We start from the raw sequence: 56,490 nt of genomic DNA, 5'->3' as shown, positions 1-56,490 counted from the left end.
TCATCCCCGCCTGGCAGGCCGGACACCCAATAGCGTGGTTCGCCGGGCGGCTTGTCCCACGGCGTCCACCATTCCCGTCCGCGCCTGCCCGTGTACCGACCCGATGCGAGAATCTCGTCGATGATGCTCATGCCGCGTTCCTCCTGCGTGCGTCGGCCTCTCGGGTTCGTCTGGCGTTCTCCTTGAGGATGTCTTCGTTCGTGGGGTCGATGCCCTGGGCGCGCAGGTCGTGGGCGATCTTCTCGAACGCTTTGACCATCTGGTCGTAGTTCGTGGGCTTCGGAACCTTGTCGTGCCAGTTCATGAGTGCACTCTGCTCGCGTCACAGTACACAGTTCGAACAAAAAAATACGGTCGGCTGGTACCTTGAGAGCTTTTGCGATCTTCCGCGCCGTCTTCGATGAGCACGTGGTGCGCTTCGTAGCCGGGTTGTCGGTCAGGGCACACGAACTGTGACGACCCAAAAGAAGAGGCCGCGGCACGCCGACTGACCGCCAGGAAACTCATCGACTGGGATGCTCTCGTCGACGTCTTCCGGTGGGCACACACAGCCCATGAAACTGCCGACGAGCTCAATGTCATACCCGAGGTGCTCGAAGACCGGCTGCGGTTCTTGCATCCTCACGAGAAGGTGCTGCTCCGACTGATCGGACAAGCGCGGAACGGATAGACCATGGCCAGTATTGAACACTACGAGACCAAAAAAGGTCGCAGGTACCGGGTCAGGTACGTCAAGCCAGACCGGAAGCACACGGACCGACGTGGATTCAAGACAAAGCGGGAGGCTCAGATCTTTCTCAACACGGTCGAGGTCTCCAAACTCGAAGGCACCTACATTGACCCGACCCAGGGGAAGGTAACAGTCGGCGAGCTTGCAGAACCATGGCGGGCACGACAGTCCCACCTCAAGATCACCACAAGCACCGGACTCGAGCAGGCGCTGCGGATTCACGTGCTTCCCGTGTGGCAGAACGTGCGAGTTGCAGATGTGAAACGCACCGCCGTCGCTGACTGGGTGGCAGCCATGTCGAAGACCCGCTCCCCGACAGTCGTGCTTCGTGCCCATGGTGCCCTGCTCGGGATCCTGGGTGACGCAATGCGCGACCGCCTCATACCTGTCAATCCTGCCGCTGACCTCGACAACCTCCCGAAGCGCCGGAGGACCGAGCATATCTATATGACGCATGAGCAGGTGGCGAAGTTCGCCGAGGGGTCGAACGGGCGCGACTGCCTGGTCTACACGGCCTGCTACACGGGCCTGCGCTGGGGCGAGATGGCCGGATCAACGATCGCCCGAACCGACACTGGACGCCGGCGCCTACGCATCGTCGAGAACGCCGTATACGTGAAGGGAAAGCACCACGTGCAAACCCCGAAGACGCACGAGTTGCGAGAGGTCGAATACCCGGCCTTCCTCGATGATCTCATGGCTGATCAGGTCGAGGGCAAGGGGCCGGATGACCTTCTGTTCCCGGCGCCACGGGGAGGGTTCCTGCGACACGCCCGATCGCGCGAACGGTGGTTCAAGCGAGGGAAAGAATCGGCCGGCGTGCCCGCCTCGATCACGCCTCACGACTTCCGGCACACGGCGGCATCCTTAGCCGTGCAGTCCGGGGCGAACGTGAAGGCGATCCAACGGATGCTGGGCCACGCCTCAGCCGCGATGACCTTGGACACGTATGCAGATTTGTGGGACGAGGATCTGACCGTCGTTGCCGAGGCGCTGAACCGTGCCCGCGAAATGAAACTTGGGCAGAAGCAATGTCGGGGAATAAGAAAAGCCCCGCGATCCGCTATTTCTAGAGGATCGCGGGGCAATTTCATCGGGGTGAGTAACGGGACTTGAACCCGCGACATCCGCGACCACAACGCGGCGCTCTACCAGCTGAGCTATACCCACCACACGCGCTGCACCGAGGCGCAGACAGCAAGATACATCCTAACCTCACTGAGGCACCCGGGCAAACTCACAGCGCATATGGTGCACAATGAGACACAGATCTCCTGACGTGCAACGATTCAGTAGCGATGTATAACGGTTTCGGAAAAACGGTAGGAGCACCCGTTCGGATTCATTAGTATTGTCACGGTCCCACCCTCAATATCGTTCAAGGAACCCTGTACATGGCTCGTGCGCTGATCTCCGTCTCTCAAGACGGGTTCACCTATCTCACCCTCAACGGGGCGACGAGTCGCTACTCTGACACAGGACAGGCCATGACCTACCTTGGCGACTACGCCAGGGAAACTGCGACCCAAGTGCCTGTGACCATCGACGATGGCAAGCAGGAAGTCGACGTCCTCTTAGACGAGACCGGCAAGATCACCCCCGCTGCGTCCGCATCACCGACCTCGCCTCCCGAGTCCCCTCCGGAATCTTCTGCCTCCGCGGCACCTGCCGCGATGAACGGGGACACATCAGCAGATGAGGCCACGACCACCTCGGCGATGGACACCACCTCTGCCGACTCGCAGACGTCACTTCAGAACCAGCCCGATGCCGAGGCAGACGACGGGGACGACTATCCCCTGGGCACCCCCTTCTCCGGGCCGGCCGCTCCCAACGCTCCGAGAGTCAAGCGCACACGGGTGCGTAAGCATGCCCCGCACCACAAGCGCTCTCAGCACAGTCGACCGCAGCGGCTGAAGAAGATCACCGTGCCCGGCCTCGTGCTCATCGGCATCGTGATCCTGATGATCGGGGCGTTCGTGATCCCGAACATCGTCCCCGCCGGCTCCCAGGATTCACCGCAGACGATCGAATCGGAAGAGCAGATCAACCCGGCCTCCGAACTCTCGGTCGACAAAACCGAAGACGTCGTCCCCGGCTTCGACAACTCCCCGAAGTGGGAAACGAAGATCCCCAAGGACGCCTCGGTGACCGCCTCCGATCGTGGTGTGCTCGTCGTCGACGGCGGCAAGCTCGAAGTACTCGACTCCGCGACGGGCAAGACCCGCTACTCGGGAAAGACCAGCCAAGCCCCGACCTTCGCCGTCGACACGACCATCGACGGCAAACCCGCACTGCTGTGGCAAGCCGGCAACACGGCTGAGGCACTCATCGACGGCGAGAAGAAGACCAAGACCTACCAGCTGCCGGAGAAAGCTCGAATCACATCGGCGGGCAAGAGTGTCCTCATCAAGTCGGGCAATCGCCTGTCCACGTTCGGCGTCGATGGACTCGTGAATGTTCCGACTCCCGAATCAGGATCAACGCCGATGGCGATCGAGAACGACGAGCTCATCAGTTCCGACTGGAACGGGCCGGTGAAGGCGAAGAACATCAAGTCCGGTGACGAACGGTCCGTCAAGCTCGAAACACCCTCTGATGAACTCCAAATCATCAAATGGGTCTCCGCCGGCCACGGCAAAGCGGTCACACTGTGGGGCGAGCAGGGAGCATCGACAAACTCCGGTCACCGCATTCAGCTCGTCGTCCATTCCCTGGAAGACGGTTCGATCCTGTCGACCGTGACCACGACGACCGACATCGTCGGCGAGATGTCATGGGTGCGCGGCCAGGGCGGGAAACGTGCCTACATCGGCCCGTACCTCTTCGACCTGGAAAGCGGACTGCTGCTCATGGACACCTCCAGCAAAGACATCCACCTGTCGGAACCGCGCGGCACAATCGTCCCCTGCACCGTCGACAACGACGACTCCTGCCTGCTGGCAGGCAAGCACGCCTATCGCACAGATACGAACCTGTTGGCGCTGACCGACAACGGCGGCACGGCCATCGTCGACGGGAAAGATTCGACGATTCGCGCTTATGAGAAGACGTCCGACACGAGCGAAAAATAGGCTATGACTTTCTCACCCTTGGCGTAGCCATTAGGATGGACAGCGACGTGCCTGTCTGCCATGTCCCCTTGTACGTTTGATGCCGGAGTCCCCACCGCGAAGGAACACAGTGCCAGCTACACACGAGTTCAGCCGCACAGCGGCCGCCCTCGGCACTGCGCTTGCCCTGATATTCCTCCCCTTCGCCGGCACAATTGCTCCTGCGCACGCGAGCCTCACGAATTCTGCCGAGGCGGAAACAAGTACTTCCACGCCTGGGAACGACGGCACGGAGGCTGGAGACTCAACCGGCGGTAAGAATGCTGAACCTGCAGCGGATGATGGCAACGTCAACGGCCCCAAGGAGTCCGACGAGCCCGACGACAACGACGACGAGGCCAAAGATGAGGCCTGCGACCCCCCAAAAGAATTCACCGACGGTGACCCTCCATGTAAGACTGCTGAGTCGTTGGTAGCGACCTGGGGTGACGGCAAGCAGGACCCCAAACAAGAAAAGAAGACTCTTAAGCTAAAGACGCCGGATAATAATTCCGGAAGCATGCCGAAGAGCTGGGTGGGCGCGGAATTCGATGGTCCTCCCAAGGATGAAAGCGCCATACGCTGGCCTACCCAAAACGGTAGTGGCTCGAACGGTTCTTCCGATTCGACGGCTACTGGCGCCGAGTCAAACGCCGGTACGGACGACAGCGGAAATCCTCTTCCGGATGCTACTGCCGCTGCCGCACCCGATAAGTACTCGTTTAACGATGAGGGATATGTAATAGACGCCGAGGATCCGAGCAAAGCGCCGATGAAGTTCGAGGAATTCGAAGACGCTCCCGAACCGGCGTGGACCTTCACTTCAGATGGAGAGGACATCACCGTAGAAGACGGCGAGACGTATCCTCCAGATCCCGATGATGATGCTGGAAGCAACGGAACCGATGACAACACTGGCGGCATGGCTAGTGACAATGCCGGGGCCTCTGAAGACACAGACAACACGGCCAGCTCCGATACCGGCGCTGACGGCGCGAACTCCGACGCAGACTCGAAGGACGCCACAGCCTCGAAGAATGGCAATAAGGCGAATTCGTCCAGCTCCGCAGACGGCAACACCCCATCTGACTCGGACAGCAATTCCTCGTCGAAGGCCTCCTCTGACTCCAAATCCTCGGACTCCGCGAAAGCTGATTCGAAAGACGCCGACGCTTCGTCATCGTCAGACGCTGACTCTTCCAAGAAGAACTCTGATTCGAACTCCTCGTCATCCTCGGACGGATCCGACTCCGACTCTGATTCCGGCAAGTCCGACAGCGTAGGAGATGCCGATAACGACGGCAGCTCGAACAAAGACGGCGGCAAGGACGACAAAGACTCAGCCGACAAGAACGGCTCCGGAACAACCTCGGGCGGCAGAGGACCAGACGGTAAGGACACCACCCCTGATCCTGAGACCGGCAACGGTTCCTCCGATACACGCGATGAGATCCCTGGAGACGTCGGCGACGATTGGATGCCAGGGAACGGCGAGTCCCCTCCTCCTGACTATTCGGATCCCGTCCCACAGAACCCCGATACACCGGCGCCCGATGATGACACTGACCTCATCACCGGAGGCGACACACCGGAGCCGCGCAGCGACAAACCGCCATCTACCTCCTTCGGTGAGTCGATTGTGTCAACGATCGCGAGCTCGTGGCCGGTCTTCATCCTGGCAGCCTCCGGCATGGCCGCAGTCGGCTTCATCATCTGGCTCGTCGGACGCCGCAACAAGCAGAACTGAGCCGTCTCAGACCCGAACCGTCTTCACCGAAGACCGGTTCTCAGGCCTGTTGCTGCCCTAAGATCGCAGCATGGACCTCTACGATTCTGAATTCCAGGTCGTCGCCGTCGCCGAATCTCTGGCAGCCAGGCTGGGCACCAATGAGAACCACACGGTGGCCGCGGCCGTCATGGACACCCACGGTCGCATCCATACCGGCGTCAACGTCCACCACTTCACCGGTGGTCCCTGCGCCGAGCTCGTCGCCATCGGCACTGCGGCAGCGGCCGAAGCAGGACCCCTCGTCACAATCGCGGCGGCCGGCGATGGCGGTCGGGGACTCCTGTCACCCTGTGGCCGGTGCCGTCAGGTCATTCTCGACCTGCACCCCGACGCCCTCGTCGCCATCCCCGGATCGGGCTCTACGGCGTCTGCCGATATCGCTCCGATCTCCGCGCTCCTCCCCCATTACTACCGTCAACCGGATTCGGCGCCCCAGCGCCTCCTGAGGTTTCATCCTCGGTATTACGAAGCGACCACCTCGGCGAAGAAGACCCTGACTGTGCGCTGGGGCGAATCCCACACAACAGGTCCCGCCCTGGCCTACTTCGAGCACACCGACCACGGCCCACTGCCCATCGACATCACCGCGGTGCACACTCATCGATTGAGCGAGCTGACACCACAGATCCTCCAGCTGAAGACCGGGTCGAGCGTCGCCGGCTATATCGCCAATCTGCGCGATCACTATCCGACCATGCCCGAGGACGCGAAGGTTGAAGTGGTGACTTTCAGGCTCTCCGCGGTCAATATCTGACACTGGGAGAATCAAGCGGTTAAGCTTGACACGAGGCACGCTGGCACCCCGTCACGTGCATGAATGTATTCTCGACCCGGAGGACCTGCCCCGATGACTGACAATGTCTACACCTCAGATGTGACCGTCGACTCAGCGTCACCCAGCCAGCTGGCGGAATCGATTCGCCTGCGCGAAGAGCGCATCGCGGACAACATCGATGAACTTGTGGGCCGTGTCCACCCGAAGGTGCTGGCCACTCGCGCCACGAACAAGGCAAAGTACACCGTCGTCGACGAGGACTCAGGCTCGGTCAAGCCCGAAGCAGTTGCACTCGGCGTCGGCGTCGTCCTCGGCGTGGCCGCACTGATCGTGGGCGTCTCCGGCCGCAGCAAGCGTGGCTGAAGCCAGCCTGCCCATCCGCATGCTGCACGACCGGCTCCTTCTGGATCCGGGCGAAGAGGCCGGGGAGCGCAAATCCTCGGCCGGGATCGTCATCCCAGCAACCGCCAGCATGGGGAAGCGTCTCGTGTGGGGCAAGGTCGTCGCGGCCGGCCCACACGTTCGGCAGGCCAACCTCGGCGATACCGTCCTCTACGATCCTGAGGAGCTCGCCGAGGTGGAGCTCGAGGGGAACGCGTACGTGCTCCTGCGTGAGCGCGACATTCACGCGATCTCGGAGCCACCGGAACAATCGAGATCCGGGATGTACCTCTGACCTGCAGGTATGCGAGCTACCTCACAAAACCTCAAATGAGTGGTTCTCAGTTTGCAAGAACCCTGGCAACCTGAGTAATATTAATTCTCGTTGCGCGACAAGCGCAGCTCGCACCTCTAGCTCAATTGGTAGAGCAACTGACTCTTAATCAGTGGGTTCCGGGTTCAAGTCCCGGGGGGTGCACCACAGCCAAGAAGCCGCCGTTCGGAACATCCGAACGGCGGTTTCTTGTTTGTCTCCTGTGGCACGCAGCCGCTCGAGTGTAGCCGCTAGCGCTGGCGCCGAGCCGGTATCTTAGCTGCAGGTCGGACCGGTGCCCTGCCTGCTGCTCGGGCCCTGCCATTCATTCGGGTTCTATACGGCTTCAGAGCATTCTCCGAAACGCCGCAGCCGTCTGCGCACTCAAGCATGGGGTTCAAGTTGGCTCCGTCACCGGGTTCCGCAGCAGCGGCTGTGTCGATGAGACGGCCGTAGCAGTCGGGACAGAGATATGGTGCATACTTCATTGCGCACTCCTTGCAGATCGACCACTGTCTGATCTGCCGTTAGACATGCAGGCTCTGGGCCGACATGGGCGTATGCAATTTGCACAAACACGTCGCTCTCAGTCTAGCAGTCGGGCCTCAACGGCCCCTGTGCCGAGATCCGCGCGCTCAGGCCTGGCCTGCGCGCGCATATGCGCCGAGGACCTGACGTTCGGAGTCACCGAGGTAGGCACCGAGCTTCGCCGCCGCCGCCCTCGGGCTCTCATTGAGGTAGGCGTCGAGGACCTCTTGATTGCGTTCGACGAACGGCGCATGAAGAAAGTCGAGGACCTCGACTTTGAGGAAGGCCAGGCGCAGCTCGGCCAGCACATTCCCGAATGAGCGCATCAGGCGCGAGCTGTCCGACAATGAGACCACGGCATTGTGGAAGGACATATTCAGTGTCCCCACCTGCAACCAATCATCGGCGGCCGCAGCCGTGTGCGCAGCCTCGACGGCCCGGCGCATCTCCTCGGCGCCCGGGTGGTTCTTCGGAGCGTTCTCGAGCACAGAGCATTCGATGTGTCGCCGCACCCGGTAGATATCGATGACGTCCGAAGTGTTCGGCGAGGCCACCGAGACTCCGCGATGCGGAATGTGATTGACCAGCCCCTGCTCCCCCAACACACGGAAGGCCTCACGCAATGTGTTCCGGGAGACGTCGAATTCCTTCGCCAAGGCGGCTTCGGACAGGCGGGCGCCGGGACGCAGCTCGCCGGCAATGAGACGGTCGGTGAGCCGATTGACCAGGGACGATTCGTGATTCACAGTTCCATCCTAGTGATCGCGGCAACAAATAGCCCAGATTTGCGAGAACAGCTTCAGTCCTGAAATGTGACCTAGCTCTATTCTTGTTGAACAATCCATGCTAGATTGTCTAACGCTTCTTCGATAGTGATGCGGACCACCACCGTGGCTGGCCCCTATCGCATCGGCAGGCGGACCACATTCCAGGCAACTTGGAGACCCCATGTCACAGCCACAAGAACAGACGCCGCACAACCAGGCGCCCGATGACCAGGCGGCGAAGTCCTCGGTCAAGGTCAGCCGCAGTGCGATCCTGGGCGCGATCTTCCTCATGGCCACTTCGGCCATCGGCCCCGGGTTCATCACCCAGACGGCAACGTTCACCGCCCAGATGGGCGCGGCCTTCGCCTTCGCCATCTTCATCTCGATCCTCATCGACATCGCTATTCAGCTCAACGTCTGGCGCATGATCACCTCCTCGGGCAAGCGTGCGGCTCAACTCGCTTCGAGCGCCATCCCGGGCACGGGCATCCTCCTGTCGATCCTCATCGTCATCGGCGGTCTGGCCTTCAACATCGGCAACATCGCCGGCGGAGGTCTGGGACTCAATGCCCTCCTCGGCATCGACCCGAAGCTCGGCGGTCTGCTCACCGGTGTGCTGGCCATCGGAATCTTCCTGTTCAAACGCGCGGGCAAGGTCGTCGACACCGTCGTTATGATCCTCGGCGTCGGAATGATCATCCTCACCGTCATCGTCGCGATCGCCTCCGACCCGCCGGTCGGCGAGGCGATCAAGCAAAGCTTCCTGCCCGACACCATCAACTTCGCCACCATCACGACCATCGTCGGAGGCAGCGTCGGCGGCTACATCACCTACTCGGGAGCCCACCGTTACCTCGACTCGGGCAAGACCGGACCGGAGCATGCTCCCTCCGTGATGCGCTCGGCGCTCACAGGCATCCTCGTCACCGGCGTCATGCGCTATATCCTGTTTCTGGCCATCCTCGGCGTCGTGGCCTCGGGAGTCGCCCTCGACCTCAGCGGTCAGGCCGCCAACCCTGCAGGTCAGGCGTTCTCCGCCGTCCTCGGCGATGCCGGAATGCGCATCTTTGGTGCCATCTTCTGGGCCGCGGCACTGAGCTCGGTGATCGGGGCCGCCTACACCTCGGCGACATTCCTGTCCGCGTTCTCCACACGCCTCGGGAAGGGATGGCCGCTGCAGCTGGCCACGGTCGCCTTCATCACCGTCTCCCTCATCATCTACCTCATCGTCGGAACAGCACCGGCGACCCTGCTCGTCTTCGTCGGCGGATTCAACGGACTCATCCTGCCGATCGGCCTGACGATCTTCATGTACATCGGCTGGTTCAGGCCACGCCTGCTGCGAGTCGACAAATATCCCACGTGGTTGCTGATCATCGGCACCGCGGCAACACTGGTGATGTGGTACACGGCCGTCGGATCGGTCGGCCCCATCTTCGCAATGATCGGAATCGGAGGGTGACAATGACCGCCACAGATACGAACGCCACCAGCTCGGTGAGCATCGACCTCAACTCGGACCTGGGTGAGAACGTCCCCGACCGCATCGTCAGCGACGACGCGGCGATGCTGGACCTGGTCTCCAGCGCCAACGTCTCATGCGGTTTCCACGCCGGCAGCCCCCAAGGAATCCGAGAGACCCTTGCCGCAGCCACGAAGGGCGACGTCGTCATCGGCGCCCACCCCGGCTACGACGACTACGAAGGATTCGGCCGCCGGCCCCTCGACGTTCCCGCCGCGACCCTGCAGGCGCAGGTCGAATACCAGATCGGTGCCCTGTTGGGCCTGACCAGCGCAGTCGGCGGCTCGGTCTCCTACGTCAAACCTCACGGCGGTCTCTACAACGCCATCGTCCGCGACGAGGCGCAGGCCAAGGTCGTCGTCGATGCGGTCAAGGCCGTCGATGACTCCCTGGTCTTCCTCGGCCTGGCCGGGAGCGTGGCCAACCGGGTCGCTGCCGAGGCGGGACTGAGTGTCGCGGCCGAGGCCTTCGCCGATCGCTCCTACAACCCCGATGGCTCTCTGGTCGCCCGTACCGAACCCAATGCAGTGCTGCACGACCCGCAAGCCGTGGCCGCACGCGTGCTCAGGCTCGTCCAAACCGGACAGGTCGAAGCCATCGACGGCAGCCTCGTCGACGTCGACGCCCAGTCCATCTGCTTCCACGGAGACTCTCAGGGCTCGATCGACATGGCTCGGGCCGCACGAGAGCTCCTCGAATCCTCGGGTGTGACGATCGCTGCGTTCGCCGGAATGAAATGATGAGCACGCAACCTACCGCAGCAACCACTGCACTGGAGACGATGCGCGCGGCTGGTACCAAATCTCGCACCCGCATCCGAGACGGATTCTCCGGCCCTACCTCGGGGATGGCGCCGGGTCTCGTGCAGGCGAATCTCATCTCCGTGCCCGCCGAGTGGGCCTTCGACGTCCTGCTGTTCACCCAACGCAACTCGAAGCCGTGCCCGGTCATCGACGTCCTCGAACCCGGTCAGGTCGAATCCGTGCTGGCCCCGGGCAGCGACATCCGAAGCGACATCCCCGGGTACCGGATCTGGGAGGACGGTCAGCTCACTGGTGAAGTCGCCGACGCCACACAGGCATGGGCGGACCACCCGGATCTCGTGTCCTTCCTCATCGGCTGCTCGTTCACCTTCGAAAACGGGCTCACCGAGGCGGGAATCCCGATCCGCCACCAGGATGCCGACCGCAATGTGCCGATGTATCGCACCTCCACCGCATGCGCCCCGGCCGGTCGCGTCAAGGGGAACCTGGTCGTGTCCATGCGTCCGATCCCGGCCAGCCAGGTCGCCGAGGCGGTGCGCATCACCGACCGCTTCCCCGCCGTCCACGGTGCCCCCGTCCACATCGGCGAACCCGCACAGCTGGGCATCACCGACTTGAGCGCCCCCGATTTCGGTGACGCCCCGGTCATCGAAGACGGTGACATTCCCGTGTTCTGGGCGTGCGGAGTCACCCCGCAGGCGGCCATCCAGGCCTCGGGCGTGCCGTTCGCGATCACGCACTCACCAGGGAAGATGTTCATCACCGACGAACCGGAAGACACCTTTCGCCAATGACCACCGAGCTGACCTTCCACACCGCCTCCCGACGCCACCTCCTCGTCGAATGCGCGGACCTGGCCGCGACGATGGCCGTGCACCACAGCCTGGAAGCTGCCGATCTTCCCGGAGTCGTCGAGCTCATCCCGGCCGCCCGGACCGTGCTCATCGGCTTCGATCCGCGCCGAACCGGGGCAGGTGCCCTTGAGCAGGCGATCCGCGGTCTCGATCACGCCGAGTCCGCGACTGCCGCGGCGCGGGAGGTCAGCATTCCCGTGACCTACGACGGGGAAGACCTCACCGAGGTGGCCGACCTCCTCTCCGTCTCCCCCGCCGAGGTGATCGCCCGCCACCAGGCCGCGACTTGGGAGGTCGCATTCGCCGGGTTCGCCCCAGGCTTCGGCTACCTCGCCGGTGATGACGAACTCTTCAACGTTCCTCGTCGATCCTCACCGCGCACCCGTGTGCCCGTGGGCGCGGTGGCCCTGGCCGGCGAATTCACCGGCGTCTACCCGCGCGCCTCCCCCGGTGGGTGGCAGCTCATCGGACGCACTGAGGCGACTCTGTGGGATCTCGACCGGCAACCCCCTGCTCTGTTCGTGCCCGGCACGATCGTGAAGTTCACCGACGCCGAGCGGGAGACCGTGAGCGCAGAAGAGGCGACTGTGAGTGCGGACTCTGCTGCGTCCGTCCCGGAGGTGAGTGCCGAATCGGCACGTACCCTCGAGGTGCTCCAGCCCGGCCTGCAGCTGCTTATCCAGGACCTCGGGCGTCCCGGCTTCGCGTCGATGGGCGTCTCCGGTGCCGGTGCCGCAGACCGCACAGCTCTGCGGACCGCCAACCGGCTCGTCGGCAATACCGAGACCGCGGCCGGGCTTGAGAGCTTCGGCGGCGGGGCCCGACTGCGGTTCACCGGCGACGGGGTCGCCACGGTCACTGGAGCCGATGGGACGATCACCGTCACCGCCGGCGATGGGACGGTTCTTAAGCCCCAACTCGGCGAGGCCTTCGCTGTGGCTGACGGGGACGAACTCGAGATCGGCACAGCCACCCGCGGCATCCGGCGCTATCTCGCCATCCGCGGCGGTTTTGATGTCGCAACGGCGCTCGACAGTGCCTCGGCGGACACGCTTGCGGGACTCGGCCCGGCCGTCTTGGAGGCGGGCACCACACTCACTCTGCACCCGCAGCTGGCCGCGCCCCACCTCGTCGAGGTGAACCCAGCACCTGCCCGGGATCTGCCGCAGCCTGGGGAGACGCTCACGCTGAGCGTGACCTTGGGCCCACGCGATGACTGGTTCACCTCAAGCGGCGTCGAGACTCTGCTGTCCCAGGAGTGGACGGTCACCCACGAGTCCGACCGAGTCGGTCTGAGATTGAGCGGCGAGGTCCCACTCGAACGCGCCCGCACCGGGGAACTGCCCAGTGAGGGCGCAGTGACCGGGGCACTCCAGGTCCCACCGAACGGGCAGCCTGTGCTCTTCGGGCCCGACCATCCGCTCACCGGCGGCTACCCGATCATCGCCAGCATCGATGACACCGACCTCGCCGCGCAGCTGGCACCGGGTGTGAAGCTGCGGTTCGTGACCGGTGATGACACCGGTGAGAACAGCACTGACCGCGGCGATACGAACACCGGCCGCGACGTCACCAGCACCGCCCCCTCACCCCATTCCTCTGAGAACGGACACTGAATCATGTCGACCATCCTCATCGCCAACCGCGGCGAGATCGCTGTCCGCGTCATCCGTGCCTGCGCCGAGCACCGGCACACCTCGGTGGCCGTCTACGCCGACCAAGATGCCGATGCTCTGCACACTCAGCTGGCGGATGAAGCCTACGGGCTGCCGGGAACCACAGCGGGCGAAACCTACCTCAACATCGACGCGATCATCGCCGCAGCCAAGGCATCCGGGGCCGAAGCCGTCCACCCCGGCTACGGATTCCTGTCCGAAAACGCGGACTTCGCCGCCGCCGTCGAGGCCGCCGGCCTGATCTGGATCGGGCCCACTGCGGAGACGATCACGGCGCTGGGTGACAAGGTCACCGCACGACAACTGGCACAGAAAGTCGGCGCTCCCCTGGCCCCGGGCATCGACCGTCCCCTCGAGGACGCGAGCGAGGTCGAGGACTTCGCCGCCGAACATGGTCTGCCGATCATCATCAAGGCCGCGCATGGCGGCGGCGGTCGTGGAATGAAGATCGTCCATGACCTGACCGAAGTAGCCGATGCCTTCGAATCGGCCACCCGCGAGGCCGTGGAGGCTTTCGGTCGGCCCGAGTGCTTCGTCGAGAAGTACCTCGAACGTCCCCGCCACCTCGAAGTTCAGATCGTCGGCGACGGAGTAGGCCACGTGGTGGCCGTGGGTGATCGTGACTGCTCGGCCCAGCGCCGCAACCAGAAGCTCATCGAGGAGGCACCCGCCCCGGGGCTGACCGCTGACCAGCGTGAACGTCTGCACCGTTCGGCCGAGGCGATCTGCGCCGAGGTGAGCTACCGCAGTGCCGGCACCGTCGAGTTCCTGCTCGCCGCCGATGGCACGATGACATTCCTCGAGGTCAACACCCGACTGCAGGTCGAACACCCTGTCACCGAGGCGGTGTCCGGGGTCGATCTCGTCGCCGAACAGTTTGGCATCGCCTTCGGCCAGGGACTCTCGCTGGACGTGACCCCGCAGCCGCGCGGGCATGCGATCGAGCTGCGCATCAACGCCGAGGACCCGGGACGTGGATTCCTGCCCACACCGGGACGCATCGATGTCCTCACCGTGCCCGGCGGTCCCGGTGTGCGCTGGGATTCCGGAGTCCGCGCCGGTGACACCGTGCAGCCGGCGTTTGACTCCCTCTTCGCCAAGCTCATCGTCCATGGCCCCGATCGGGCCGGCGCCATCGCCCGCACCATGGTCGCGGCGAAGGAACTCACGGTCCAGGGACCGGCGACGGTTCTGCCGTGTTCGCTGGCGATCCTGACCGATGAGGCGTTCACCGGTCTCGGCGACGACGGTGTGGCCGGCATTCACACACAATGGATCGAATCCGAGCTGCTGCCGCGCTTCGAGACCCAGGATCGTCCCGCACCCGTGGCCGGCGCTGATTTGCAGCGCATGGATATCGAAATCGACGGGAAGCTCACCACCATCGGTCTGCCTGCCGGACTGCTGGTCGCCCTCGGTTCGGCCGGTGGGACCGGTCAGGGCACATCCGCGGCCAACGGTACAGCCACCTCGGCGACGGGAGACGAAGGAAGCGCGGGCGCTGTAACCGCGCCGGTGCCCGGCAGCCTCGTGGACTATCTGGTCGACGACGGCGCCGAGGTGGCCGAGGGTGACGATGTCGCAGTGCTATCGGCGATGAAGATGGAGACCCGAGTCCAGGCTCCCGTGGCAGGATCACTCAAGCAGGTCGCGAAGGTCAGCGACGTGGTTGCTGTCGGCGAGGTCATCGCGCGCATCGAGTGAGCATGATCTGTGTCGGGGTCTCGGACTAGAGTAGTCACTGAACTGAGAACCTCGGAGATGTTCCGAACGAGAAGAGGAGACCCTATGCCACGTCTGTCAGTCGGCGACACCGCCCCGGATTTCACCCTGAGCAACCAGGACGGCAAGTCCGTGTCCTTGAGCAAATTCAAGGGACAGCGAGTTGTCGTCTACTTCTACCCCGCCGCCATGACCCCCGGCTGCACCACCGAGGCCTGCGACTTCCGTGATTCGCTCTCGGCACTATCGGCCGCTGGCCTCGTCGTCCTGGGCATTTCCCCGGACAAGCCGGAGAAGCTGAAGAAGTTCGCTGAGAAGGAAGGTCTGAACTTCGATCTCCTCTCCGATCCCGACAAGACCATGATGGAAGAGTGGGGTGCCTTCGGCGAGAAGAAGAACTACGGCAAGGTCGTCCAGGGCGTCATCCGCTCGACGCTCGTCATCGACGCCGAAGGCAATGTGGAACTGGCCCAGTACAACGTCAAGGCCACCGGTCACGTTGCCCGAGTGCGCAAAGCACTGGGAATCGACGCTGCCTGATCTCCAGCGCCGCGTGATCGTTTTCAGCAACTCACCCTCGCCCTGCTAATCTTGGGAACGACGCGCGCGAGTGGCGGAATTGGTAGACGCGCTGGATTTAGGTTCCAGTGTCTGCGGACGTGGGGGTTCAAGTCCCCCCTCGCGTACACAGCGGAAAACGGCCTCTGGTTCGGGAGACATCCTCCCGGCCAGGGGCTTTTTCACATACTCTTGCAGTACATGTCGCCTTTCAGCGCTCACATGTCACCCCGCAGAACTATGAGGAAAGGTACGGACAGTCATGGCAGATTCGTCGACCACTTCCGTTCGCCCTGTTGAACCGACAGACGAGGCTCACTGGCGTGAGCTCTTCCGCGGCTACCGCGAGTTCTATCACCTGCCGGAATCCGAGGAAATCGTCTCCCGGGTGTGGGGCTGGCTCATGGACACAGCACACGAGTGCCAAGGCCTGGTCGCCGAGGCGGATGGCCGTATCGTCGCAATCGCGGACTTCCGGAGATTCTCGCGTCCGTCGACCGGCACGGTCGGTCTCTGGCTCGATGACCTCTTCACCGATCCCGAGGCCCGCGGAACAGGATCCGGACGTGCACTCATCGCCCGTCTCCAGGAGATCGCCGCGGACGAGGGTCGTTCGGTCGTCCGCTGGATCACTGCCGACGACAATGCTCAAGCTCAGGTCCTCTATGACAAGGTAGCGACGAAGACCAACTGGCTCACCTACGACGCGAAGCCGAAGGGTCTGTGACGTCCTGGGCGAAGTGCTCTTGAGCGAAATGCTGCTGAGCCAGGAGAACCAGCGCCTCGAGAAGTGGACGTCGCAGGACGCTGCCCAGCACCACGCTGCGCACCTTCTCCTCCAGCCCTTCCACCTCATCGATCGTCTCGAGGTCGATTCGCCCCACATGTTCCGCTGACTCTGCGTAGTCACCGAGGCGATCGAGGATGTCAGTGAGCCCTTCTTGGTCAAGCTCATCGACGGCATTCACCGCCGCACGATAGGCCGGCGAGGTCCGTTCGCAACGCCATCCCCGTTCGGCGATCACGCGATCGAGCACTTCTGAGGTCTTGACATCTGCCCGTGCGGCTTCCCCTTGCGCACCATCGCCGAGGAGAACGTCCTGAGCCACGGCCATGGCGTCGATGACCGTCGGCTCTCCGCTCACTGCTGCCACCACCTCACCAACCTTTGACAGCGGCAATCCGGCCACCGCGGTCAGGGCACGGACCAAGCGAAGTCTTTCCAGATGAGCATCGCTGTAGACCGCCTGATTCACACTGGTACGTCTGCCCTGCTGCAACAGCCCCTCCCTCAGGTAGTACTTGATCGTGGGCACACTCAGCTCCGAACGTCGCGCCAGCTCGGCCATGCGCATCTCGTTCGCTTCCGCCATACGAATCTCCTTCGGGGTATTGCACTTCCAGTACAGATACTACTACTATCCATTATAGATAGTTCCACTACCCATTAGGAGATATCGTGGACATCATCGAAATCGCGGCCATCCTGGTCATCGGATTCGTCGGTTCGGCAGAATTCGGCTCAGCAACCCTCGTCCACCCGGTCATTCGCAGACTGGAAACCGACGACCAACTGACGTTCGAAAAGGGGCTGCTCAAGACCTTCGGACGCGTCATGCCCATCGGGATGACCATTGCAACCGCCCTCGGCATCATCGTCGCGACCAACGACCCTTCGGCATGGCTCGTCTTCGCGGCCATAAGCCTCAGCATCGCGCTCATCGTCACGATCATCGGCAATGTTCCGATCAACCTGCGCACCGGTCGCATCACCGAGAAGACGGCACCGAAGGGGTTCATCGCCATGCGCCGTCGCTGGGACGCCTTCCAGATCGCGCGAGCATCACTGCAGCTTATCGGATTCATTCTCGCCGCGATCGGCATCGTCGGTGGCGCGTGACTGGAAAGCGGCCGAATGCTCAGCTCATGGGATGACGCAGCTCCTCGGCGTCCTCGGCCTCGAGCAACAGACCATTGACAAGTGTTCTGCTGTTGACCGCGAAATCTTTTTGCGCGAAGTAGCGAGCGACCTCCAGAAGCGCCGCCCGCTCAGGGACGAGAGCCAACCCTCGCGGCTCAGCGATGTCCTGGCCGTGGACTATCACCTCGCCGAGGCATGCCGGATAGTCCTTTGTCGGAGCAATCGTGATAGTGGTCGAGTCGCGGAAGTTCGCGAGAGTCTCTTCAGGGGTGCGCCCCTGGTATCGCGACAGCAGGCGAGCATTGTGCTCAGCTGGGTTGAATCCGGCGGCGACGATGCTGCGAATCCATGCCCACCTGCCGGTATTCGCAGCGGCACTGAGATGAGCAACCACCTGCTCGACACTCCAATCAGATCACAGCGACTGCGCCTGCAACTGGTCTGCGGCGAGGCCGCCAAGGAGACTCACGAGGCGAGCGCGTTCGGCATGGATGAGCGTCAAATATTCTGATTTCCTCACAGCGTGTGCCTCAGTGTCATGATCAGTGGCCGAGGCCGACGAACATCTCTCGACGCAGAGCATCCACGTGAATGCGTGCGATATCGACGGCCGCCATCGGATCGTGGTCGCGAAAGGAGGCAACGAGACGGGCATGATGGTCGCGGCCCGCATCGAGCTGTTCCTGCGGATAAGGAACGAAGTACTTGGTCAGTGCCTCATAGCAGGCGAGATAAGTGGGCACTTCCGGAAGGTCGCTGATCTCGGCGCACAGGCGGTGGAAGCGAGTGTCGGGGATGTGGTGCTCGTGCCAATCGGCGGCGTTCTTCGACTGCAGAATGAGGTCGTCGAGTTCATCGCACTGCGCCGCTGTCGCTCGCTGTGCGGCTGCAACGACGATCGCACTCTCCATCAGGCTGCGCTGATCGATGAGCCGGAGAATCGATTGCTCGTCGGCCCGATAGGCCGTGACTGAGGAGTCATTGAGCGCCGGCGGATCGTCGGCGACGAAGGTTCCTCCCCCGCGCCCTCGACGGCGGACCAGGACTCCATCGTCGACCAGGCTCTCCAAGGCACGGCGTGCGGTGATGTGGCTGACTTCGAGGCCCCCTGCGATGAGCTCTGTGCGGGGAAGCTTGCTTCCCGGCGTCAGCAGCGCATGTTCGATCGAAAGGAGAACTCGAGCTCGGACGGTGTCAACGGCTGAGAGCCGTGTGACCGCCGCAGATCCCGGAGCCGTGAACAGAGCCCGGTCGACCTCATGGGTCTCCCGGTTCGAGGCACGCGAATTTTTTCCCGCCATGTGTTGAGTCTATCGGCTCACAAGTTTAGAGTGTTCAAAATGAACACTTATATTGAGCGAAGGAGCTGCCAGTGCCACAGAGAGAACTGAGTGTCGGACTTGCTCAGCGCACTCCGCTCCACGGCCTGAATGTGCTGGCCGATCTGCGCAAGGACGTCGAGCGCACGCTCGCACTCCATCCTGAACTCGATATGCTCGTCTATCCGGAACTCCACCTGCAGGGCGTCGACCATTTGCCACACGATGAGCAGCCGGCCGCCCTCGCACAGATGGCGCTGCCCCCTCGACGCCCACTTCGTGAGGCAGATCGGTGAAATCGCCGCAGAATCCGGCATCTGGCTGTGCCCGGGAAGCATCGGCGAGACGACCAGCACTCACGCGCAGTACAACACTCAGCTCCTCTTCTCCCCCGACGGGACGCTGGCCGCCAGCTATCGCAAGATGTTCCCGTGGCGGCCATTTGAGCCCCACCTCCCCGGAACGGAATTCGTCGTCGCCCCGATCGACGGACACGGCGTCCTCGGTCTGTCGAACTGCTATGACGCATGGTTCCCCGAACACTCCCGGCACCTCGCGTGGATGGGCGCCGATGCGATCATCAACATCGTCAAGACGACCAGCCAGGACCGTGATCAGGAGCTCATCCTCGCCCGAGCCAATGCGATCGTCAATCAGGTTTACATGCTCAGCGTCAACTGTGCCGAACCTGTTGGTCGTGGCCACAGCATCGCCGTCGACCCCGAAGGGCATGTCCTCGCCGAGGCTGGACCGGGTGAAGACACCCTCGTCGTTGACATGGATCCAGGCCACATCCAACGGGTACGAGCTCGGGGAACGGCCGGCACCAACCGGATCTGGTCGCAGTTCGCCCCGGATGACGAGCCGATCTCATTGCCGCTCTATGCCGGTCACATCGAACCCAAGCGGTGGTCGCCCCACTATCGCGGGCACGACTGAGCCAAAGTTCAGCCTCAGCGCAGAATCCCGATCAACCGGCGGACCGCCTCGGCGGCTCTATGTCATCACTGAGAACAATGGAGTAATCATGTCAGACACGCTCACGCTCAAACGGACCCTCAAGCTGCCCTCGCTCGTCATCTTCGGCCTCGCGTATCTCACGCCGCTGATCGTGCTGGGGATCTTCGGCGTCATCGCCTCCGAGACCGGCGGCGCAAGTGCCAGCGCCTACCTGCTCGCCCTTGTCGCCATGCTCTTCACCGCCAACAGCTATGGGCGCATGGCCGCGGCCTTTCCTGTCGCCGGGTCCGCGTACACCTATGTTCGCAAGACCATCGATGGAAGGGTCGGATTCCTCGTCGGGTGGGCCACCATGCTCGACTACCTGTTCCTGCCGATGGTCATCTGGCTCATCGGAGGTTCGTACCTGCAGGCGCAGTTCCCCGGGGTGCCGATGGCCGTGTGGATCATTGGGTTCATCATCCTCACCACTGTGCTGAATATCGTGGGGATCAAGGTCGCCGACCGTGTCAATCTCATCCTCATGTCATTCCAGATCCTCATCATCGCATTCTTCGTGGTTCTGTCGCTGGCCGACGTCTTCGGCACGCACGGTGCGACCGGGCTCTTCAGCGCCACACCATTCACCGGCGTCAATTCGAGCCTCGTTGCGATCGGCGGCGGTGCTGCGATCGCCGCGTATTCATTCCTCGGCTTCGACGCGGTGACCACGTTCACCGAGGAGACAATCGACCCCCGGCGCACCGTTCCCAAGGCGATCATGCTCATCGCGGTCATCGGCGGCGGCATCTTCGTCGTCGTCGCCTACGCTGTGCAGCTGGTCCATCCCGGTGGAGTCTTCGAGAACTCCGACGCCGCGGCATTCGAGATCGCGCGCAGGATCGGCGGTCACCTCTTCGGTGCCATCTTCCTTGCCGCCCTCGTCATCGCTCAGTTCACCTCGGGAATCGCGGCTCAGGCGGCTGGCAGCCGTCTCCTCTATGCGATGGGGCGTGACGGTGTGCTGCCGCGACGCTTCTTCGGCAAGCTCAGCCCGCGCTTCCACACCCCGGTGCTCTCCCTGCTGGCGATTGCCGTCATCGGCCTCATCGCCATCTTCATGAACGTCGCCACCTCGACGTCGTTCATCAACTTCGGCGCATTCCTCGCCTTCATCATGGTCAACGTCTCTGTCATCGTCCACTGGGCCAAAGAGCGTCAGGCTGGTCGCCGCCACGGAATCCTGCTCAATCTGATCTGCCCTATCATCGGCGTCATCGTCATCGCCTTCCTGCTCACCCAGCTCGATGTCCACGCGGTCACCTTGGGTGGCAGCTGGCTTGTCATCGGAGCCGTGATTCTCGCCTTCACCACGAAGGGATTCCGAACTCAGCCCTCCGAGCTCGCCCTCGATGAGGTGGAGTTGGCCGAATCTGAGCAGTGATGCCTTCGCCCCGCCGAGGTCACCTGGACCGGCGCCGAGTCAGCAGCGCACCTGCACCGCAGGCAACGGCAATACCGAAAAACACCCAGCTGGACCAGATATGCCTGGGAGAGGCCATGTCGAACAGGCCAGGTATCAAGAGGATGAAAATCCCGGCGGAGACCGCAAGACCGATGATGAATCCAACCACTGCATACTGCTTAGACATATTGCCCTCTTCTCGAGTTGAAGCAACGGCTGACGATCATTTTACTCACGAACACCCAAAGAGTTCTTTACCCTTCGTGATCGCCGACGCGTTGTCTATGGGCAGAACTCCACGGAATACGACTGCGGATGCGAAGGGGCGCCGAACCGAGCTCTCGGAGCCAGCCATCGACGAGGTGGCGGCAGTCGAATCCTTTCAGTGATCTCTGCGCCTATGTGTGTGGCCACTGTGCGTACATCAGCCGAAACCGTTCGCACACAACGAGCATGTCCTCGCTGAACCCATCGGCACCCCGACCGTGCTCGCGCCAGAATTCCTCGTGGATCTCGTGCCAGGCTGCGAGAGTTCGATCTCCTTCACCTTCGGAGCGCGCATGCTCGGCGCTGACCTCGGTGAACGGCACGATTTCAACCGCCGTGGTGACGATGACGGCTCGTGGCTGATCTCTGCCATCGAGAATCACGCTGGCCTGACCGACCTTCGGAACCGCCTCACCATCAGCCAGCAAATCCTGCATTGCGGCTGCGGTTCCCGTCTTCACCCCTTCTAGGACAAGCGCCAACAGTTCGTCGGCCTGTGATTCAGTCGCACCGAATGCCCACGCTTCCGGTACAGCTTCGGGAAGGGTCGGCACCGCACGTCGCGCATTCGTCCAGAATCGTTCGAGAATTGCGTCAGTCATGGTCGCCCTAGGAAGTCTTCGATCTTCTCGATCGTCGCGGCATTGCCCACATGAAGAGTTCCGCGAATTCCGACGGCGGCCGCACCCGCTACCGCCTCGGAATGGTCATCAATGAAGAACACCTGATCAGGCTCCGCGTCCATCGCCTGCAGCGCAGACCGATATGCCGCAGCTTCTGGTTTCGCCACTCCGATTTCGTGGCTGTAGATGATCGGAGCGAATACGCGAGAGAAGGCGTAGCGTCGTTCTTCTTCCTCACGCGCCCCGTCAACCGAGTTCGAAAGGATCGCGACTCCCGCATTCGGGTGCAAACCACGCGCAAAATCCATGAGTTCGACGTTGAGAATGCCACAGTACTGATCCCACATCTCAGCTCGCATCTCTGCAACTGTCGCCTGATCCATGTCGAGAGCCCGGCCGACTCCTTCCCAATACGCGGATTCTGTTTGAGGCGAGAGATCGATGAAAGGGAGCGCAGCTCGATCGATGCGCTCCTTGTACTCCTCGGGATCGAAGCCCAATCGTGCCTGCCACCTACGTTGAAACTTCTGCGGCCAGGCGTCATCGTCGACGACCTCAAGCACCCCACCGATGTCGAATAGGATCCACTTTTTGCACTCCATAACGGGCAGTCTAGTGAAGCACTGCGGCCATCCGCTCAGTTCCACCCCCAGGGCCTGCGCGTCCGAAAACCCCATACCCTGCCTATTGCAATAGTGTGTGACACACACTATTGTGTGAAGCATGAACGAGGATGAAGAACAGGCACTGGCGACCCACGAACAAGAGCTGAGACGAGGCACCGTCGTCTTCGCCAGCCTCGTCGCCTGTCGTCAGCCGCAGTACGGGTACTCGCTGTTGACCACACTCACCGAGGCCGGCATCGCGACAGAGGCGAACACTCTCTACCCACTGTTGCGAAGACTTGAGAAGCAGGGGCTGCTCAGCGCCGAGTGGAACACCGAGCAGGCTCGTCCGCGCAAGTACTACAACGTCACCACCAGCGGCGCCGATGTCGCCGCAGCACTCCACTCCCAATGGCTGGAACTCAACACCAGCATCACGAAACTCTGGAAGGAAGGCACACCATGAGTGCGCTCACTGACATCTATGTCGACACAGTGATCGGCCATCTGCCCGAGAAGTCGCGCGACGACATCGCCGCAGAGATCAAGGCGACGATCAATGACATGGTTGAGGACCGACTGGGTGACGGCAGCCCGTCGACCGATTCGCAGACCGCTGCTGCCGAACGCGAGGTACTCGAAGAGCTCGGCGATCCGGTTCTGCTCTCGCGGGAGTACACGAACTCACCACAGCATCTCATCGGACCGAATTCGTATCCGCTCTTCATCTGGTCGCTACGGTGGGTGCTGCCGGCCGTAGCTGCGCTGTCTGTGCTCACCAATGTCATCGTGCATATCGGCTCGACGCCGCAGGTCCAACTCGGTGCGCTGCTGGGTCAGACGATCGGCAGCACCGTCACGGCCCTGCTGACCGCCTTCGCCGTCATCACCATCCTCATCGGGCTCGGTGATCGCAACAAAGACGGAGGAGCCGCAGAGAAGCTGCCCGGGTCCAAGTCAGAGCCGTGGAGCGTCGATGATCTGCACCGAAAGGACGCCAGAGGTTCGCAGATCCGCGCCGAGGTGGTCCTGAACCTGATCTTCCTCGTCCTTCTGGCGCTGATCCCGCTCATCCCGACGTCGCTGGTATACGTCGGGCATCTCAACAACGGCGAGACATTCATCAATCCCGACCTGGGGTCAGGATGGCTGCTCGGCTATTGGGGCTTCCTGGCCCTCATGGCCGTCATCGAAGTCATCAAGCTGGTCCGCTCTTCGACCAGTGCCGTGCTGATCATCACCGGCGTGGTCCTCGACGTGGCGATGGCCGTCTTCCTCACCATCGCTCTGCTGACGCAGCAGGTGCTGCACCCGGACCTCACATCCGCTTCGAGCGCCGAGGTGCAGCAGATCATCACTGTCATCGCAATCTGGGCGATCGTCATCTGGGATCAGATCAGCACGTGGCGCGCCCACCGAGCGAACCGCTGACCGCGTAGCCTGGTCCGGGTGCAGCTTCATCGTTGCACCCGGACGAGAGGAAGTGGCCATTTCATGACCGAAGAGATCGGCGTCGTCGGCGCTCGCGAGCACAACCTGTCCGGTTTCTCGGTCTCTCTGCCGCACAGGCAGCTCATCGGCATCTGTGGTGTGTCGGGCTCGGGCAAGTCGTCGTTGGCCTTCGACACCATCTACGCCGAAGCCCAGCGCCGCTACCTCGAATCGGTCTCCCCGTTCACCCGTCACCTCCTCGGCGCGGTCTCTGCGCCCCAGGTCGACCGAATTACGGGCCTCCCTGCCGCAATCGCGGTAAAGCAGCTCGTGTCGACGCCCCCGGAGAATTCGAGCGTGGGCACCCTGTCGCAGGTATCTGATCTGCTGCGGGTGCTCTTCTCCCGCTTCGGTGACTACCCTGCGAACCAGGGGCGTCTCCTCGCTTCGGCCTTCTCCCCCAACACCGTCGAGGGTGCCTGCCCGACGTGTGCGGCGAAGGGAAGCATCCATGATCTCGACCTCAGCACGGCCGTACCCGACGAGTCACTGACAATTCGCGAGGGCGCCATCGCCGCGTGGCCGGGAGGCTGGCTGGGTCGGAACTTCAAGCACCTTGTCGAGGCACTGGGAATCGACGTCGACATACCCTGGAAGCGCCTGCCCGCTGACACCCGCACCTGGCTGCTGACCACGGAGGACACACCATCGGTGACCGTCGAACCGGAGAAGATGCTCGACCACGTGGCCCGCGAATACACAGGAAAGTTCCGCAGCGCCCGCAGGTACCTGCTCGACACCATGGTCACGACCGGCAGCGAGACGGTGAGGGCACGCACGGAAGAGTACCTCAGCCACGAACTCTGCCCCGACTGCCACGGCAGCCGCATCAACCCGGCAGCCCTGTCGGTGACGATCGATGGTGCGAACATCGCCGAGGTGGCCACCCGCAGTCTCACGGAGCTGGCAGTCTCAATCCACGCGGCCATCACGACCGACCTCGACCGGGGCCACACTCAGGCGAAGCGATTCGCCAACGCCACCGATGACGCCGCCCAGGTCCTCCTCGACGAACTCGACAAACGAACGGCAGTGATCGAGCGCCTCGGCGTCGGCTATCTTCCACCTCACCGCTCGGCTGCTACCCTCTCCCCCGGCGAGCTGCAGCGACTGCGCTTGGCAGCCCATCTGCACAGCGGCCTGCACGGCATGGTCTACGTCTTTGACGAACTCTCCACCGGACTGCACCCCAAGGACACCGACCACCTCTTCACCCATATTGAGGCTCTGCGCGATGCCGGCAATACGGTCATCCTCGTCGAACACGATATGGAGCTGGTGCGCCGCTGCAATTGGGTCGTCGAGCTCGGTCCCGGCGGCGGCGACCGGGGAGGTCAGCTGATGTTCTCTGGCCCCGTCACCGAGGCGCTCGATGGGGAGAGCTCAACCGCTGTCCGCCTTCGCAATGAAGCACCCGGCGAACCCTGGCGCGCACCCCAGGAGTTCGGGGACTGGGCCCAGTGCACAGGACTGTCGACGAACAATCTTCGCGGTCTGGCACTGTCCTTTCCCATCGGTGGTCTCACGACTCTGACAGGAGTCTCCGGGGCGGGTAAGAGCTCGGCGCTGCGATCGGTCGCAACACTGGCCAGGAGCGCTGGAGCTTCCCTGTTCGACGGTGACGAGGAGCCGCCGACGATGCCCCGCAGTGGTGGTGGTCATGGTGAGCGAGGAGATATTACCGGGGCAGACGCCTCCGGGCTCGAAGTCTTCGACCGGGTGGTCAGCTTCGATCAGTCCACCATCGGCCGGTCCCCGCGATCGGTCATCGGCACCTACCTGGGCATCTTCGATAAGATCCGCAGCCTGTTCGCGAAGACCACTTTGGCGCGCAGCCGAGGTTTCACCGCCTCACAGTTCTCCTTCAACACGGCCCGCGGACGATGCCCCCGCTGCGAAGGGCTGGGCATCATCACCATCGATCTCGTCCACCTGCCGGCCTCCAGCGGCACCTGCCCCGAATGCGAGGGCCGCCGATTCATTGAGGAGACACTCGAGGTCACGGTCGAGGAGCTGACCATCGCGGATGTCCTCGATCTGTCGATCGATGCGGCGGCGACGGTGTTCGCCGAACGCCTCGGTCTCGTCGCCCATTTCGAGGTTCTGCAGAGGGTTGGTCTGGGCGGCCTGCTGCTCGGCCAGTCCTCGGCGACACTCTCCGGTGGTGAGGCGCAGCGTCTGCGCCTGGCCGCGGTGATGCGGGCCAGGAAACGACGTGAGCGCACACTGTTCATCCTCGACGAACCCGCCAACGGCCTCCACCCCAGTGATGCACGGACCCTCGGTCAGCTCTTCCGCCAGATCGTCGACCAGGGAGATACGATCCTCATCGCCGATCACAACATGGAACTCGCCGCCGGTTCCGACTGGCTCATCGATATGGGCCCAGGCCCTGGCCCCGACGGTGGTCAGATCGTCGCCGAGGGGCCTCCCCGTCAGGTGGCTGCGGCCCGCGTCGGGGCCACGGCCGAAGTGCTGTCGGCGCGGTTCGGTGCTGTCGGCGGCTAGCACCGGCTACGATCAGAGCGCGTTCCCAGACCTGTGCAGACAATCGCCGCAAAGGAAGAGGCAGCAATAGATGTCACCGTTTTCAAAGGCCGCCAAAGTTACCTTCTTCATTGTTCTCACGCTCACGGGGATTTTCGTGATCCTGAGCGTCGGAGTATCGGTCTGGTCGCAGATCGGGGAAGAAGGCTGGGTGGCCAAGGCGGCGCTGGCCGTCATGTGTTGGATAGTGACCTTGCCGTTCATCCTCACGACGGTAATTTGGGAAGCGATTCTGCTCCTGACCAGAAATAGCCGAGCCCGCAGCCAGCATCATTCGTCGGCGCAGGTGCAAGCGCAAGCCTCACAGCAGAATCAGGGACAGACGCAGGCCTCACCCCAGGAAACGTCCGTCAACGAGAGTGGCAGCGGATGACCGTGAACTTGCTGGTGCGCGCAACCTGCTCGCTGGGTCCGATGACACGTTCTAAGGTGTCGCGATAGTCCAGGTGCGAGTTGTAGACGGTGAAGACCTGACCACCCGGAGCCAATAATTCTCCCGCTGCGCGCATGAGCCCAGCAGCGGTGTCGGTTTCTATGGTCGTGCCCTGGTGGAAGGGCGGATTGAGCAGAATCAGATCGTGCCCGCCGGCTAGAGCCTGCGCATCTGTGGCATCGGCGAGGATAGTCTCCACCTCAAGTCCGTTCGCCTCCGCCGTCTCCCTCGCCGAGGCGACCGCCGCCTTCGACACGTCCACGCCGACGCCTGTCGCCGCCGGCATCAGCTTCAAGGCAGCCGAGAGCAGCCATCCGTTGCCGCACCCCAGATCAAGGACGGATTTCGAGGGACCGGCGATCGCCTCGACGGCCTGAGGTTCACCAGAGTTAGTCTCGGCGGCCAGCGCTGTGAGCAAGGCGGTCGAGCCTTCATCACTCTTGATCCCGGAGAAGCAGGCCCCGTGCGCTCTGACTTGGAGCACACCTGTGGCCGGATGGTCGATGGTGCTGCGCCTGGGGTAGGTCGGCAGGCTGGGCGAGGACAACGGTCGGCTGCCGATGATCATTCGATGTTTGCCCACACCCGGTGAAACATCGACGCGAGCATAGCCGCGGGCAAGTTCTTTGTTCACGGCTCGGCTCATCGAGTCACTGCGACCGATGACGATGATCGTGGACACGTGCGCCTGGATGGCCGCGATGGTTTCGGCCAAGGCGTGGGTGGCCTTGGGTGCGTTGACGACCGCCCAGACTTCATCCCGTTCGGGGGTGAAGGCAGCAAGATCGTCGATGGGGCTGGTCCGATCTGCCACCTCGGCGACGGTGTGCGCCTCATCGATCCGGTCGTTGTACGTGCGCACGGGTGCGATCTGACTCAGCAGACGCGACTGCAGCCCCTGGGCGTCATCGACGACGAGCATCTCGTGCGGAAGTCCGGCGACCACCTCGGCGGCTACGAACGTTCCGTCCGTGGCTCGCCCCGAGGCATCGAGCTCACCGCTGCGTCGACCCAGCACATACTCGGTGAGGATCCTGGCCTGAGGGAATCCCGGAACTTCAGCGAGTTCGGGAAACTGTTCCAGCAGATCCTGACTGCGTTGGCGGGCAGAAGAATCCGGAGACAGCAGGGATGAAGGCATTCGAACAGTCTAGTCGGACTCGACCCCGGCCTCAGTTACCGATGCGCTGGTAGGCCGAGGATCCGGCGTTGTCGATCGTCGAGTGTTTGCGGTTGTCGTGCATGTACAGGACCGCGACGAGCCCGACGATGGCAATGACGACGACGTAGACCCCGAACCAGAAGCCGATGCCCACGTTGGTGAACCACAGGGCGACGTATTCGGCGGATCCGCCGAAGATCGCGTTGCCGATTGCGTAGGTGAAGCCGACGCCGATTCCACGGATGTGGGCGGGGAACATCTCGGCTTTCACGATGCCTGAGATCGAGGTGTACATGGAGATGAATGCCATCGTGACGACGATGAGGATGCCGGCGACAAGGACGGACTTCGCGCTGCCGATGAGGCTGAGCATCGGGATCGGGAGGATGACCATGCCGATGACAAAGATGAGCATGTTGTTCTTGCGCCCGATCTTGTCGGAGATCTTTCCCGCAATGGGCTGCATGAAGATGAAGACCAGCAGGCAGAGAGTCATCATGTCAGCGATCGTGCCCTTGTTGAAGGTCTCCGCGCCGGGGGTGCCTTCATTGGTCAGCAGCAGGTACTTCTGCATGTAGGTGGTGAAGACGTAGAAGACGAGGGAGCCGACGCTGGTGATGCCGAGGACGACGAGGAAGGCACGTGGGTGGCGCAGGACTTCGAGGAAGCTGCCGGAGTGCTCGTTCTTACGAGTCTCCTCGTTGGTGGTCTCCTCGAGTCCGCGGCGCAGCCACAGTGAGACGACGGCGGCCACGGCACCGATGACGAAGGGCAGGCGCCACCAGCCGGCTTCGATCTGCTCCGTCCCCATGGTGTGGGTCATGATGACGGCAAGCAAGCTGGCCAGCAGCTGTCCGCCGATGAGGGTGACGTACTGGAAGGACGAATAGAATCCGCGTTTGCCCTCGGTGGCGACCTCGGACATGTAGGTCGCGGTGGCCCCGTATTCGCCGCCGACAGCCAGTCCTTGGATCATGCGCACGACAAGCAGAAGGAGCGGAGCCAGCACGGGCCCTGCCGTTGCCGCTGTGGGCAGGATCGCCAGGCAGAGGGAGCCGGCGCACATGAGCAGGATCGAGATGAGCATCGAGTTCTTCCGGCCCACCTTGTCAGCTGCGCGGCCGAAGATGTAGCCGCCGATGGGTCGCATGAGGAAGCCGATGAAGAAGACACCGGCCGACTGCATGAGTGAGACGACTTCACTGTCGGAGACGAAGAACTGGCTGGCGAAATAGACGCTGAAGAACGCGTAGATGTAGAAGTCGAACCATTCGACCAGATTTCCCGACGACGCGGCCAGGATCGACTTGATCGTCTTCCATTCCGACTTCTGCTCGCCCTTGGTGCCCGCAGTCGGGGCTTGTGCACTCTTGTTCTCTGCCACTGACGATTCTCTTTTCTCACAACAAGTTCAGTTACTGCTCTGGTACTGCCCGGGGCAACTTTACTATCTGCGCAGAGCGGTAACTAATCAGCTGCAAAGGGGCTGATCAGGAGGGACGAACCCCAGTTTTAGCTGGGCTGGAGGCAGTCGCGGACGGCCGAGGTGCGCGGCCGATTCGCACGGCAGGTCTGCGCCGTTCTCCTGTCCAGGTTGGGGCGGACTGAGGAGCGTCGCGGCACGTAGATGTGCTACTAATTGAGGGAGCTTCGTCCAATGTTGCACCAGGAGAGACCATGACAATTCTCGTTGGCTATTCCCCCTCACCCGAAGGCAAAGCTGCCGTCACGTTCGGCATCGATCAGGCGAAGGCCTTCGATGACACAGTGCTCGTGCTCAATGCCGGCATCGGAGAAACTCCCGACGAACGCGGTGTGGCGACGAATCAGGACATGGAGGAACTCCAAGAGGCGCTGCGTTCGTCCGGGGTCTCCCACGAGATTCTGCAGTTCCTGCGCGGCAATGACCCCGTTGAGGAACTCCTCGCCCTCGCCGAGGCGACCGAGGACACCCGCATGATCGTGATCGGGTCGCGTCGCCGCTCCCCCGTCGGCAAGCTCATCATGGGCTCGACGGCCCAGCGCATCATCCTCGACTCCGATGTCCCCGTCGTCTCCGTGAAGTCTGACAAGAAGAACTGACACTGGTGCCCGTACCGGCACTGGCACTGGCTCCGGGGGGCATCTAATCGACGGTGATGCCCCGACGAATAGAGAATCCGTCCACCTCATCAATGGTGTGCGGGTTTTCCGTCATGCATTCGTGTGACTGGCCCTAATCTGGTGAAGGCTGGGCCTGCTCTGGTGAAGGCTGGGCCTGCTCTGGTGACGGCTGGGCCCGAGCGGGTGACGGCTGGGCTTGCAATGGTGCCTGCCGGCCGTGGTCCAGTGAAGATGCAGCACGCCTTTTGAGCAAAGCGTTGACCCGCAGAAGCACCACGAGCCCTGTGCAGAGTATTGCAAATATAAGCACACCGAAACACACGTAGACCAAAGCGATCAGAATCCCAACAGCTCCCATTGGCATATATCCGATCCTTAAAATCAGAGAAATATTTCATTCGTACCGAATGACACCCTACCTTGTAATTTGAACTCTCATTCAGTAACGCAACATGTCATCTCCTGCCGCGGTCTTCGTCCTCTCCGCGAAGTCTGACAAGTAAACGCACCCCTCCTGCCGGAGTCAGCGAAGAGTCGTGTATAGTCGGTCTTCCGCGCTATTTCGGCGCGGTGAACACCCGAAGGAAACCATTGATGAACGTTTTCGCCCCGTCGCGCGAACTCAGCGGATCGAATCAATTCGAATCCGCTCATCAGTCGACCCTTCGGTGGCGCGACATCTGACTCAGCACAAGTCAGCATGCCCCGCACCGATCACCGGTTCGGGGCTTTTTTCATTTCGCAGCCATGGCTTTCCAGATCTAGGCGATGTGGGTCTCGAACCTCACAGCAAAGAAATCAGGAAAGGACCATGGAAAAACTCAGCAAACGCCTGATCTCCTGGGCATCGCTTCTCGATGAGAAGACCCTTGAGCAGGCGCACACAACTGCACGAATGCCGTTCATCTACCCACACCTGGCGCTCATGCCCGATGCCCACCTGGGCAAGGGCGCGACCGTCGGATCTGTCATCCCCACACTAGGGGCGATCATTCCGGCAGCGGTGGGAGTCGACATCGGCTGCGGCATGATCGCGGTTCGCACGCAATTCACCAAGCGGGATCTCGAAGCCCGCGACCTGACCGGCCTGCGGAGGGCCATCGAGCGGGCCGTGCCGACCTCGGCCGGTGCCGATAACCGAAAGATCGTCGCCACGGCTCAGCCTCGCATCGCCGAGCTTGAGGAACTCGCGTCGGAGGCAGGATTCGACCCCGCTGACTATGCTGGCCGCTGGCGTCACCAGTTGGGATCGCTGGGTTCAGGCAACCACTTCATCGAGGTCTCCGTCGACGAGGCCGACAGGGTGTGGATGTTCCTGCACTCAGGATCGAGAGGAGTCGGCAACAAGATCGCCACTGCCCACATCAAGGTCGCGGCGCGACTGAACAACCAGTGGTGGATCGATCTTCCCGACCCGGACCTCGCGTACCTCGTCGAGGATACGCCGGAGTTCTCCGCCTACATCAGTCAGCTGCGGTGGGCGCAGCACTTCGCTCTGCTCAACCGTGAGGAGATGATGGATCGCGTGGCCAGGCAGCTGTCGGAGACGATGGATGAAACCGTCCTGGAGGCAGAACGGATCAACTGTCACCACAACTTCACACAGTCGGAGAAGCACTTCAACAAGACGGTGTGGGTGTCGCGAAAGGGTGCGATCGAGGCCGATGCCGGACGCCCGGGACTCATTCCCGGTTCGATGGGCACCGCGTCCTACGTCGTTGAGGGCAAGGGCGACCCGGTGTCGCTGAACTCCTCACCGCACGGCGCGGGACGGCAGTACTCGCGCAACGCTGCTCGCAAGACCTTCAGCCACGAGCAGCTGCGTGATGCGATGGTCGGGATCGAATATCGGGACACGGACGCGTTCATCGACGAGATCCCACAGGCCTATAAGCCGATCGACCAGGTGATGGCCGATGCAGCGCCACTCGTCGAGATCAGGCACACGCTGCGCCAGCTCGTCAACGTCAAGGGTGATTGACCACGGCGTGCCGACGGCCGACCGACCTACGATCTGGGCAGGTCGGCCGGTCGGCTCCGCGGTGATTGTCTAGGCCTCGACGATGGCCGCGATGAGGGCATCGACATCTTCGGCGGTGGTGTCGAAGGCGCACATCAGGCGCACGACATTCTTGGCCATAGGCCAGTTGGCGAAAGCGAAACTCTGCCGTGCCCGTGCCGCGACCTCATCGAGCATATGCACGAAGACGACGTTGGATTCGGTCTTGGCCACGATCGAAATATCGGGTGCACGTCCGGTGGCGGTCGCCTCGGCGAGACCATCTGCCAAACGTGTGGCCATGGTGTTGGCGTGATTCGCCGAGGTGCGCCACAGGTCGCCGCCGTAGAGGGCATTGAGCTGAGCTGAGAGGAACCGCATCTTCGAAGACAGCTGCAGGTTCATCTTCCGCAGGAACTTCATCCCCTGCCCGATTTCGGGGTTGAGGACGACGATCGCTTCGGCGCCGAGAAGTCCGTTCTTCGTCCCGCCGAGGCTGATGATGTCGACGCCGACGTCAGTGGTCAGGGCGCCGAGGCTGGTGTCGAGGTAGGCGGCGGCGTTGCCCAGTCGGGAGCCGTCCACGTGGAGGATCATGTCGAGACCGTGCGCGGTGTCGGCGATCGCTCGGATCTCCTCAGCCGTGTACGTGGTGCCCCATTCGGTCGACTGGGAGATGCTCACAGCCAGTGGCTGAGCATTGTGTTCGTTGCCGCGGCCAAGCACCGCGTTGTTGATGATCTCGGGCGTCAGTTTTCCATCCGGAGTTGCGGCGCCGATGATTTTGAGGCCGCCGACCTTCTCCGGGGCACCTGTTTCGTCGTAGTTGATGTGAGCTGAGGCGGCAGTGATGACGGCCGCCCAGCGGGGCAGAGCCGATTGCAGCGCGAGGACGTTGGCGCCGGTGCCGTTGAAGACCGGGAACGCCTGGGCGGACGGGCCGAAGTGGCCCTTCATGACCTCACCGAGGCGCGCCGTCCATGGATCACCACCGTAGCCGGGAGTATGTCCGACATTGGCTTCGATGATGGCAGTGATGACTTCCGGGTGGGCACCAGCCCAATTGTCGGAGCCGAAGTTGCGCGGATGGGCTGACGGGGAGGCGTCAACAGCCGGCGGGCTGAACGTCGTGGTGTGGCCGGCGGGTGGGTTCTGGGACAGCGGTGTCTGGTCATTCACATGTTCAGATTAGCGTCCCGCAACCATCGAGCACAGTCCGTTCCACAACCACTCGTTGCACAGGGGTGGTTTGATGCCGACGGGAGTCCTCGTCGAACGGAGTGGTGGGCAAACGAAGCCGAGTGCGAATTGCTGCTCCCGGTGGGCAACGCGTGATGCTTTCGCGCGCCCTGCGGACACGCAACAGCGCGGCCACGGTGCAGTTGCCCAGCGTGTGTGCTGAGCGGACGCACTGTGACCGCGCTGTTGTGATTTCAGGTCCTGTCGCCAGGACCCTTCATCGGATGAAGACGACTCAGGCGAGAAGTTCGCGCATGAGGTCAGCGGTTTCGGTCGGAGTCTTGCCGACCTTCACACCTGCAGCCTCAAGAGCTTCCTTCTTCGCCGCAGCGGTTCCTGAGGAGCCGGAGACGATGGCGCCGGCGTGGCCCATGGTCTTGCCCTCGGGAGCGGTGAAGCCAGCGACGTAGCCGACGACCGGCTTCGTCACATGATCCTTGATGTATGCGGCGGCACGCTCTTCAGCGTCGCCACCGATTTCGCCGATCATGACGATGGCTTCGGTCTCGGGATCATTCTCGAAGGCTTCGAGCGCATCGATGTGCGTGGTGCCGATGACTGGGTCACCACCGATTCCGATGGCGGTGGAGAAGCCGAGGTCACGCAGTTCGTACATCATCTGGTAGGTCAGCGTGCCGGACTTGGAGACCAGTCCGAGCTTGCCCTTCTTCGTGATGTTGGCTGGGATGATGCCGGCCAGTGCAGCGTCGGGAGAGATGATGCCCGGGCAGTTGGGTCCGATGATGCGGGTCGCATTGTCTGCGGCCTGCGCGCGAGCCCAAACCTCGGCTGCGTCCTGGACCGGGATGCCCTCGGTGATGATGACGAGCAGACCGATCTTGGCGTCGATGGCTTCAATGGCCGCATCCTTGGAGAAGGCCGGCGGCACGAAGGCCACGGACACGTCAGCACCGGTGGCTTCCATCGCCTCGGAGACGGAGCCGAAGACGGGCAGCTCAACTTCGTTGCCGTCCTTGTCATTGTGCTTGACAGCGGTGCCGGCCTTGCGGGCGTTGACACCGCCGACGACGTTGGATCCTGCTGCGAGCATGCGCGCAGTGTGCTTGGTTCCTTCGCCGCCAGTGATGCCCTGGACGATGATCTTCGAATCGGAATTCAGGAAGATAGACATTTATGTAAAGACCTTTCCTTACTTGGCAGCAGCCAGTTCGGCGGCCTTGTCGGCTCCACCGTCCATGGTGTCAGTCAGAGTGACGAGTGGGTTCGCGGCTTCCCTGAGGATCGCACGTCCCTCTTCGACGTTGTTTCCGTCGAGGCGGACGACGAGCGGCTTGGTGGCTTGGTCGCCGAGGATTTCGAGAGCCTTGACGATGCCGTCTGCCACAGCGTCACAGGCGGTGATTCCGCCGAAGACGTTGACGAAGACCGACTTGACCTGCTCGTCACCGAGGATGACGTCGAGTCCGTTGGCCATCACCTCTGCAGAGGCTCCGCCTCCGATGTCGAGGAAGTTGGCTGGCTTGACGTTGTTGTGCTTCTCACCGGCGTAGGCGACGACGTCGAGTGTCGACATGACGAGTCCAGCACCGTTTCCGATGATTCCGACTTCGCCGTCGAGCTTGACGTAGTTGAGGTCGAGCTTCTTGGCCTTGAGCTCGAGGGGGTTCTCTGCACTGTCGTCGCGCAGTTCCTCGTGGTCAGGGTGGCGGAAGTCGGCGTTCTCATCGAGAGACACCTTTCCGTCAAGTGCGACGATGTCACCGGCACCGGTCTTGACCAGTGGGTTGACCTCAACGAGGGAAGCGTCTTCCTTCTCGAAGACGGTCCACAGCGACATCAGCACAGGGGCGATCTTGGCTGCTGTCTCCGCGTCGAAGCCTGCTTCCTTGGCGATCTCTTCGGCCTTGGCGGCATCGATTCCGTCGATGGCGGAGACTGGGATCTTGGCGAGCGCTTCGGGACGTTCCTCGGCGAGCTGCTCGATCTCCATTCCGCCTTCCTTGGAGCACATGGCCAAGTAGGTGCGGTTGGACCGGTCGAGGAGAACCGAGAAGTAGTACTCTTCAGCGATGTCTGCGCCCTCGGCGATCATCACGGTTTCGGTGATGTGGCCCTTGATGTCGAGGCCCAGGATGTCCTTGGCACGAGCTTCGGCTTCTTCAGGGTCCTTCGCAACCTTGACGCCGCCGGCCTTGCCGCGGCCGCCCATCTTGACCTGAGACTTGACGACGACGACTCCGCCACCAAGTTCCTCGGCTGCCTTCTTAGCTGCTTCTGGTGTCGTCGCGACCTGAGCCTTGAGCACGGGCACTCCGTGCTTCTCAAACAGGTCACGTGCTTGATACTCGAAAAGATCCACGTGTATTCCTTCGTTTCTGCTGCCGGGTGGTTGGCCCCTGCAGGTTCGTTGACGGATGCAACAACCATGACCACTTTATTCCCAAGTGACCCCGTCCATCCAAACGTGCAGGCCAAATCAACCAATGAGTAAGAAATATCTCGATAAAAAGTATCTTTGGCCCAAAGAATCTTGATCTGGACGTAAAATCGGAACATGGACGAGGTTGATCGGATTGTCGCGGCATGGCGCCACGAGCGCCCGGACCTAGACGTGTCCCCCATGGAGGTACTCTCCCGTGTCTCTCGCCTGGCCCGCCAACTGGATTTGGCCCGAAAGTCGAGCTTCAGCGCCTACGGCATCGAAGGGTGGGCCTTCGACGTGCTTTCGGCCCTGCGTAGATCGGCTGAACCCTACCAACTCTCCCCCTCCACACTATTGCAGGAGACTTTGGTCACAAGCGGCACGATGACCAACCGCATCGACCGCCTGGTCACAGCCGGTTGGGTCGAACGTCTGCCCGATCCTGGAGATCGCCGAGGTGTGCTCGTGCGGTTGACCAAAGACGGCCGCGCCACCGTCGACTCCGCTCTGGCCGACCTGCTGGTGAAGGAGCGTGAGATCCTCAGCGACCTGACTCCGGCAGGGCGGCGTAAGCTCGCGTCGCTGCTGAGACAGCTCTCGACCGGATTCGACAGCGACGAGGCCTGAACCGAGCAGCAAGACATGCCTGGACCGCCGGGCGCACCCGCCCTCACGGGGACTGACCGATGGAGGAGTTCGATGAAGAACGAGAAGGAGAAGTCATGACCGACGCGAACCTCAACGATTGGGTCGGGGCCCAGCCGCCTCGGCAGGAGACGATACATGGTCGCTATGTCGACCTCGAGCCCCTCGATCTCCAGCAGCACTCGGACTCACTCTTCGCGGCTGCCTCGGCGGAGGGCTCGGATGAGCGTTTCCGATACCTGCCACAGACGCCGCAGACAACGCGGGCAGACTTCGATGAGTGGATGTCCACTGCTTCACAGTCTCCAGATCCTCTGTTCTTCGCCGTGGTCGACCGCAGCACTGGACGAGCTGAAGGTCGGCAGGCACTGATGCGCATCGATGCGAACAACGGAGTCATCGAGATCGGCAACATCCTGTGGGGACCGGCACTCTCACGCACCCGCGGAGCCACCGAGGCGCTCTTCCTCTTCGCCGATCTGGCCTTCGCCAGCGGCTACAGGCGCTTCGAATGGAAGTGCGACAACGACAACGCACCGTCGAAGAAGGCTGCGACTCGCTTCGGGTTCACCTTTGAGGGACTGTTCCGACAGCACCTGGTCGTGAAGGGCCGCAACCGCGACACCGCGTGGTTCTCCATCATCGACACCGAATGGCCCAGCCTGCGCGCAGCCTATCTGCAGTGGCTCGATGAGGACAACTTCGACGAAGCCGGAGTGCAGAAGGCCAGCCTGAGTAAACTCATGCTGGCCCGCGCAGAGTAGACGGGCTGCGAACCGAGCAATCGGGATCGGGCCAGCGCGTCCACCGGGGTGACCGCGGCCCCTCGGATTAGGCTGGAAGGCGAGACTGGACCCCAAGTCCGGCACCGCCACGACGACCACCCCTTCGAGGAACCATGCGAATTCGCTCCCTTGCCCTCCTGACCTCCGCCGCAGTGCTGGCCACGATGACGGCCTGCGTTCCCACCTCAGAGGAGACCCGACCGGCCCCGCGCCCCTCCGTCAGCGAAGAGGAGGTCACTCCGGTCGAAACCCCCGATGACGCTCCGAAGGTGTCCATCGTCGATTCCTCCCCCGGCGGGGCGAAGGATGCCGACCCCCTGTGGCAGGGCCTCGCCGAGGCGGCCGCGAACAAATCCGAGGCATACCTCAAGGTCTACGTCCACACCGGCAACCCCGACGTTCCCGATTCGGGCGAGGCCACCGTCACCGCCGATACCCCGGACAGTGTCAGTGTCACCGTCGACGCCGAGAACGTTGATACGAAGAAATCACCCTTCCTGCTCATCCACGGGACCTTCACCGTTGAGGAGATCGGCGGGTCCGCGTACACGCTGAAGGCCAAAGACTCCGATGACATTCCGGCGCTCGACCCGAAGGGCCCCGACGATGAGGCTCGGTGCACGGCCGAGGACGCCCAGGACCGGATCTCGCTGGCCGCTCAAGACCTGGCCGATGATCCCGATAAGCGCGAGGACTTCCGGCAGCAGTGGGGCGCCTCACCCCAGGTCTGGTGGGGCATCCAGAAGACCGCGGACAGCCTCAACCAAGAGGGTGGTGTCGCCGGTGACTTCCTCACCGAGGCCTGCGGGGAGTACCTTCAGCAGTAAGGCAGACACCGTACAGCTCGCATGAGAGGCCCACACCCCATGAGGATAGCGATCGTTGGAGCCGGCATCGGCGGACTCTCGGCCGCCGTGGGCCTGCAGAAGGCGGGCGCGCAGGTGACCGTGTTCGAAAGGGCCGCCGAGGTGCGCGCCGGGGGTTCGGGTCTGTCCGTCTTCGCCAATGGGCTCCGGGCACTCGAAGCACTGGGACTCGGCCCTCAGTTCGCAACGATCACAGATAAGCAAGCCGAGTCATTCGCTGCGGGCCAACGCCGACCCGACGGACGCTGGATCGCGCGCCTTCCCACTGAGAGCGTCGGCGAGCTGCGGATCGTCGACCGAGCCGAGCTCCATCGGGTTCTGCTCGATGCCCTCGATGAGGGTACGGTGCGTACTCTCGCTGAGGTCACCTCGGCGAGCATTGAGGGCACGGTGACGATCCGGCCGGAGGCGGACGTGGAGTCTGACGAAACACGAAAGATGCCGGAGGACTCACAGCCGGCCACTCCAGAACGCTTCGATCTGGTCATCGGCGCCGATGGTCTCAACAGTCAGGTGCGGGAAACCGTCGACCCCGGAATCGGACCTCGCTATTCCGGCTACTCCTGTTGGCGCGGAATCACCGAACGCCCCGTCGATCTGGATGGAGCCGCCGGTGAGACCGTGGGGCGGGGGCTGCGCTTCGGCATCGCCCCACTCAGGGATGGTCGCGTGTACTGGTTCGCGGTTGCCAACATTGACCAACACGCGTCCTTCGCCGATGAGAAGGCGACGGTGCGGGATCTGTTCTCCGGCTGGCACTCCCCGATCGCGGAACTCATTGCAACGACACCGAGTGACCGAATCCGGCGGACCGCGATTTCAGACCTCGCTACTGCCCTGTCGACCTATCACCGGGGACGCGTCGTCCTCCTCGGCGATGCGGCTCATGCGATGACTCCGAACCTAGGACAGGGCGGCGGGCAGGCTCTTGAAGACGCGGCCACTCTGACGGCGCTGCTGGCGCCGGTGATCGCAGAGTCGGCTGGTTCGGCAAAGTCGGACGGGCGAACGGACTCGGCGTCAGGCGTCGACGTTCAGCTGCGTGACTATGACCGGTTGCGGATGAAGCGCAGTCAGTCGATTGCGGCGAAGTCCAGAGTCCTCGGCGCCGTCTTCCAGATTCAGTCGCCGCTGTTGGCCGGGATTCGCGATGCGATCTTCACCGCTGTGCCTTCGAAGTTCACGGCCGCTCAGGCCGCCAGCGTGCAGCGGTGGGAGCCGCCGAGAACCTAGGTGCGGACTGCCGGCTGAGCTTGTGCGTCTGATCCCTCTGATCCGTCTGTTCACGGGCGAGGCACTTCAGGGAATCCCGTCCACTGCAGCCACGACGGCAGATGCCCCATGTCGTTGAACATGATGATCGTCGGCGGAAGCTGGGGGCGGTGCTCGATGACCGTCAGTGCTGTGTTGGCGCTGTTGAGTCCCAGCCACCGCTGTGGCGGTGCATCCAAGGCGTCGCGTACGAGCCAGGCGATCGGATACGCATGGGTGATGAGGACCTCGTGCATGTCCTCATCGCGACTGGTCATGGCCTGGCCGCCGACAGTGCCGAAGCGCCCGGTGAGACTTTCAGCGATCGCGTGGCCAGCGTCGGCCTCTTCGTGCTCGCACCCGTCGAAAAAGGGCACCCATGCCCGCGGGGTCTCAGCTGGTGTCGGCACGTAAGGGACGTGGTCGATCAGCTCCGGAGCCTCACCCACCGTGACCTTGCCGGTGAGGAAGATGTTGAGTTCCCGGGCACTATCGGCGGCGCGAGGCAGCGGAGAGTGCCAGATGGCCCCGATCGGCAGATGAGCCAAACGTCGCCCCAAGAGCCGCGCCTGCTCTCTGCCTCTGACGGTGAGGTTCCCGAAGGCGTCAGCATCGCCGTGTCGTGCGATGTAGAGATTTCGTGTTGCCATCATGCCTACCGGGGCAGTTCCAGACGGTTGGCTCCCCGTGTCCTTCCTTGTGAATGCCGGATCGTTCCTTGTCGGTGCCGAATTGTGAGTCAGTGCATCGTGATCGTTCCGGCCGTGCCGTCAATTGTGATGAGGTCACCGTTCGCGATGCGCACCCTCGCCGAGGTGACGCCGAGGACCGCGGGGATGCCGTACTCCCGCGCGACGATCGCTGCATGCGAAAGCGCTCCTCCCACCTCAGTTATGACGCCGGCGGCGATGGAGAACAGCGGCGTCCAAGAGGGATCAGTGAAGGAGCAGATCACCACTTCACCGGGCTTGACGTCGGAGAATGCGGACAGTCCGGAGACGATGCGGGCAGGGGCAGTCACGACCCCGTGGGACCCCGGGGTCCCGTCTAAGGTCGCTGCAGGCAGCAGAACGGAATTGATGACGGGGCCGGAATCCATGACTGGTCCGGTACCAGGCAGTGGCGGCAGCACGGCGGTCACAGGACGCGATTGGACGATCCAGATCGTGCCGTCTGCGATGGCCCATTCGATATCCTGGGGACCACCGAAAACAGCAGACACGCGTGCGCCCAGCGACTCAAGGCCGAGGAGCGCCTCGTCGCTGAGTGTTCGCACGGTCTGCAGCTCGTTTGCGACCGAGGTGGTCGTCGTCCCGTTCTGCGCGTCGACAGCATCGGTTCGAACTTTCTTGATTCCGAGAGTGGCGGTGATGGCACCCGCGGGCCCGACTTCGTAGGAGTCGGGGGTGAGGCCGCCGTTGACGACGGACAGCCCCAGTCCCCACGATGATTCGATCCGGGTCGGCTCGTTCACACGGCGGGGTGTGAACATCACGCCCGAGACCTCAGCCTCAATGAGGACCTGCACGAGAACAGACATGACTGTCGCAGGATCCTCCGCGCCACCGCCTCGGCGTCGGTAGTCCCGGATTCGCACAGAGTCGGCTGAGCGCGCGCAGGAGACGATCGCGGCACACACCTCGTCAGTGCCGCGGACGCCCAGGAAGGTGTCATACATTCCTGCTGCGGATGCGTCGGCCTTATCTTCATCGGCGGCCGAGGAGCGGACCGCCACCGCTGGATCACCCAGTCTCGAGAGTTCCAGGTCAATCCGGTCTCGCACCGTGTCATCGAACTGAGAGGCAAAGGAACGGTCGGCATCGACATAGACGACGAAGCCGTCAGGCACCGGAAATCCAGCGCGCAGAAGCCTGGCCAGTGACCTTGCCTTTCCTCCTGACCGACCATCGTGGGAGTCGGAAAGTGTTCTCACCATCGCCCTCCCTTCAACATTCTGTTGACAATATAATGTTGATGATAGCAGGATGTGGCCTATGGATGGCAAGCACGAGACAGACCACACCAGCCTTGGGGACAGAGCGGTCGGAGACCATGCAGAGGCGCAGCGCGAACGTGATGCGCAGGCTCGACTCATGGCCCTCGGCGCGGATCAGCTGGAGGCCCGTGAGTGGCGCCCCGCACCGGCACCGCCCACTGCGGTCGACCTCACCCAGTTCGCACTGTGGAGATCGACAGATCTCGGTTCTGACGATCTCTGCGCGGCCTTGACCCTGCTTCCCGCAGCTCGCGCGGAGGTCGAGGGAGTCGAGATCGGGCTCATCTTCGCTGCGCGAAACGCGGGACTGACATGGTCGCAGATCGCGGCAAGAATGGGCTTCCGATCTCCACAGGCCTGCCAACAACATGTGGCCCGTCTGAGCTCTCGCCAGGATGGTCAGCGTTGAGCCACCGCTCAGAGCCTCAGCTCCTGGTCCTGCATGCGGTGCGACTGCTCGGCTTCGCAGGCGAAGACGCCGTTGCACGCCGTGCGGGGGTCGGCGCTGAGGAGACCCTGGTCCGACTCCACCAGGCCGAACGAAGCAGCTGGGTGCAGCACCTCGAGCTCTTCGGCGTCAACGGCTGGTCGCTGACCGACTTCGGCAGATGGGAGAATGAACGACAGCTCGCACATGAACGTCGCATCGCCGACCCTGGCAATGAGATCGCTGCGATCTACCGCGAGTTCCTTCCGCTCAATGCTCGGATGTTGAGCGCGACCACCGACTGGCAGATCAGGCCGAGGCCGGATGACGCCTTCGCGAGCAATGATCATTCCGACACTGACTGGGACGCACGAGTTCTCGATGAGGTCGAGGCGCTGGGCGTCGAACTCGCGCCGGTGGTCGAGAGACTGACGAACATCCTGACACGGTTCGAGGGGATCCTGAATCGCTACGAGGCAGCGTTGAGCAGGGCCGAGGACGGCCAGACTGAGTGGATCGATCGGACCGATGTCGATTCATGCCATCTCGTCTGGTTCCAACTCCACGAGGATCTCATCGCCACTCTGGGCATTGATCGCGGCACCGAGGTCTGAGGCTTCAGCCTTCGAGCGCCCTGTTGTAGGCCTCGACGACCGGGGGCAGGAAATAGCCCAGGAGCACGGCAAGCGCGGTGACCAGGCAGGCCAGCCCGAGCCAGAGCGACCCGCCGATGACGCTGAAGGCGAAGACGATGACGAGCAGCTCGAAGGCGATCGCTGCGGGGCGGGCCCAGCGATGAAGTTTCCACGATCCGCGCGCTGCTGCGGCCACGCCGGCAGCGAAGATGAGGAACATGACAGCCAGGCCCAGCAGCGATCCGGCGAGTGGGCCGGCGGTGATTGCGGTGAGGATGAACGACAGAGCGGACCCCAGGAGGGCCAGCACCTGAATCCCGAGCACCACAACGACCACCAGCATTGCTCGTGGGGTGGGAACACCGTGACCGGCAGGAGTCGACGAACCACCCGACGGCGAGGAGCCGCCGGGTGTGTTCGAGCGTTTGTCTCGTGAACTCAAATATTCACCCGGGCGAACCCTGGAATCAGGATCTCGTCGAGCATGCGCTCGCGCACGTCGAGGGGCAGGAATGCTGCGGTGACAGCGTTGACGGTCGCCCATTCCAGGTCGACCTGAGTCCAACCGGCCTCATCGACGAGCAGACGCATCTCCCGCGTGACCGACGTCGCTGACATCAGCCGGTTGTCCGGATTGATGGTCACAGCGAAGCCCAGATCCTTAAGCCCGGTGATGGGGTGGGAGGCAATGGTGCCGCCGATGTCGGTCTGCAGGTTCGAGCTGGGGCACAGCTCGAGCGGGATCTGCTGGTCGAGGACCCAGGCGGCCAGGCTGCCCAGCTGTCCCTCGCCTTCGACGATGTCCATATCCTCGACGATGCGAGCACCGTGGCCGATGCGCTGAGCATGGCAGATAGTCAGTGCCTCGTGGATCGAGTCCTTGCCGGCGGCCTCTCCGGCGTGGATCGTAACAGGCACATAAGCCTGGTGGAGAGCGTTGAACGCCGACAGGTGCGCAGAGGGCGGGAAGCCGTTCTCAGGACCGGCGATGTCGAAGCCGACTACTCCGGATTCGGATCCCTTCTCGCGGTGCCTGATGGCCAGTTCCGCAATCGCCATGGAATTGTCTGCCTGGCGCATGGCTGTGATGATCTGGCCGACACGGATGAACTTGCCATCCGCGGAGGCTTCGATCACTCCGGCTTCGAGCCCTTCCTGAACGGCTTCAACGACCTCGTCGAGTTCGAGCCCACCTTCCAGGTGCTGCTCTGGAGCCCAGCGGGCCTCGGCGTAGAAGACACCGTCGGCAACCTGGTCGAGGACCCACTCCTTGGCCACGCGCATCAGGCCCTCACGGCTCTGCATCACGGCGACCGTGTGCGAGAAGGTCTCGAGGTAGCGGACCAGATCACCGGAGCTCGCGGAATCGTTGTACCACTTCGCCAGCTCATCGGGTTCGGTAGCGGGCAGTTCGTGGCCGATCGAGGCGGCCAGTTCGATCAGAGTGGCGGGGCGCAGGCCACCGTCGAGGTGATCATGGAGGGATACTTTGGGCAGCTGCAGGATGGGGTCGTCTGCTGCGACTCCGGCGGGATTATTCAACACCCGCACAGCTTATCGGATCAGGGTCACGTTCAGGGCTTCTTCGGATCTATGTCACCGCTCTTGATCCGCTCTCGCAGATCGGCGATGCTGCGGCCCGCATCGGAGACGCGGCTGAGGAACCCGTCTTCGGCGGCGATTCCCACTCCACCGTTGTCGATCGTGCCCTTGTAGTGACGGTCTGTGACCATGAAACCACCCATGTCCACGGGCTCGTCCTTCGACGCCTCGGCGACCTCATCGGGGTTCTTGCTCTGTGGCCATTCGGCAAACATGCTCCGCAGTCCGCGCCGGATATTCGGCTCGATCGTCGCAATGATCGTGTCGCTGAAGGCCCCGGAGGCTCCGTACCAGATCACCTTCGGCAAGACCGGCTTCTCATCGCCTTCAGCCTCCGGCTCTTGAGTGCGCAGCGATGTCAGCGTATCGGTCGCAGCGGTGACGACACCCATCGCCGCCGCCGATCCGAAGGGCACGAGCACATCGACGTCGGAGTCGTGCGCCGTTTCGAAGAAGGCCTCTCCCTCATCGCTGGTGTCTGCCACGGTGCGGACGTCGACGGCGGACTCGCGGTAGGACTTCACCTTCTCCACGTCCTCGTCGGCTTCGTCATTGTAGAGGTCGACTCCGGCGTCGAAGGCGGTGAGTATCTTCTCCGCCTGCGGGAATCCCTGGGACACGAGCGCGCCGACCTCGCCGGTCTCACTCGCGGTCGCTGCGATGTAGCCGGCGATGAAGGCCGGCGGCACGAGGTCGAAGTCGATGCTGAGCACATTGTCCGGGAAGTCCTTGCGACCGCTTGCCACGCCCAGGAAGATCTCATCCGGGTTGGATTTGGCATGGTCTCCGAGCTCGTCTGCCCCGCCGGGGCCCAGCACCGTGGTCAGTGCGCAGTCCTGGTCGCTCATCCTCTTCAATGCCGCCGAGGTGGCCGATGAGTTTGAGACTCGCTGACTCGAGGTCGCGGAGAAGAGTCCTGCCGACCGTGCCAGTTCCGTCTCTGCTAAGGTCAGTGCCCCCGCCGAGTGATCGTCGAATCCTGCGGGAGCCGAGATCATGCAGCCGAGCGTGGCGTCTTCGACGGGTTCGGGTGCCGTCACCGAGCAGGCGCTCAGCGCCACCAGGCTCAATGCGCTGAAGCCGGCGCCCAGCACCAAGCTCATGACCTTCACTCTCATGTCTCCAAGATTATCGGTTCTGTCTGAGTCCGCGGTGCAACGACGAGGCTAGACCCCCGAGGCAGTAGCGAGGCTAGTCACGCTGGAGAACCTTCAGTGCGGTCGCGGTGAAGATGCGGGCGGCGATCTCGACGCAGTCTTCATCGATGAGCAGATCACCCTGGTGGATGTCGTAGGTCGTCCCTCCCGGGGTGCGGGTGCCCATACGGATGAGGGCTCCGGGACAGTGCGTGAGGTACCAGGCGAAGTCCTCTCCGCCCATGGACTGCGGAGTCAGCTGGACGGAGTTCTCTCCGAGTTCACCACGAACCGCGGATTCGATGAGCGCGACCTGGTCTTCGGTGTTGACCACCGGCGGGACACCTCGGCGGTGGTCGAGGTCGACGGTGACCCCGTACGGGCCGGCGATCCGCTCGACCAACTCCGGCAGCACCTCGGCAACCTGGTTCCAGCCGTCGACGTCGAGGCAGCGCAAGGTCCCGCGCAGAATCCCCTCACTGGGCACCACATTGGCCGCATGGCCGGCACTGATCTCGCCCCACACGAGGGAGATCGCGTGACGCGGATCGATGAGTCGGCCCAGCGTCGAGGGCAGATCGGTGGCGAGTTTGCCCAGCGCGTAGACGAGGTCTTCGGTCAGGTGGGGCCGCGAGGTGTGCCCGCCATGACCGGAGAGGCGAATGATGACGGTATCGCCCGCTGCGGTGATGGCACCGATGCGCGAGCCGATCCGACCGACGTCGACATTGGGGTCGCAGTGGAGTGCGTAGACCTCGGGGACATCGTCGAGGACGCCCTGCGAGATGACGCGCAGTGCTCCGCCCGGGGTGACTTCCTCCCCAGGCTGGAAGATGAGTCGCACCCGTCCCCCGAGACCGCCGGGAGCGGATTCGTGGAGTCGTTGCAGGGCGATGGCTGCGCCGACAAGCCCGGTCAGGTGCACATCGTGACCGCAGGCGTGTGCCACACCGGGCATTGTTGAGGCGAAGTCCTCATCGATGAGGTCATCGATGGGCAGAGCATCGATGTCGGCTCGCAGGCCCAGTGCGATCGGACCCTCGCCGACTTCGCAGACGATGCCGGTGGCCTCGAGGCGCCGAGGTGTCAGACCGGCGGCCTCCAGACGGGCGAAGATCTTGTCCGTGGTGTCGTATTCCTGGAAGGACAGTTCCGGGTGTGCGTGGACGTCACGGCGGAAATCGATGAGCTCTGCACCGATCTCAGCGACTATAGAGCTGATCACGTCTGGTCCTTCTGGGAGCGCGACGCCCTCGGGACGCGGTTCGGATTTCTGAGACATTGACTGCAATGCTAAGCACTCCGCGTCACATTTGGGCGCACTGCGACCAAATTCGACACACTCCGCTTCCAGCTGCCGCCTGTTCTGCCTGCAGCGCCTGCCTACAGCAGGTCGTCGAGTCCGCGTTCACCGGCGGCAGAGACGGCCTTCTTCACATCCTGGGCGTGGGAGCGGGAGGTGATGAGCAGGACGTCTTCGGTGTCGACGACGACGAGGTCGTCGAGGCCGACGATCGCTACCGTGCGCGGCTTCTGGGATTCGGAGAAGACGACCCCTGAGGCATCGATTTCGAGGAGGTCGCAGTTCTGACCGATCGAGATGACCCCAGCGGGCTCTCCGGGCACCGGCTGGCGCAGACGTGCCACCGAGTCGAAATCGCCCACGTCATCCCAGCCGAAGTCGCCGGGGATGACGATGACACGGCCGGCTGCGGCAGCGGGCTCGGCCACGACGTAATCGATGGCGCGCTTCTCCAGCCCGGGCCACACCTCGGCGAGCACCTGCGACTGGGTATCGGTCCCCCAGGCCTCGGCGATCCGCGACAGTCCCGCATGCAGGGTCGGCTCCTCGGCTTCAAGGACCTCGAGGAGTGAGGCGGCGCGGGCGATGAACATGCCGGCGTTCCAGCGGTAGCGACCGGAATTCACGTAGGCGCGGGCGGTGCTCGCGGCGGGCTTCTCGGCGAAGGCCATGGCGCGCCTGGCGGTCGGTGCGCCGTCGATGCCCAGCAGTTCACCGGTCTCGATGTAGCCGTAGGCGGTGGCAGGATTGCGGGGCATGATGCCGACCGTGACGATGTCGCCGGTCTGCGCGGCAACGCAAGCCTGATCAATGACGAGCCGGAATTCGTCGACGTTGGTGATCGAATGGTCCGCGGAGAACGATCCGACGATCGCGTCCGGGTCCTCCTTGGCGATGAGCATGGTCGCGAGACCGATCGCGGCCGCCGAGTCCTTCGGAGACGGTTCGGCGAGGATCTTGTGCACCGGCATCTCGGGAAGCTGCTCGACGACCTGCTCGCGGTGGCTCTCGCCCGTCACGACCCACACGCTCTCAGGGCCGACGAGCGGTGCGACACGATCCCAGGTGGACTGGATCAGGCTCCGGCCCGTACCCAGCACATCGTGGAGGAACTTCGGCGATGCCTTGCGTGAAAGCGGCCAGAGCCGAGTTCCGGATCCGCCGGCGGGGATGATGGCGTGGAAGTGTGTGTTCACATCATCAGTGTCTCAAAGTTCGGGCACTGACTGACCGATGTTGTCCGCCGTGTCGGGGTGAGGAGAACCGGAAGCCGAACGGCTCAACCTCGGCGATGGTTCCGACTCACCTGGTCAGCCCGGCGGGCGCATTAGTTAGCGCACACACGTATGCTGTAATTGAATTTCGTCGTATCCGAGAGTGACGACTGTGAGGGAACTGCCAGGAACTTAATGTGATCCACCACGCTCAGGCGTGGCCCGACTGGCAACCAGGCGGCGTTCGGCGTAGTTTCTTGATGTACACAGTCGATTAATCCAAGATGGAGGATGCTCCGTGGCCAAAGCGTCTACGGGCACTCTGTACCGAGGAAACGAAGGAATGTGGTCCTGGGTCGCGCATCGCGTCACAGGCGTCGGAATCTTCTTCTTTCTATTGGTCCACGTGCTCGATACTGCACTCGTTCGCGTCTCACCCGAGGCCTACAACGCCGTGATCGGAACCTACAAGACACCGTTCATGGCTATCGGCGAGATCGCACTCGTTGCCGCAATCGCATTCCATGCGTTCAACGGCCTTCGCGTCATTCTCGTCGACTTCTCGAAGAGCGGACCGAAGAATCAGAAGAAGCTGTTCTGGGGAGTCATCATCGTATGGCTCATCATCATGATCGCCTTCATCCCCCGCCAGCTGATGCACACGTTCGGAGGATGACATGAGCACAACATCGATCCCGGCTCCGCGCACCGGCTACTCGCGCCACAAATCAACACGGTCGAAGTTCGAAATGTTCGCATGGCTGTTCATGCGCATCTCGGGCGTCATCCTCGTGATCCTCATCTTCGGCCACCTGTTCGTCAACCTGTGGGCCGGCGACGGTGTCCAGGCCATCGACTTCGGATTCGTCGCAGGCAAGTGGGCCAGCCCGTTCTGGCAGATCTGGGATCTGCTCATGCTGTGGCTCGCGATGCTGCACGGCACCAACGGCCTGCGCACCATCATCATGGACTATGCCGAGAAGCCCGGCACCAGGATGGCGCTCCAAGTGATTCTCTACATCGCCTCGGTCATCGTCATCGTGCTCGGCACGCTCGTCATCTTCACATTCGATCCCTGCCCGGCCGGAGCCGACCCCGCACTGCTGGCGTCATTCTGCTCGGCCGCATAGAAGGAGAAACATGCAGGTACATCAATACGACGTTGTCATCGTCGGTGCCGGTGGCGCCGGAATGCGCGCAGCGATCGAATCGGGCCAGAACGCCCGCACCGCGGTCCTGACCAAGCTCTACCCCACCCGCTCGCACACAGGTGCAGCTCAGGGTGGAATGTGCGCCGCTTTGGCGAACGTGGAAGAGGACAACTGGGAATGGCACACCTTCGACACCGTCAAGGGCGGTGACTACCTGGTCGACCAGGACGCCGCCGAGGTGATGGCCAAGGAAGCCATCGATGCTGTCCTCGATCTGGAGAAGATGGGGCTGCCCTTCAACAGGACCCCTGAAGGCAAGATCGATCAGCGCCGCTTCGGTGGTCACACTCGTGACCACGGCAAGTCCGCCGTCCGCCGGTCCTGCTATGCAGCAGACCGCACCGGCCACATGATCCTTCAGACCCTCTACCAACAGTGCGTCAAGCACGGTGTGGAGTTCTACAACGAGTTCTACGTCCTCGACCTCGCCATGACCGAGGTCGACGGAGTCCGCCGTCCGGCGGGCGTCGTCGCCTACGAACTGGCCACCGGCGAGATCCACCTGTTCCAGGCCAAGTCGGTCGTCTTCGCAACCGGCGGCGTGGGCAAGGTCTTCAAGACCACCTCGAACGCCCACACCCTGACCGGCGACGGCATGGCCGTGGCCTACAACCGGGGCATCCCGCTTGAGGACATGGAGTTCTTCCAGTTCCACCCGACCGGACTTGCCGGTTTGGGCATTCTGCTCTCCGAGGCCGCTCGCGGCGAAGGCGCGATCCTGCGCAACTCGGAGGGTGAGCGCTTCATGGAACGCTACGCACCGACGATCAAGGACCTCGCTCCTCGTGACATCGTGGCCCGTTCCATGGCCAACGAAGTGCGTGAAGGCCGTGGCTGTGGACCGAACAAGGACTACGTCCTGCTCGACCTCACGCACCTCGAGCCTGCGCACATCGATGCGAAGCTGCCCGACATCACCGAGTTCGCCCGCACCTACCTCGGTGTGGAGCCCTACACGGAGCCGGTGCCGGTCTTCCCGACCGCGCACTACGCCATGGGCGGCATCCCGACCAACATCCAGGCCGAGGTGCTCGCGGACAACGACAACGTCATCCCCGGCCTCTACGCCGCCGGTGAGGTCGCCTGCGTGTCTGTCCACGGATCGAACCGTCTGGGCACGAACTCGCTGCTCGACATCAACGTCTTCGGGAAGCGCGCCGGCATCGCCGCAGCGGAGTACGCGAAAACCGCAGACTTCGTCGAACTGCCCGAGGGTGCCGAGAACGACACCGTCGCATTGCTCGAGAAGATGCGGACCTCCGATGGCACCGAACGCATCGGCGCCATCCGCAAGGATCTCCAGGAACTCATGGACGCCAACGTCCAGGTCTTCCGCACTGACGAGACTCTGCGCGAAGCGCTCGACGAGATCGCGAAACTGCGTGAACGTTACAACAACGTCGGCATTCAGGATCGCGGCAAGCGCTTCAACCTCGACCTCCTCGAGGCTGTCGAGCTGAACTTCCTGCTCGAACTCGCCGAGGTCATCTCCGTCGCCGCCATCCACCGTAAGGAATCACGCGGTGGACACTTCCGAGAGGACTTCCCGGATCGTGACGACGAAGGATTCATGCATCACACGATGACCTACCTCGATCCTGATTCCGAGACCGACGGCATCAAGGGCATGCGTCTGGAGACGAAGCCCGTCATCGTCACCCGTTACCAGCCGATGGAGCGTAAGTACTGATGAGCACCGATACCTCAACCGAGACACCGGAACCAGCCTCAAAGATCGACCTGCCCGACCACGTGGCAGGCGATGCCGGCTCGATTCCGTCATTTGACTGCACCTTCAAGATCGCACGCTTCGATCCCGAACAGGATGAAGAGGCGCACTGGGAGGAATACAAGGTCACGATGTACGGCACCGACCGTGTCCTCGACGCCCTGCACAAGATCAAGTGGGAGATGGACGGTTCGCTGTCCTTCCGCCGCTCCTGTGCTCACGGCGTGTGCGGCTCCGATGCCATGCGCATCAACGGCCGCAACCGTCTGGCCTGCAAGACCCTGCTGAAGGATCTTGACACCAACAAGACGATCACCATCGAAGCGATCAAGGGTCTGCCTCTGGAGAAGGACCTCATCGTCGACATGGAGCCGTTCTTCCAGTCCTACCGCGAGGTCATGCCGTTCCTCATCACCTCCGGCCACGAGCCGACGCGTGAGCGTCTGCAGTCGGCCGAACAGCGTGAGGCCTTCGACGACACCACCAAGTGCATTCTCTGCGCCGCGTGCACCTCGTCGTGCCCCGTGTTCTGGACCGATGGCCAGTACTTCGGTCCGGCAGCCATCGTCAACGCGCACCGTTTCATCTTCGATTCGCGTGACGAAGGCGGAGACATGCGCCTGGAGATCCTCAACGACAAAGAAGGAGTGTGGCGTTGCCGCACCACCTTCAACTGCACCGAGGCCTGCCCTCGTGGCATCGAAATCACCAAGGCCATCGCAGAGGTGAAGCAGGCAGTCCTGCAGCGCGCATTCTGATCTGATCAAACGCGCATCATCTGGATCGCTGAGGCGGCCGTGCACTTTACGTGCACGGCCGCCTTTTGCGTTCCCCATGTTGGAGTGAGTGTGCAGCCTGAGATCCCCGGGCGTGCGTGTCGTCTGCGTGGGCGTGTGTGGGCGTTCGACAGTCTGAGTCAGAGTGGACATGTTTGAAACCAGCTCAGTCTGACTTCGACTGTCGAAGTGCTGTGCGATATCGCACGAGACTGCCTGAGGACTGCTGCTCCTTTGCCGTCGTAGACTGGTGCGCATGCTTTCGACCCGCACTTCCTCTGCGTCACTGACGACATCTGCTCCGCATTCGTTCGGGGCGGGAGTGCGCCTCATCGTCGGTGCCGCTCTCGCCCTTCTGCTCATCGGCGCACAGCTGGTCCTCTCCCCCACGAGCTCACATGCGGATGCGAAGCCCGACAAGAAGCAGGAGAAGGTCTACGAAACTCCGGCCGACCTCGGCGATGGAGCGAAGCCACCGAAACCGGTGGGCATTTCATGGCTGGTGGGAGACCTCGATACGGGCGAAATTCAGGCCGCCCACGACATCGACAAGAAGCACGCGCCGGCGTCGACGATCAAGCTCCTGACCGCTCTGGCTCTGGTCGACGTGCTCGACGATCCCAAACAGAAGGTCGAGGCGAAGTTCGAGGACATGGAGATCGACGGCACCAAGGTCGGCCTCATGCAGAAGAACAAGTACACCGTCGATCTGCTCTTCCACTCGATGCTGATGTCGAGTGCCAATGATGCCGCGAACGCGCTGGGTCGGGCCGCTGGCGGTCAGGAGAAGGCCGTGGCCCTGATGAATGAGAAGGCCGAGGAGCTGGGTATGACGGACACCCACGCCGCGAACACTTCCGGCCTCGACGACAAGAATCAGTACATGACGGCTGCAGACATGATGAAACTGGCGTGGGCGGTGTGTGAGGACGACTACCTGATGAGCGTCATCGACACCGAGACCATCAAGTTCCCGGGCGGGAAGAACCCGGTCACGAAGGAGAAGTTCAAGGGCTACGAGATTCAGAACCACACTCAGATCGTCGGGCAGGTCGACGGCGGGCTCGGGCTGAAGAACGGGTTCACACGTAAAGCCAAGGGCGCCTATATCGCCGTGGCCGAACGTGACGGTCACCGTGTGGTCGCGACGATGCTCGGCATCGACAACAACTCCCGACAAGCCGCGGTCGACCTGCTCGAATGGGACTTTGCCCAGAAGGAACCCAAGTCTCTCCAGACGATCCCCGTCGGGCAGACCGTGACGCCGAGCGCCGATCCCAGCGCCTCGGCGAGCAGCAGTGATGCCGGCGGCAGTGGAAGCGACTCCCACGGCACAGAAAAGGAATCGGGTGAGAGCACCGATGATTCTACGGCTGCGGCGAACGGAACCGAGGCCTCATCGTCGGTGCTGGGCATCTCCGCAGAGAATCTCCTCCCATTCGCAATGTTGGCCGGCGCGGCGGTGCTTCTCATCGCGGCAGGGACCATCTGGGTCCGAATGCGCCGGAGCTGAGTGACCTGATCTCAGATAGAATCGGGACAGTCCCGTTCGGAGGTTGCCGTGAAAACACCATTGCTGTCCACACTCCTTGAGCGCGAACATGAGGAGATCGATGGCGGAATCGAGGAGTACGCCGACGGTCTGAGCAGTGGCGGAACTGACTCAGCGCCCCTGCTGCGGGCGATGGCGGCTCTGCGACGTCACATCTACCTCGAAGAGGAATTCATCTTTCCAACGCTGCGCACGGCCGGACTGATGATGCCTGTGTTCGTCATGCTCCGTGAGCACGGTGAAATCTGGGACGCGATGGCCTCCCTCGACGTGCAGCTGGGGGCTGACGCCGATTCGCAGACCATGGACGATGCGTGCCGGGACCTGCTGACTCGCCTCGATGCACACAATTCGAAGGAAGAGCCGATCATCTATCCGCGTGCGGATGCAGACCTGCCGGATGAGGCGACCAACCGCCTACGAGATTTCCTTGACGCGGGCGCCATGCCTGAAGGGTGGCGGTGCGAAAAGGCAACGCGGTGATCCGGTCCACAAACTGTTTGGCACCCTCTCGCGCTGCACCCCACACCTTGATTTTGACATCTTCTGATGAACTTGTATAAGCTGATGTCTTGCGTTCGAAGCAGTCCGGCTTCATCGAACCTTTGATTCCACTCTTACCGCAACATGCCATTCATTACGGCAGTTGAAGAATCAGGTTCAACTTGCAGATGAAATACGACGGACTCTATGTCTCTTCTGAATGCAGATCCCCCACCGTGACGGAGCAACCCGCACCACGGTAAAACCCAGCCGGCTCGCCACCGAGATTCTCGTTCGGCAGCTAGCACTATTCGGTGACTACCCCGTCACCAACTCAACACGAAAAGAATCGCGTGCACAGATGCATGCCATTCAACAGAACTGTAATGAAAGGAGGGAACGATGACTCAGTTCCCACAATGGGTTCAGCGTGCCGTCGAGCATGCAGGACTGATCGAACCGAGGATCAGCACCAGGAACACCGGCGAAATCACGATCAGTGATTCCACCGGACGGACCGTGCTGTTCACCGGAACATCGCTGCGTGAGACCACGCCGCTGGCGGCTTAATCGCCGCCGTCTGTCGGGTTCCTCTTCGCACTGCTGGGTCTTAAGCAGAGCGGGAACTAAGACAGTCTGACCTCAGCCCGACATTTCGCAGGTTCTGCCTGCAGGAATGTCGGGCTTTTTCATCGCCCACCTGTGCACGTCACCGATTATGAATGCCAGGTAGGGTGAACACTCCATCCTCATGGTCCGAAAGGACGACCATTGCCGCAGAACTCGCAGCGACAGCTATCGCTACTTGCCCGACGCCCCGATGTCATCACCGATCTGCTCCAGATCGTCAAGGCGGTCATCGCAGCTACCGGCGCGTGGTGGCTGTCCGATAGCGTTCTGAACTCTCAGATGCCATTCCTGGCACCGTGGGCAGCACTACTGACAGTTCACGCCACCGTCCACCGCTCGTTGTCTCGCGGTGCGCAGTCGACTATCGCCTCAACCCTCGGCGTTGCCTTGTCCTTCGTGATCGGCAACTATCTGGGCGTGAGCATATGGACATTTGCGCTTGCGCTCCTGGTCGGCCTCTCTGCTGCTCGGCTGCCTTGGATCCGCGATGAAGGTATCGCGATCGCAACAACAGGCATCTTCGTCCTCGGGAGCGGCTTCGACAGTCAGCAACCCCTTCTCGGGGAGCGGATCTTGGAACTCTGCGTCGGCGTCGCCGTCGGCATCGTCGTCAACCTTCTGGTAATTCCACCTCTGCGCGATCAACAGGCAAAGCGCTATGTCGACAGCATCAACCGGCGCATGGGCGACACCTTGGTCGAAATGGCCGATGAACTGGACGAAGGATGGGACACAGACAACGCCAACGACTGGTTCCAAACGACCAAATCTATGAGCGAGGAACTGAACTCAGCATGGCAGTCGGTCAAGTTCGCCAGGGAGAGTCAACGGGCGAACCCCCGCGACCGTCTGCGTCGGCGACGCACCCCATCCGGTGTAGCCCGCGAAGTGCAGACATCGCCGGAGGACGCCAGCTACGAGAACATCCTGCAGCGGGTCGATGAAGGCATCTCCCACCTGCGCCATCTGACCCGGACTCTGCGCGAGGGCTCTTACGATACCGGCGAATGGGACACTCGCTTCCGCGAGAAGTGGACAACAATCGTCCGAGACGCCGGTCAATCGATAGCCGACCCAGATGCGGAAGTCGAACCGATCTTCAAACGCCTCGAAGAGCTGTCGGTGAACATGGCCGAAGATGACGGCCTCCCGGAACGTTCCTGGGCCCTATACGGTTCACTGATCGCGAGCGTGCAGCACATCGCCGCCGTCGTCGATGACGTCGCCTCCGCGCGTACAGCACGCGATGCTGGCTGACGCTGGCGGGTGACGCATCGAATCACAGACGACGACCGAAGCTGGTCTTACCTCAGGCGGTCTCAGTCTGCTGTGCGACACCCATAGTGGATTTACCGGCCGTATCCACACCACCTGGCTCCTATGTGATTCGGGTGCTAGAGAGACGATGATCTGAAGAAAGTGCGACAATGGCCGAGAACAATCAAGACTCGAATGGGACGACGACGGTATTTCTCCTAGCAGGCGCGATACTCCTGTTCTGTACTTTTATGGTGCTGCCCGGTGGCCATGATGAAGTTCTTCCGGTTGGGCTGCTCGCTACGATCGCTGTCGTACTGACAGGTTCCGTCATCCGTGCTCTCGAACAGAAGGACTGACTTGCGTCTTGCATTTGGACAGATACTCGTTTTGCTCGTGATCCTGGCCGTCATCGCTGCGATTATTGTGGGCGCGATCTTCGGAGTCATCAAGCTCGTCAAGTCCACGAAACGATGTGAAGCTGACCGCAAGCTCACGCTCCCCCTCGAGTTCGCTATGCCCTGCGAGTTTCGCACACGCCGACGCCATGCAGGTGATGCGGCGAACCTCGGACTCGTGCGGGCGGGCCCTTTCAGGATTGAACTGGGCTGACCGCACCAATTGCACAGGTCTGCCTCATATATAGTCAGTGCGGGTCTATGGGAAGATCGTGGGCAGAAGCCGCTTCCACTTCCGACGATGGTTGAATGCACGAAAGCGGCCCATCCAAGCAGTAATGCTCGGATTGGCCGAAAGCCGAGGGCGTCCGCCCCTCAGCGACTCAGAAGGTGACTCAGAAGTCCCAGTCGTCGTCTTCCGTGTTCTCTCGGCCTTGCCGATGACGCAGGAGCATCCAGAACCGCAGAGGTCGTGGTTCGCTCTTGCCTCCCGGTCAGGGAGTCGACCGTTGAATTCTAGGCGGAGTTTACGGGCTCTTCATAAATAGGGCTGTAGGAGCCTACTCATTCCGCCAGCGTGGAGCAGTGATCGGATGAGGTAGTTGCTCCGGTTACGGAATCCCAACG

The 56,490-nt window shown here is 62.5% G+C and carries 60 protein-coding genes and 3 tRNA genes (2 of these 63 only partly in view); 41 read left to right on the top strand and 22 right to left on the bottom strand.

The window, feature by feature from the left end:
- Together INT29_RS09785 and INT29_RS09780 are read right to left on the bottom strand one after the other, a co-directional pair.
- Positions 1-131 carry the beginning of a hypothetical protein gene (locus tag INT29_RS09785; RefSeq protein ID WP_101572902.1) on the bottom strand. 247 nt of this gene lie to the left of the window's left edge, so the window shows 131 of its 378 coding nt (coding positions 1-131); it begins with the start codon at positions 129-131; the stop codon falls past the left edge of the window.
- Positions 128-304 carry a hypothetical protein gene (locus tag INT29_RS09780; protein WP_180958988.1) on the bottom strand — a complete coding sequence of 59 codons (177 nt, stop codon included), beginning with the start codon at positions 302-304 and terminating at the stop codon, positions 128-130. Before INT29_RS09780 ends, INT29_RS09785 begins: the two co-directional genes overlap by 4 nt.
- Before the next feature lie 369 nt (positions 305-673).
- Here INT29_RS09780 and INT29_RS09775 point away from each other — a divergent pair, with 369 nt between their 5' ends.
- Positions 674-1,846 (top strand): site-specific integrase, encoded by a 1,173-nt coding sequence (locus tag INT29_RS09775; RefSeq protein ID WP_101572906.1) that lies wholly within the window; start codon positions 674-676, stop codon positions 1,844-1,846.
- On the opposite strand, the gene INT29_RS09770 is transcribed toward INT29_RS09775, so the two are convergent.
- Positions 1,828-1,900, bottom strand: a tRNA-His gene (locus tag INT29_RS09770). The genes INT29_RS09775 and INT29_RS09770 overlap by 19 nt on opposite strands.
- A 224-nt stretch (positions 1,901-2,124) precedes the next feature.
- Between INT29_RS09770 and INT29_RS09765 the strand changes: the two genes are divergently transcribed.
- The 6 genes from INT29_RS09765 to INT29_RS09740 all read left to right on the top strand — a co-directional run bounded on the left by INT29_RS09765 (position 2,125) and on the right by INT29_RS09740 (position 7,248).
- Positions 2,125-3,804: a hypothetical protein gene (locus tag INT29_RS09765; RefSeq protein WP_101572908.1), complete on the top strand. Its 1,680-nt coding sequence runs from the start codon at positions 2,125-2,127 to the stop codon at positions 3,802-3,804.
- Positions 3,805-3,913: 109 nt separating this feature from the next.
- Positions 3,914-5,569: a hypothetical protein gene (locus INT29_RS09760; RefSeq protein ID WP_101572910.1), complete on the top strand. Its 1,656-nt coding sequence runs from the start codon at positions 3,914-3,916 to the stop codon at positions 5,567-5,569.
- Between the two features lie 70 nt (positions 5,570-5,639).
- Entirely contained in the window at positions 5,640-6,365 is a 726-nt protein-coding gene (locus INT29_RS09755; RefSeq protein ID WP_101572912.1) for an ASCH domain-containing protein, read from the top strand.
- A 93-nt stretch (positions 6,366-6,458) separates the two neighbouring features.
- Positions 6,459-6,749 carry a DUF3618 domain-containing protein gene (locus tag INT29_RS09750; RefSeq protein WP_101572914.1) on the top strand — a complete coding sequence of 97 codons (291 nt, stop codon included), beginning with the start codon at positions 6,459-6,461 and terminating at the stop codon, positions 6,747-6,749.
- The gene (locus INT29_RS09745; protein ID WP_101572915.1) at positions 6,742-7,062 is read left to right on the top strand and encodes a GroES family chaperonin; all 321 of its coding nucleotides are present in this window, start codon (positions 6,742-6,744) and stop codon (positions 7,060-7,062) included. Before INT29_RS09750 ends, INT29_RS09745 begins: the two co-directional genes overlap by 8 nt.
- A 110-nt stretch (positions 7,063-7,172) precedes the next feature.
- Positions 7,173-7,248 (top strand) — tRNA-Lys (locus INT29_RS09740).
- 467 nt (positions 7,249-7,715) lie between these two features.
- Here INT29_RS09740 and INT29_RS09735 read toward each other — a convergent pair.
- Entirely contained in the window at positions 7,716-8,354 is a 639-nt protein-coding gene (locus INT29_RS09735; protein WP_101572916.1) for a GntR family transcriptional regulator, read from the bottom strand.
- Between the two features lie 202 nt (positions 8,355-8,556).
- On the opposite strand from INT29_RS09735, the gene INT29_RS09730 reads away from it, so the two are divergent.
- From INT29_RS09730 to INT29_RS09695, 8 genes are all read left to right on the top strand, one after another.
- Complete coding sequence (locus INT29_RS09730; protein WP_101572917.1) at positions 8,557-9,837, top strand: NRAMP family divalent metal transporter; 1,281 nt, start codon at positions 8,557-8,559, stop codon at positions 9,835-9,837.
- Between the two features lie 2 nt (positions 9,838-9,839).
- A complete protein-coding gene (locus INT29_RS09725) occupies positions 9,840-10,637 on the top strand; it encodes a LamB/YcsF family protein (protein WP_193071501.1) in 798 nt (265 codons plus the stop codon).
- A complete protein-coding gene (locus tag INT29_RS09720) occupies positions 10,634-11,455 on the top strand; it encodes a putative hydro-lyase (RefSeq protein WP_374701027.1) in 822 nt (273 codons plus the stop codon). The genes INT29_RS09725 and INT29_RS09720 overlap by 4 nt, the downstream gene beginning before the upstream one ends.
- On the top strand, positions 11,452-13,131 hold the full coding sequence (locus INT29_RS09715) for a carboxyltransferase domain-containing protein (protein ID WP_101572922.1): 1,680 nt from the start codon (positions 11,452-11,454) through the stop codon (positions 13,129-13,131). The genes INT29_RS09720 and INT29_RS09715 overlap by 4 nt, the downstream gene beginning before the upstream one ends.
- 3 nt (positions 13,132-13,134) lie before the next feature.
- Positions 13,135-14,895 carry a biotin carboxylase N-terminal domain-containing protein gene (locus tag INT29_RS09710; protein ID WP_101572923.1) on the top strand — a complete coding sequence of 587 codons (1,761 nt, stop codon included), beginning with the start codon at positions 13,135-13,137 and terminating at the stop codon, positions 14,893-14,895.
- Positions 14,896-14,979: 84 nt separating this feature from the next.
- A complete protein-coding gene (gene bcp, locus INT29_RS09705) occupies positions 14,980-15,453 on the top strand; it encodes a thioredoxin-dependent thiol peroxidase (protein WP_193071500.1) in 474 nt (157 codons plus the stop codon).
- Positions 15,454-15,517: 64 nt separating this feature from the next.
- Positions 15,518-15,599, top strand: a tRNA-Leu gene (locus INT29_RS09700).
- A 134-nt stretch (positions 15,600-15,733) separates the two neighbouring features.
- The gene (locus INT29_RS09695; protein WP_193071499.1) at positions 15,734-16,198 is read left to right on the top strand and encodes a GNAT family N-acetyltransferase; all 465 of its coding nucleotides are present in this window, start codon (positions 15,734-15,736) and stop codon (positions 16,196-16,198) included.
- On the opposite strand, the gene INT29_RS09690 is transcribed toward INT29_RS09695, so the two are convergent.
- The gene (locus tag INT29_RS09690) at positions 16,167-16,844 is read right to left on the bottom strand and encodes a MerR family transcriptional regulator (RefSeq protein WP_226841811.1); all 678 of its coding nucleotides are present in this window, start codon (positions 16,842-16,844) and stop codon (positions 16,167-16,169) included. The genes INT29_RS09695 and INT29_RS09690 overlap by 32 nt on opposite strands.
- A gap of 86 nt (positions 16,845-16,930) precedes the next feature.
- Here INT29_RS09690 and INT29_RS09685 point away from each other — a divergent pair, with 86 nt between their 5' ends.
- Entirely contained in the window at positions 16,931-17,371 is a 441-nt protein-coding gene (locus INT29_RS09685; protein ID WP_193071498.1) for an anthrone oxygenase family protein, read from the top strand.
- A 19-nt stretch (positions 17,372-17,390) separates the two neighbouring features.
- Here INT29_RS09685 and INT29_RS09680 read toward each other — a convergent pair whose 3' ends face one another.
- Entirely contained in the window at positions 17,391-17,786 is a 396-nt protein-coding gene (locus INT29_RS09680; RefSeq protein ID WP_193071497.1) for a hypothetical protein, read from the bottom strand.
- Positions 17,787-17,934: 148 nt separating this feature from the next.
- Positions 17,935-18,693, bottom strand: a complete 759-nt coding sequence (locus INT29_RS09675) for a FadR/GntR family transcriptional regulator (protein ID WP_193071496.1) — start codon at positions 18,691-18,693, stop codon at positions 17,935-17,937.
- A gap of 71 nt (positions 18,694-18,764) precedes the next feature.
- On the opposite strand from INT29_RS09675, the gene INT29_RS20100 reads away from it, so the two are divergent.
- The 3 genes from INT29_RS20100 to INT29_RS09665 all read left to right on the top strand — a co-directional run bounded on the left by INT29_RS20100 (position 18,765) and on the right by INT29_RS09665 (position 21,094).
- A complete protein-coding gene (locus tag INT29_RS20100; RefSeq protein ID WP_226841809.1) occupies positions 18,765-19,007 on the top strand; it encodes a hypothetical protein in 243 nt (80 codons plus the stop codon).
- Entirely contained in the window at positions 18,991-19,650 is a 660-nt protein-coding gene (locus INT29_RS09670) for a carbon-nitrogen hydrolase family protein (protein WP_319020874.1), read from the top strand. The genes INT29_RS20100 and INT29_RS09670 overlap by 17 nt, the downstream gene beginning before the upstream one ends.
- Before the next feature lie 88 nt (positions 19,651-19,738).
- Positions 19,739-21,094, top strand: coding sequence for an APC family permease (locus INT29_RS09665; RefSeq protein ID WP_101572933.1), 1,356 nt, complete (start codon positions 19,739-19,741; stop codon positions 21,092-21,094).
- 419 nt (positions 21,095-21,513) lie between these two features.
- Here the strand turns inward: INT29_RS09665 and INT29_RS09660 are convergent, their stop codons facing one another.
- Together INT29_RS09660 and INT29_RS09655 are read right to left on the bottom strand one after the other, a co-directional pair.
- Positions 21,514-21,984: an ASCH domain-containing protein gene (locus tag INT29_RS09660; RefSeq protein WP_193071495.1), complete on the bottom strand. Its 471-nt coding sequence runs from the start codon at positions 21,982-21,984 to the stop codon at positions 21,514-21,516.
- Complete coding sequence (locus tag INT29_RS09655) at positions 21,981-22,607, bottom strand: HAD-IA family hydrolase (protein WP_226830895.1); 627 nt, start codon at positions 22,605-22,607, stop codon at positions 21,981-21,983. The genes INT29_RS09660 and INT29_RS09655 overlap by 4 nt, the downstream gene beginning before the upstream one ends.
- 121 nt (positions 22,608-22,728) lie before the next feature.
- Here INT29_RS09655 and INT29_RS09650 point away from each other — a divergent pair, with 121 nt between their 5' ends.
- From INT29_RS09650 to INT29_RS09635, 4 genes are all read left to right on the top strand, one after another.
- Complete coding sequence (locus INT29_RS09650; RefSeq protein ID WP_101572939.1) at positions 22,729-23,076, top strand: PadR family transcriptional regulator; 348 nt, start codon at positions 22,729-22,731, stop codon at positions 23,074-23,076.
- Positions 23,073-24,041, top strand: a complete 969-nt coding sequence (locus INT29_RS09645; RefSeq protein ID WP_193071494.1) for an HAAS signaling domain-containing protein — start codon at positions 23,073-23,075, stop codon at positions 24,039-24,041. The genes INT29_RS09650 and INT29_RS09645 overlap by 4 nt, the downstream gene beginning before the upstream one ends.
- Positions 24,042-24,104: 63 nt before the next feature.
- Positions 24,105-26,609 carry an ATP-binding cassette domain-containing protein gene (locus tag INT29_RS09640; protein ID WP_193071493.1) on the top strand — a complete coding sequence of 835 codons (2,505 nt, stop codon included), beginning with the start codon at positions 24,105-24,107 and terminating at the stop codon, positions 26,607-26,609.
- A 70-nt stretch (positions 26,610-26,679) separates the two neighbouring features.
- Complete coding sequence (locus tag INT29_RS09635) at positions 26,680-27,021, top strand: hypothetical protein (protein WP_101572944.1); 342 nt, start codon at positions 26,680-26,682, stop codon at positions 27,019-27,021.
- On the opposite strand, the gene INT29_RS09630 is transcribed toward INT29_RS09635, so the two are convergent.
- Together INT29_RS09630 and INT29_RS09625 are read right to left on the bottom strand one after the other, a co-directional pair.
- Positions 26,999-28,222 (bottom strand): class I SAM-dependent methyltransferase, encoded by a 1,224-nt coding sequence (locus tag INT29_RS09630; protein WP_193071492.1) that lies wholly within the window; start codon positions 28,220-28,222, stop codon positions 26,999-27,001. The two genes, INT29_RS09635 and INT29_RS09630, sit on opposite strands and share 23 nt — an antisense overlap.
- Positions 28,223-28,253: 31 nt before the next feature.
- The gene (locus tag INT29_RS09625) at positions 28,254-29,627 is read right to left on the bottom strand and encodes an MFS transporter (protein WP_101572948.1); all 1,374 of its coding nucleotides are present in this window, start codon (positions 29,625-29,627) and stop codon (positions 28,254-28,256) included.
- 293 nt (positions 29,628-29,920) lie between these two features.
- On the opposite strand from INT29_RS09625, the gene INT29_RS09620 reads away from it, so the two are divergent.
- A complete protein-coding gene (locus INT29_RS09620) occupies positions 29,921-30,325 on the top strand; it encodes a universal stress protein (protein ID WP_101572950.1) in 405 nt (134 codons plus the stop codon).
- Positions 30,326-31,157: 832 nt separating this feature from the next.
- The gene (locus INT29_RS09615) at positions 31,158-32,327 is read left to right on the top strand and encodes an RtcB family protein (protein ID WP_193071491.1); all 1,170 of its coding nucleotides are present in this window, start codon (positions 31,158-31,160) and stop codon (positions 32,325-32,327) included.
- A gap of 69 nt (positions 32,328-32,396) precedes the next feature.
- Here the strand turns inward: INT29_RS09615 and INT29_RS09610 are convergent, their stop codons facing one another.
- The 3 genes from INT29_RS09610 to sucC all read right to left on the bottom strand — a co-directional run bounded on the left by INT29_RS09610 (position 32,397) and on the right by sucC (position 35,904).
- The gene (locus INT29_RS09610; protein WP_193071490.1) at positions 32,397-33,524 is read right to left on the bottom strand and encodes a threonine aldolase family protein; all 1,128 of its coding nucleotides are present in this window, start codon (positions 33,522-33,524) and stop codon (positions 32,397-32,399) included.
- 295 nt (positions 33,525-33,819) lie between these two features.
- Positions 33,820-34,716, bottom strand: coding sequence for a succinate--CoA ligase subunit alpha (gene sucD, locus INT29_RS09605; RefSeq protein ID WP_101572956.1), 897 nt, complete (start codon positions 34,714-34,716; stop codon positions 33,820-33,822).
- A gap of 18 nt (positions 34,717-34,734) precedes the next feature.
- On the bottom strand, positions 34,735-35,904 hold the full coding sequence (sucC, locus tag INT29_RS09600; protein ID WP_101572958.1) for an ADP-forming succinate--CoA ligase subunit beta: 1,170 nt from the start codon (positions 35,902-35,904) through the stop codon (positions 34,735-34,737).
- Between the two features lie 195 nt (positions 35,905-36,099).
- On the opposite strand from sucC, the gene INT29_RS09595 reads away from it, so the two are divergent.
- From INT29_RS09595 to INT29_RS09580, 4 genes are all read left to right on the top strand, one after another.
- Positions 36,100-36,594, top strand: a complete 495-nt coding sequence (locus tag INT29_RS09595; protein WP_101572960.1) for a MarR family winged helix-turn-helix transcriptional regulator — start codon at positions 36,100-36,102, stop codon at positions 36,592-36,594.
- A gap of 95 nt (positions 36,595-36,689) precedes the next feature.
- A complete protein-coding gene (locus INT29_RS09590) occupies positions 36,690-37,376 on the top strand; it encodes a GNAT family N-acetyltransferase (protein WP_193071489.1) in 687 nt (228 codons plus the stop codon).
- 134 nt (positions 37,377-37,510) lie between these two features.
- On the top strand, positions 37,511-38,224 hold the full coding sequence (locus INT29_RS09585) for a hypothetical protein (protein WP_193071488.1): 714 nt from the start codon (positions 37,511-37,513) through the stop codon (positions 38,222-38,224).
- Between the two features lie 39 nt (positions 38,225-38,263).
- Positions 38,264-39,496, top strand: a complete 1,233-nt coding sequence (locus tag INT29_RS09580; protein WP_193071487.1) for an FAD-dependent monooxygenase — start codon at positions 38,264-38,266, stop codon at positions 39,494-39,496.
- 50 nt (positions 39,497-39,546) lie between these two features.
- On the opposite strand, the gene INT29_RS09575 is transcribed toward INT29_RS09580, so the two are convergent.
- Both INT29_RS09575 and INT29_RS09570 read right to left on the bottom strand, forming a co-directional pair.
- A complete protein-coding gene (locus tag INT29_RS09575) occupies positions 39,547-40,167 on the bottom strand; it encodes a histidine phosphatase family protein (protein WP_226841805.1) in 621 nt (206 codons plus the stop codon).
- Between the two features lie 86 nt (positions 40,168-40,253).
- Complete coding sequence (locus tag INT29_RS09570) at positions 40,254-41,450, bottom strand: PEP/pyruvate-binding domain-containing protein (RefSeq protein ID WP_193071486.1); 1,197 nt, start codon at positions 41,448-41,450, stop codon at positions 40,254-40,256.
- Between the two features lie 58 nt (positions 41,451-41,508).
- Here INT29_RS09570 and INT29_RS09565 point away from each other — a divergent pair, with 58 nt between their 5' ends.
- Positions 41,509-41,919 (top strand): DNA-binding protein, encoded by a 411-nt coding sequence (locus INT29_RS09565; RefSeq protein ID WP_101572968.1) that lies wholly within the window; start codon positions 41,509-41,511, stop codon positions 41,917-41,919.
- Positions 41,916-42,551 carry a transcriptional regulator gene (locus tag INT29_RS09560; protein WP_101572970.1) on the top strand — a complete coding sequence of 212 codons (636 nt, stop codon included), beginning with the start codon at positions 41,916-41,918 and terminating at the stop codon, positions 42,549-42,551. Before INT29_RS09565 ends, INT29_RS09560 begins: the two co-directional genes overlap by 4 nt.
- 4 nt (positions 42,552-42,555) lie before the next feature.
- Here INT29_RS09560 and INT29_RS09555 read toward each other — a convergent pair whose 3' ends face one another.
- The 5 genes from INT29_RS09555 to INT29_RS09535 form a co-directional block, all read right to left on the bottom strand.
- Entirely contained in the window at positions 42,556-43,014 is a 459-nt protein-coding gene (locus INT29_RS09555; RefSeq protein ID WP_226841804.1) for a hypothetical protein, read from the bottom strand.
- On the bottom strand, positions 43,011-44,117 hold the full coding sequence (locus tag INT29_RS09550; RefSeq protein ID WP_101573117.1) for an adenosine deaminase: 1,107 nt from the start codon (positions 44,115-44,117) through the stop codon (positions 43,011-43,013). The genes INT29_RS09555 and INT29_RS09550 overlap by 4 nt, the downstream gene beginning before the upstream one ends.
- A gap of 29 nt (positions 44,118-44,146) precedes the next feature.
- Positions 44,147-45,292 carry a BMP family lipoprotein gene (locus tag INT29_RS09545; protein WP_226841802.1) on the bottom strand — a complete coding sequence of 382 codons (1,146 nt, stop codon included), beginning with the start codon at positions 45,290-45,292 and terminating at the stop codon, positions 44,147-44,149.
- A gap of 73 nt (positions 45,293-45,365) precedes the next feature.
- On the bottom strand, positions 45,366-46,592 hold the full coding sequence (locus INT29_RS09540; protein WP_226841800.1) for an amidohydrolase: 1,227 nt from the start codon (positions 46,590-46,592) through the stop codon (positions 45,366-45,368).
- A 101-nt stretch (positions 46,593-46,693) separates the two neighbouring features.
- Positions 46,694-47,809 carry a mannose-1-phosphate guanylyltransferase gene (locus tag INT29_RS09535; RefSeq protein WP_193071485.1) on the bottom strand — a complete coding sequence of 372 codons (1,116 nt, stop codon included), beginning with the start codon at positions 47,807-47,809 and terminating at the stop codon, positions 46,694-46,696.
- A gap of 316 nt (positions 47,810-48,125) precedes the next feature.
- Between INT29_RS09535 and sdhC the strand changes: the two genes are divergently transcribed.
- The 10 genes from sdhC (at position 48,126) to INT29_RS09485 (ending at position 56,077) form a co-directional block, all read left to right on the top strand.
- Positions 48,126-48,503, top strand: coding sequence for a succinate dehydrogenase, cytochrome b556 subunit (sdhC, locus tag INT29_RS09530; protein ID WP_101572978.1), 378 nt, complete (start codon positions 48,126-48,128; stop codon positions 48,501-48,503).
- Position 48,504: 1 nt separating this feature from the next.
- Positions 48,505-48,957: a succinate dehydrogenase hydrophobic membrane anchor subunit gene (locus tag INT29_RS09525; protein ID WP_193071484.1), complete on the top strand. Its 453-nt coding sequence runs from the start codon at positions 48,505-48,507 to the stop codon at positions 48,955-48,957.
- Positions 48,958-48,967: 10 nt separating this feature from the next.
- On the top strand, positions 48,968-50,728 hold the full coding sequence (sdhA, locus tag INT29_RS09520; RefSeq protein WP_101572982.1) for a succinate dehydrogenase flavoprotein subunit: 1,761 nt from the start codon (positions 48,968-48,970) through the stop codon (positions 50,726-50,728).
- Positions 50,728-51,525: a succinate dehydrogenase iron-sulfur subunit gene (locus tag INT29_RS09515; protein WP_101572984.1), complete on the top strand. Its 798-nt coding sequence runs from the start codon at positions 50,728-50,730 to the stop codon at positions 51,523-51,525. The genes sdhA and INT29_RS09515 overlap by 1 nt, the downstream gene beginning before the upstream one ends.
- Before the next feature lie 274 nt (positions 51,526-51,799).
- A complete protein-coding gene (locus INT29_RS09510) occupies positions 51,800-53,056 on the top strand; it encodes a D-alanyl-D-alanine carboxypeptidase family protein (RefSeq protein WP_101572986.1) in 1,257 nt (418 codons plus the stop codon).
- A 48-nt stretch (positions 53,057-53,104) separates the two neighbouring features.
- Complete coding sequence (locus INT29_RS09505) at positions 53,105-53,578, top strand: hemerythrin domain-containing protein (RefSeq protein WP_193071483.1); 474 nt, start codon at positions 53,105-53,107, stop codon at positions 53,576-53,578.
- 402 nt (positions 53,579-53,980) lie between these two features.
- Positions 53,981-54,148 (top strand): hypothetical protein, encoded by a 168-nt coding sequence (locus INT29_RS09500; RefSeq protein WP_180958991.1) that lies wholly within the window; start codon positions 53,981-53,983, stop codon positions 54,146-54,148.
- Positions 54,149-54,349: 201 nt separating this feature from the next.
- Entirely contained in the window at positions 54,350-55,465 is a 1,116-nt protein-coding gene (locus INT29_RS09495; RefSeq protein ID WP_101572990.1) for an FUSC family protein, read from the top strand.
- 170 nt (positions 55,466-55,635) lie between these two features.
- Entirely contained in the window at positions 55,636-55,824 is a 189-nt protein-coding gene (locus tag INT29_RS09490) for a hypothetical protein (RefSeq protein WP_193071482.1), read from the top strand.
- Between the two features lies 1 nt (position 55,825).
- Positions 55,826-56,077 (top strand): hypothetical protein, encoded by a 252-nt coding sequence (locus INT29_RS09485; RefSeq protein WP_101572993.1) that lies wholly within the window; start codon positions 55,826-55,828, stop codon positions 56,075-56,077.
- 324 nt (positions 56,078-56,401) lie between these two features.
- Here the strand turns inward: INT29_RS09485 and INT29_RS09480 are convergent, their stop codons facing one another.
- Positions 56,402-56,490, bottom strand: partial view of an ISL3 family transposase gene (locus INT29_RS09480; RefSeq protein ID WP_101571387.1) — the end only. The gene runs 1,195 nt beyond the window's last position; 89 of the gene's 1,284 nt are visible here — the last part of the coding sequence; the start codon falls outside the window, past its right edge; the stop codon is at positions 56,402-56,404.

This window comes from Brevibacterium sp. FME37 (genome assembly GCF_014897485.1).
Classification (GTDB): domain Bacteria; phylum Actinomycetota; class Actinomycetes; order Actinomycetales; family Brevibacteriaceae; genus Brevibacterium.
This window is presented reverse-complemented; position numbering and strand designations above follow the sequence as displayed.

Bases quoted from the DNA above. Each gene is read 5' to 3' on its own strand.
- INT29_RS09635 (WP_101572944.1), top strand. From the start codon at position 26,680: ATGTCACCGTTTTCAAAGGCCGCCAAAGTTACCTTCTTCATTGTTCTC.
- INT29_RS09575 (WP_226841805.1), bottom strand. From the start codon at position 40,167: ATGATGGCAACACGAAATCTCTACATCGCACGACACGGCGATGCTGAC.
- INT29_RS09695 (WP_193071499.1), top strand. From the start codon at position 15,734: ATGGCAGATTCGTCGACCACTTCCGTTCGCCCTGTTGAACCGACAGAC.
- INT29_RS09545 (WP_226841802.1), bottom strand. From the start codon at position 45,292: ATGAGAGTGAAGGTCATGAGCTTGGTGCTGGGCGCCGGCTTCAGCGCA.
- INT29_RS09615 (WP_193071491.1), top strand. From the start codon at position 31,158: ATGGAAAAACTCAGCAAACGCCTGATCTCCTGGGCATCGCTTCTCGAT.
- INT29_RS09775 (WP_101572906.1), top strand. From the start codon at position 674: ATGGCCAGTATTGAACACTACGAGACCAAAAAAGGTCGCAGGTACCGG.
- INT29_RS09650 (WP_101572939.1), top strand. From the start codon at position 22,729: ATGAACGAGGATGAAGAACAGGCACTGGCGACCCACGAACAAGAGCTG.
- INT29_RS09525 (WP_193071484.1), top strand. From the start codon at position 48,505: ATGAGCACAACATCGATCCCGGCTCCGCGCACCGGCTACTCGCGCCAC.
- INT29_RS09660 (WP_193071495.1), bottom strand. From the start codon at position 21,984: ATGACTGACGCAATTCTCGAACGATTCTGGACGAATGCGCGACGTGCG.
- INT29_RS09755 (WP_101572912.1), top strand. From the start codon at position 5,640: ATGGACCTCTACGATTCTGAATTCCAGGTCGTCGCCGTCGCCGAATCT.
- INT29_RS09645 (WP_193071494.1), top strand. From the start codon at position 23,073: ATGAGTGCGCTCACTGACATCTATGTCGACACAGTGATCGGCCATCTG.
- INT29_RS09570 (WP_193071486.1), bottom strand. From the start codon at position 41,450: ATGGTGAGAACACTTTCCGACTCCCACGATGGTCGGTCAGGAGGAAAG.
- INT29_RS09730 (WP_101572917.1), top strand. From the start codon at position 8,557: ATGTCACAGCCACAAGAACAGACGCCGCACAACCAGGCGCCCGATGAC.
- INT29_RS09540 (WP_226841800.1), bottom strand. From the start codon at position 46,592: ATGTCTCAGAAATCCGAACCGCGTCCCGAGGGCGTCGCGCTCCCAGAA.
- INT29_RS09710 (WP_101572923.1), top strand. From the start codon at position 13,135: ATGTCGACCATCCTCATCGCCAACCGCGGCGAGATCGCTGTCCGCGTC.
- INT29_RS09720 (WP_374701027.1), top strand. From the start codon at position 10,634: ATGATGAGCACGCAACCTACCGCAGCAACCACTGCACTGGAGACGATG.
- INT29_RS09510 (WP_101572986.1), top strand. From the start codon at position 51,800: ATGCTTTCGACCCGCACTTCCTCTGCGTCACTGACGACATCTGCTCCG.
- INT29_RS09595 (WP_101572960.1), top strand. From the start codon at position 36,100: ATGGACGAGGTTGATCGGATTGTCGCGGCATGGCGCCACGAGCGCCCG.
- INT29_RS09665 (WP_101572933.1), top strand. From the start codon at position 19,739: ATGTCAGACACGCTCACGCTCAAACGGACCCTCAAGCTGCCCTCGCTC.
- INT29_RS09585 (WP_193071488.1), top strand. From the start codon at position 37,511: ATGCGAATTCGCTCCCTTGCCCTCCTGACCTCCGCCGCAGTGCTGGCC.
- INT29_RS09750 (WP_101572914.1), top strand. From the start codon at position 6,459: ATGACTGACAATGTCTACACCTCAGATGTGACCGTCGACTCAGCGTCA.
- INT29_RS09725 (WP_193071501.1), top strand. From the start codon at position 9,840: ATGACCGCCACAGATACGAACGCCACCAGCTCGGTGAGCATCGACCTC.
- INT29_RS09580 (WP_193071487.1), top strand. From the start codon at position 38,264: ATGAGGATAGCGATCGTTGGAGCCGGCATCGGCGGACTCTCGGCCGCC.
- INT29_RS09630 (WP_193071492.1), bottom strand. From the start codon at position 28,222: ATGCCTTCATCCCTGCTGTCTCCGGATTCTTCTGCCCGCCAACGCAGT.
- sdhA (WP_101572982.1), top strand. From the start codon at position 48,968: ATGCAGGTACATCAATACGACGTTGTCATCGTCGGTGCCGGTGGCGCC.
- INT29_RS09715 (WP_101572922.1), top strand. From the start codon at position 11,452: ATGACCACCGAGCTGACCTTCCACACCGCCTCCCGACGCCACCTCCTC.
- INT29_RS09675 (WP_193071496.1), bottom strand. From the start codon at position 18,693: ATGGCGGGAAAAAATTCGCGTGCCTCGAACCGGGAGACCCATGAGGTC.
- INT29_RS09515 (WP_101572984.1), top strand. From the start codon at position 50,728: ATGAGCACCGATACCTCAACCGAGACACCGGAACCAGCCTCAAAGATC.
- INT29_RS09590 (WP_193071489.1), top strand. From the start codon at position 36,690: ATGACCGACGCGAACCTCAACGATTGGGTCGGGGCCCAGCCGCCTCGG.
- sucD (WP_101572956.1), bottom strand. From the start codon at position 34,716: ATGTCTATCTTCCTGAATTCCGATTCGAAGATCATCGTCCAGGGCATC.
- INT29_RS09640 (WP_193071493.1), top strand. From the start codon at position 24,105: ATGACCGAAGAGATCGGCGTCGTCGGCGCTCGCGAGCACAACCTGTCC.
- INT29_RS09655 (WP_226830895.1), bottom strand. From the start codon at position 22,607: ATGGAGTGCAAAAAGTGGATCCTATTCGACATCGGTGGGGTGCTTGAG.
- bcp (WP_193071500.1), top strand. From the start codon at position 14,980: ATGCCACGTCTGTCAGTCGGCGACACCGCCCCGGATTTCACCCTGAGC.
- INT29_RS09500 (WP_180958991.1), top strand. From the start codon at position 53,981: ATGACTCAGTTCCCACAATGGGTTCAGCGTGCCGTCGAGCATGCAGGA.
- INT29_RS09690 (WP_226841811.1), bottom strand. From the start codon at position 16,844: ATGGCGGAAGCGAACGAGATGCGCATGGCCGAGCTGGCGCGACGTTCG.
- INT29_RS09765 (WP_101572908.1), top strand. From the start codon at position 2,125: ATGGCTCGTGCGCTGATCTCCGTCTCTCAAGACGGGTTCACCTATCTC.
- INT29_RS09780 (WP_180958988.1), bottom strand. From the start codon at position 304: ATGAACTGGCACGACAAGGTTCCGAAGCCCACGAACTACGACCAGATG.
- INT29_RS09490 (WP_193071482.1), top strand. From the start codon at position 55,636: ATGGCCGAGAACAATCAAGACTCGAATGGGACGACGACGGTATTTCTC.
- INT29_RS09565 (WP_101572968.1), top strand. From the start codon at position 41,509: ATGGATGGCAAGCACGAGACAGACCACACCAGCCTTGGGGACAGAGCG.
- INT29_RS09620 (WP_101572950.1), top strand. From the start codon at position 29,921: ATGACAATTCTCGTTGGCTATTCCCCCTCACCCGAAGGCAAAGCTGCC.